Annotated in this window: 43 protein-coding genes; 25 read left to right on the top strand and 18 right to left on the bottom strand. The window is 63.1% G+C overall.

What is annotated here, in order from left to right:
- Nucleotides 1-74 precede the first annotated feature (74 nt).
- Nucleotides 75-230 (top strand): baeRF12 domain-containing protein, encoded by a 156-nt coding sequence (locus EP867_RS13815; RefSeq protein ID WP_277749366.1) that lies wholly within the window; start codon nucleotides 75-77, stop codon nucleotides 228-230.
- Between the two features lie 158 nt (nucleotides 231-388).
- Here the strand turns inward: EP867_RS13815 and EP867_RS13820 are convergent, their stop codons facing one another.
- Nucleotides 389-1,225 (bottom strand): prephenate dehydratase, encoded by an 837-nt coding sequence (locus EP867_RS13820; protein ID WP_128490076.1) that lies wholly within the window; start codon nucleotides 1,223-1,225, stop codon nucleotides 389-391.
- A gap of 119 nt (nucleotides 1,226-1,344) precedes the next feature.
- On the opposite strand from EP867_RS13820, the gene EP867_RS13825 reads away from it, so the two are divergent.
- The 6 genes from EP867_RS13825 (at nucleotide 1,345) to EP867_RS13850 (ending at nucleotide 9,029) form a co-directional block, all read left to right on the top strand.
- On the top strand, nucleotides 1,345-1,872 hold the full coding sequence (locus EP867_RS13825) for a c-type cytochrome (RefSeq protein ID WP_128490077.1): 528 nt from the start codon (nucleotides 1,345-1,347) through the stop codon (nucleotides 1,870-1,872).
- Nucleotides 1,873-2,032: 160 nt separating this feature from the next.
- The gene (locus EP867_RS13830) at nucleotides 2,033-3,889 is read left to right on the top strand and encodes an extracellular solute-binding protein (RefSeq protein ID WP_128490078.1); all 1,857 of its coding nucleotides are present in this window, start codon (nucleotides 2,033-2,035) and stop codon (nucleotides 3,887-3,889) included.
- A 6-nt stretch (nucleotides 3,890-3,895) separates the two neighbouring features.
- A complete protein-coding gene (locus EP867_RS13835) occupies nucleotides 3,896-5,032 on the top strand; it encodes a microcin C ABC transporter permease YejB (RefSeq protein WP_128490079.1) in 1,137 nt (378 codons plus the stop codon).
- 2 nt (nucleotides 5,033-5,034) lie between these two features.
- Nucleotides 5,035-6,141, top strand: coding sequence for an ABC transporter permease (locus tag EP867_RS13840; protein ID WP_128490080.1), 1,107 nt, complete (start codon nucleotides 5,035-5,037; stop codon nucleotides 6,139-6,141).
- Complete coding sequence (locus EP867_RS13845; RefSeq protein WP_128490081.1) at nucleotides 6,138-7,727, top strand: ABC transporter ATP-binding protein; 1,590 nt, start codon at nucleotides 6,138-6,140, stop codon at nucleotides 7,725-7,727. Before EP867_RS13840 ends, EP867_RS13845 begins: the two co-directional genes overlap by 4 nt.
- Nucleotides 7,728-7,739: 12 nt before the next feature.
- The gene (locus EP867_RS13850) at nucleotides 7,740-9,029 is read left to right on the top strand and encodes a glycosyltransferase (protein ID WP_128490082.1); all 1,290 of its coding nucleotides are present in this window, start codon (nucleotides 7,740-7,742) and stop codon (nucleotides 9,027-9,029) included.
- On the opposite strand, the gene EP867_RS13855 is transcribed toward EP867_RS13850, so the two are convergent.
- Both EP867_RS13855 and betI read right to left on the bottom strand, forming a co-directional pair.
- The gene (locus EP867_RS13855) at nucleotides 8,951-10,165 is read right to left on the bottom strand and encodes a multidrug effflux MFS transporter (RefSeq protein ID WP_128490083.1); all 1,215 of its coding nucleotides are present in this window, start codon (nucleotides 10,163-10,165) and stop codon (nucleotides 8,951-8,953) included. The genes EP867_RS13850 and EP867_RS13855 overlap by 79 nt on opposite strands.
- 77 nt (nucleotides 10,166-10,242) lie before the next feature.
- Entirely contained in the window at nucleotides 10,243-10,809 is a 567-nt protein-coding gene (gene betI, locus EP867_RS13860; protein ID WP_128490084.1) for a transcriptional regulator BetI, read from the bottom strand.
- An 85-nt stretch (nucleotides 10,810-10,894) separates the two neighbouring features.
- Here betI and choX point away from each other — a divergent pair, with 85 nt between their 5' ends.
- The 16 genes from choX (at nucleotide 10,895) to folD (ending at nucleotide 27,754) form a co-directional block, all read left to right on the top strand.
- Nucleotides 10,895-11,821: a choline ABC transporter substrate-binding protein gene (choX, locus tag EP867_RS13865; RefSeq protein ID WP_128490085.1), complete on the top strand. Its 927-nt coding sequence runs from the start codon at nucleotides 10,895-10,897 to the stop codon at nucleotides 11,819-11,821.
- A gap of 57 nt (nucleotides 11,822-11,878) precedes the next feature.
- Nucleotides 11,879-12,766 carry a choline ABC transporter permease subunit gene (gene choW / locus EP867_RS13870; protein WP_128490086.1) on the top strand — a complete coding sequence of 296 codons (888 nt, stop codon included), beginning with the start codon at nucleotides 11,879-11,881 and terminating at the stop codon, nucleotides 12,764-12,766.
- Complete coding sequence (choV, locus tag EP867_RS13875; RefSeq protein WP_128490087.1) at nucleotides 12,766-13,788, top strand: choline ABC transporter ATP-binding protein; 1,023 nt, start codon at nucleotides 12,766-12,768, stop codon at nucleotides 13,786-13,788. Before choW ends, choV begins: the two co-directional genes overlap by 1 nt.
- A gap of 47 nt (nucleotides 13,789-13,835) precedes the next feature.
- The gene (locus tag EP867_RS13880) at nucleotides 13,836-15,230 is read left to right on the top strand and encodes a helix-turn-helix domain-containing protein (RefSeq protein ID WP_128490088.1); all 1,395 of its coding nucleotides are present in this window, start codon (nucleotides 13,836-13,838) and stop codon (nucleotides 15,228-15,230) included.
- 164 nt (nucleotides 15,231-15,394) lie between these two features.
- Entirely contained in the window at nucleotides 15,395-16,096 is a 702-nt protein-coding gene (gene tolQ / locus EP867_RS13885; protein WP_128490089.1) for a protein TolQ, read from the top strand.
- 3 nt (nucleotides 16,097-16,099) lie between these two features.
- On the top strand, nucleotides 16,100-16,579 hold the full coding sequence (gene tolR / locus EP867_RS13890; RefSeq protein ID WP_128490090.1) for a protein TolR: 480 nt from the start codon (nucleotides 16,100-16,102) through the stop codon (nucleotides 16,577-16,579).
- A 2-nt stretch (nucleotides 16,580-16,581) separates the two neighbouring features.
- Nucleotides 16,582-17,886: a hypothetical protein gene (locus EP867_RS19855; protein ID WP_164888875.1), complete on the top strand. Its 1,305-nt coding sequence runs from the start codon at nucleotides 16,582-16,584 to the stop codon at nucleotides 17,884-17,886.
- A 117-nt stretch (nucleotides 17,887-18,003) separates the two neighbouring features.
- Nucleotides 18,004-19,341: a Tol-Pal system beta propeller repeat protein TolB gene (tolB, locus tag EP867_RS13915; RefSeq protein WP_128490116.1), complete on the top strand. Its 1,338-nt coding sequence runs from the start codon at nucleotides 18,004-18,006 to the stop codon at nucleotides 19,339-19,341.
- A 114-nt stretch (nucleotides 19,342-19,455) separates the two neighbouring features.
- Nucleotides 19,456-20,019, top strand: coding sequence for a peptidoglycan-associated lipoprotein Pal (pal, locus tag EP867_RS13920; protein ID WP_128490117.1), 564 nt, complete (start codon nucleotides 19,456-19,458; stop codon nucleotides 20,017-20,019).
- Nucleotides 20,019-20,840 (top strand): tol-pal system protein YbgF, encoded by an 822-nt coding sequence (ybgF, locus tag EP867_RS13925; protein WP_322099027.1) that lies wholly within the window; start codon nucleotides 20,019-20,021, stop codon nucleotides 20,838-20,840. Before pal ends, ybgF begins: the two co-directional genes overlap by 1 nt.
- Before the next feature lie 29 nt (nucleotides 20,841-20,869).
- The gene (tilS, locus tag EP867_RS13930) at nucleotides 20,870-22,072 is read left to right on the top strand and encodes a tRNA lysidine(34) synthetase TilS (protein ID WP_164888876.1); all 1,203 of its coding nucleotides are present in this window, start codon (nucleotides 20,870-20,872) and stop codon (nucleotides 22,070-22,072) included.
- A 70-nt stretch (nucleotides 22,073-22,142) separates the two neighbouring features.
- Entirely contained in the window at nucleotides 22,143-24,038 is a 1,896-nt protein-coding gene (gene ftsH, locus EP867_RS13935) for an ATP-dependent zinc metalloprotease FtsH (protein WP_128490096.1), read from the top strand.
- Between the two features lie 149 nt (nucleotides 24,039-24,187).
- Nucleotides 24,188-24,769, top strand: coding sequence for an MOSC domain-containing protein (locus EP867_RS13940; RefSeq protein WP_128490097.1), 582 nt, complete (start codon nucleotides 24,188-24,190; stop codon nucleotides 24,767-24,769).
- An 86-nt stretch (nucleotides 24,770-24,855) separates the two neighbouring features.
- Complete coding sequence (locus EP867_RS13945) at nucleotides 24,856-26,532, top strand: formate--tetrahydrofolate ligase (protein ID WP_128490098.1); 1,677 nt, start codon at nucleotides 24,856-24,858, stop codon at nucleotides 26,530-26,532.
- A gap of 19 nt (nucleotides 26,533-26,551) precedes the next feature.
- A complete protein-coding gene (locus EP867_RS13950; RefSeq protein WP_128490099.1) occupies nucleotides 26,552-26,863 on the top strand; it encodes a chorismate mutase in 312 nt (103 codons plus the stop codon).
- 3 nt (nucleotides 26,864-26,866) lie between these two features.
- Nucleotides 26,867-27,754 carry a bifunctional methylenetetrahydrofolate dehydrogenase/methenyltetrahydrofolate cyclohydrolase FolD gene (gene folD / locus EP867_RS13955; protein ID WP_128490100.1) on the top strand — a complete coding sequence of 296 codons (888 nt, stop codon included), beginning with the start codon at nucleotides 26,867-26,869 and terminating at the stop codon, nucleotides 27,752-27,754.
- Between the two features lie 33 nt (nucleotides 27,755-27,787).
- Here folD and EP867_RS13960 read toward each other — a convergent pair whose 3' ends face one another.
- Nucleotides 27,788-28,225 carry a PaaI family thioesterase gene (locus EP867_RS13960; RefSeq protein ID WP_241656916.1) on the bottom strand — a complete coding sequence of 146 codons (438 nt, stop codon included), beginning with the start codon at nucleotides 28,223-28,225 and terminating at the stop codon, nucleotides 27,788-27,790.
- A gap of 351 nt (nucleotides 28,226-28,576) precedes the next feature.
- On the opposite strand from EP867_RS13960, the gene EP867_RS13965 reads away from it, so the two are divergent.
- Entirely contained in the window at nucleotides 28,577-30,151 is a 1,575-nt protein-coding gene (locus EP867_RS13965) for a Re/Si-specific NAD(P)(+) transhydrogenase subunit alpha (RefSeq protein ID WP_128490101.1), read from the top strand.
- Between the two features lie 12 nt (nucleotides 30,152-30,163).
- Nucleotides 30,164-31,639 carry an NAD(P)(+) transhydrogenase (Re/Si-specific) subunit beta gene (locus tag EP867_RS13970; RefSeq protein WP_128490102.1) on the top strand — a complete coding sequence of 492 codons (1,476 nt, stop codon included), beginning with the start codon at nucleotides 30,164-30,166 and terminating at the stop codon, nucleotides 31,637-31,639.
- A 121-nt stretch (nucleotides 31,640-31,760) separates the two neighbouring features.
- Here the strand turns inward: EP867_RS13970 and ureG are convergent, their stop codons facing one another.
- The 14 genes from ureG to EP867_RS14040 all read right to left on the bottom strand — a co-directional run.
- Nucleotides 31,761-32,378, bottom strand: coding sequence for an urease accessory protein UreG (gene ureG / locus EP867_RS13975; RefSeq protein ID WP_128490103.1), 618 nt, complete (start codon nucleotides 32,376-32,378; stop codon nucleotides 31,761-31,763).
- On the bottom strand, nucleotides 32,375-33,049 hold the full coding sequence (locus EP867_RS13980) for an urease accessory protein UreF (RefSeq protein ID WP_241656917.1): 675 nt from the start codon (nucleotides 33,047-33,049) through the stop codon (nucleotides 32,375-32,377). Before EP867_RS13980 ends, ureG begins: the two co-directional genes overlap by 4 nt.
- On the bottom strand, nucleotides 33,015-33,548 hold the full coding sequence (locus EP867_RS13985; protein ID WP_128490104.1) for an urease accessory protein UreE: 534 nt from the start codon (nucleotides 33,546-33,548) through the stop codon (nucleotides 33,015-33,017). The genes EP867_RS13980 and EP867_RS13985 overlap by 35 nt, the downstream gene beginning before the upstream one ends.
- 7 nt (nucleotides 33,549-33,555) lie before the next feature.
- Complete coding sequence (ureC, locus tag EP867_RS13990; protein WP_128490105.1) at nucleotides 33,556-35,277, bottom strand: urease subunit alpha; 1,722 nt, start codon at nucleotides 35,275-35,277, stop codon at nucleotides 33,556-33,558.
- Nucleotides 35,278-35,339: 62 nt separating this feature from the next.
- A complete protein-coding gene (locus EP867_RS13995) occupies nucleotides 35,340-35,735 on the bottom strand; it encodes a carboxymuconolactone decarboxylase family protein (RefSeq protein WP_128490106.1) in 396 nt (131 codons plus the stop codon).
- The gene (locus EP867_RS14000; protein ID WP_128490107.1) at nucleotides 35,735-36,550 is read right to left on the bottom strand and encodes a cyclase family protein; all 816 of its coding nucleotides are present in this window, start codon (nucleotides 36,548-36,550) and stop codon (nucleotides 35,735-35,737) included. The genes EP867_RS13995 and EP867_RS14000 overlap by 1 nt, the downstream gene beginning before the upstream one ends.
- Before the next feature lie 75 nt (nucleotides 36,551-36,625).
- A complete protein-coding gene (locus EP867_RS14005; RefSeq protein ID WP_128490108.1) occupies nucleotides 36,626-37,249 on the bottom strand; it encodes an urease subunit gamma in 624 nt (207 codons plus the stop codon).
- Nucleotides 37,250-37,257: 8 nt separating this feature from the next.
- Complete coding sequence (locus tag EP867_RS14010; RefSeq protein WP_128490109.1) at nucleotides 37,258-38,079, bottom strand: urease accessory protein UreD; 822 nt, start codon at nucleotides 38,077-38,079, stop codon at nucleotides 37,258-37,260.
- 170 nt (nucleotides 38,080-38,249) lie between these two features.
- Nucleotides 38,250-39,182: an ABC transporter permease gene (locus EP867_RS14015; protein WP_128490110.1), complete on the bottom strand. Its 933-nt coding sequence runs from the start codon at nucleotides 39,180-39,182 to the stop codon at nucleotides 38,250-38,252.
- Complete coding sequence (locus EP867_RS14020; protein ID WP_128490111.1) at nucleotides 39,175-40,197, bottom strand: ABC transporter permease; 1,023 nt, start codon at nucleotides 40,195-40,197, stop codon at nucleotides 39,175-39,177. Before EP867_RS14020 ends, EP867_RS14015 begins: the two co-directional genes overlap by 8 nt.
- A gap of 84 nt (nucleotides 40,198-40,281) precedes the next feature.
- Nucleotides 40,282-41,982, bottom strand: a complete 1,701-nt coding sequence (locus EP867_RS14025; protein ID WP_128490112.1) for a peptide ABC transporter substrate-binding protein — start codon at nucleotides 41,980-41,982, stop codon at nucleotides 40,282-40,284.
- A gap of 73 nt (nucleotides 41,983-42,055) precedes the next feature.
- Nucleotides 42,056-43,051: an ABC transporter ATP-binding protein gene (locus EP867_RS14030; protein WP_128490113.1), complete on the bottom strand. Its 996-nt coding sequence runs from the start codon at nucleotides 43,049-43,051 to the stop codon at nucleotides 42,056-42,058.
- Complete coding sequence (locus tag EP867_RS14035) at nucleotides 43,044-44,051, bottom strand: ABC transporter ATP-binding protein (protein WP_128490114.1); 1,008 nt, start codon at nucleotides 44,049-44,051, stop codon at nucleotides 43,044-43,046. Before EP867_RS14035 ends, EP867_RS14030 begins: the two co-directional genes overlap by 8 nt.
- Nucleotides 44,052-44,118: 67 nt before the next feature.
- The coding region (locus EP867_RS14040) for a hypothetical protein (RefSeq protein WP_206616342.1) at nucleotides 44,119-44,474 on the bottom strand (356 nt) is incomplete at its 5' end.

Here is a 44,474-nt window from a genome sequence, read left to right on the forward strand (position 1 = left end):
CCAGCGTCGCCGAAAATCGCGCCGCTTGATCAGGCCGTATCACCCAAAATCCCGCATAGCTCCTGGACGGCCGGATCGAGAGCCTGCTGATCATCGCCGCCCCGCGCAGTCTGGGTGAGATGCGCCGCAGCTATCACACAAAGCTGCAGGATGTGCTGGTCGGTGAGATCGACAAGGTGCTGACCGGCGCCAGCGAAGATGAGATCGAAAAGGCCATCTCGGCGGCCTGAGGCCAGGATCTGACAATCTGCGGGCACCCGGATCTCTGAGGTCCGGGTGTTTGCATTTGTAAGTATCGGGTCGCGGCCCTGTCGGAATGCGAAAACCCCGCCGGACCCTGGAGGTCCGACGGGGTGCTGTCTTCTTTATCGCAGCGCGCGCCTTTGCCTTAACCGGCGGTGGGTCGGTTCGCCGGATATACGCCCAGCACTTCGAAGCGGCTTGCGAAATAGCGGATTTCTTCCAGGGCGCGGGCGACATTGGGGTCGTCGGGATGGCCCTCAATATCGGCAAGGAAAGCGGTGGCGGTGAAATTGCCGCCAACCATATAGCTTTCCAGACGCGTCATGTTCACGCCATTGGTCGCAAAACCACCCATGGCTTTGTAAAGCGCGGCGGGAATGTTGCGGACCTGAAAGATGAAGGTCGTCATCATTTTGCCCGAACCGCGACGGCTCAGGTCACGCTCAGGCGACATCACCACGAAGCGGGTGGTGTTGTTGGACTGATCTTCAATGCCGCTGGCAAGGATCTCGAGGCCATAAAGCTCTGCGGCCAGAGCCGGCGACAGCGCTGCAAGGCTGCGGTCGGTCTGGGCGGCCACGGCCTTGGCCGAGCCTGCGGTGTCAAAGCCGGTGATGGTTGAGATGTTATGCTCGCGCAGGAATTTGCGGCACTGGCCCAGCAGCACCGTATGGCTCATGGCCTGGCGGATCTCAGAGAGTTTGGTCCCCGGCAGGGCCGAGAGCGCGATCTCTACCCGCACAAAGGCCTCATCAATGATGAAGAGGCCGCTTTCGGGCAGCAGGCTGTGCATATCGGCGACGCGACCATAGGTAGAGTTCTCCACCGGCAGCATGGCCAGATCGGCATCGCCGCGGCGCACTGCGTCAATCGCATCCTGAAACGTATGACAGGGGAGCACTTCCATCCCCGGACGCGCGCGGCGGCAGGCCTCGTGAGAATAGGCCCCGAGTTCACCCTGAAATGCTATCCGCCCGCTCATTCGTGTCATCCCTGCCAAAATTTCGTCAAGCCTCCGGCCCTCTGCGCGTCTACACCTTGAAACAGGAGGGGGGAAGCGGGTATAGGCCCTTCAAGGGAAAGCCAAGCGGAGAAGCCAGAATGTTTGACACGATGACAGTGACCAAGGCCGGCGGTGCGCTTTGCGGGTCGCTTCTGGTGTTCCTTCTGGGAAGCTGGGCCGCATCTGCACTGTATACCACCGGCGGTGCAAAGCACGGCGCGGATGAACTCGTGCAGGGTTATAAGATCGACACCGGCGCAGATGAACCGGCGGAAGCTGCTGAAGAAGGCCCGGCCTTTGCAGATCTCTATGCCGCTGCTGATCCGGCAGCCGGTGAGAAAGTCTTTGCGAAATGCCGCGCCTGCCACAAGCTGGACGGCAGCAACGGCACCGGCCCGCACCTCGATGGTGTTGTGGACCGCCTGAAAGCCTCGGTCGGCGGCTTCAACTATTCGGACGCGCTCAAAGGCATGTCCGCAGAGCCGTGGTCGCCGGAAAACCTCGACAAGTTCCTGGCCAGCCCGAAAGGCTATGCGCCGGGCAACAAAATGTCCTTTGCCGGTCTGCCGAAAGCCGAAGAGCGCGCAAACCTGATCAAATATCTCTCGACCGTGACCGGCGGCTGATCGCCCCCACACATCGGGATTTCCCAAAGACGCCGCCTCTGCAACAGAGGCGGCGTTTTGCTTTCGCATTTGTGTCCGGCGCTTCTGCAATCGCTGCTTGAGAACCCTTACCGCCAGAGGATAGGGTCGCTGCAAAGGCATAAGATCAGGAGCAGCGCGAATGGGCATCTTCCGGCGGGGATCACTTGTTCTGGCGGGGCTTTTGCTCTCGACGCTGCCGCTCAGGGCTGAGGTGCTGGTCAGCCATGGGATCTCGACTTTCGGCGACCTGAAGTATCCGGCGGATTTTCCCCATCTGGAGTATGTAAACCCCGATGCCCCCAAGGGGGGCGAGATCTCGGTCTGGTCGTTCGGCGGCTTTGATTCGATGAACCCCTATTCGGTCAAAGGCCGCGCCGGGGCGCTGTCTTCGGTGTTTTACGAATCTCTGCTGACCGATGTGGCCGATGAGACCGGGTCGGCCTATTGCCTGCTTTGTGAGAACCTCGAATATCCCCCCGGCCGCGAATGGGTGATCTTCAATCTGCGCGAGGGGGCGAAATTCTCAGACGGAAGCCCGCTGACCGCAGAGGATGTCGCTTTTTCGTATGAGCTTTTCCTGACCAAAGGATTAACGGATTTCCGCACCGTGCTGGCGCAGCAGGTGGAAGGGGTCGAAGTGCTGGGCCCGCATCGGGTGAAATTCACGTTCAAGGCGGGCTTCCCGACGCGCGATCTGCCGCAGACCGTGGGCGGTCTGCCGGTGCTGTCGAAAGCGCAGTATGAGGCTTCGGGCGGCGATCTTGAGGAGGGGAGCACGACACCCTTCCTCGGCTCGGGGCCTTATGTTCTTGACCGGATGGAGATGGGCAAGACCCTGACCTATAAGCGAAATCCCGACTATTGGGGTGGGGAGCTGCCGATCAATAAAGGGCGCGGCAACTTTGACCGCATCCGCATCGAATATTACGCCGATTACAACGCCGCTTTTGAGGGCTTTAAGGCCGGAAACTACACCTTCCGCGATGAGGCCTCTTCGATCACCTGGGCCACGGGCTATGACTTCCCGGCGGTGACCTCGGGCGCGGTGAAAAAGGTGCAGTTGCCCTCGGGGACCAAGGCCTCGGGGCAGGGGTTCCTGATCAACCTGCGGCGTGAGAAGTTCCAGGACCCGCGCGTGCGCCAGGCGATCGGCCTGATGTTCAACTTCGAATGGTCCAATGAGACGCTGTTTTACGGGCTTTATGAGCGGGTAAATTCGGTCTGGGAAAACTCAGTGCTCGAAGCGACCGGCGTGCCTGGTCCGGAGGAAGTGGCGGTTCTGAAGCCGCTGGTTGACGAAGGGCTGTTGCCGGAAGCGATCCTGACCGAAGAGGCGGTGATGGCGCCGGTCTCGGGTGAGCGGCAGCTTGATCGCGGCAATCTGCGCAGGGCCTCAGCGCTGCTGGAAGAGGCAGGCTGGGTGGCCGGGGCAGATGGCATCCGGCGCAATGCGAAGGGCGAGACCCTGAAGCTTGAGATCCTCAACGACAGCCAGACCTTTGATCGGGTGATTCTTCCTTACGTTGAAAACCTGCGCCGTGCGGGAATCGATGCGACCATGACCCGCATCGATAACGCCCAGCTTGAGGCACGTGAACGGCCCCCGGCCTATGACTTTGACATGGTGGTCGGCAATGCCCGCGCCTCGCTGATCCCCGGTGCCGAGCTGAAACAGTTCTTCGGCTCTGAAACGGCGGATGTTTCGGCCTTCAACCTGATGGGGCTGAAGAGCAAAGCCGCTGACCGCCTGATTGAGCAGGTGATCGCCGCGACCACGCGCGAAGAGATGGAGACCCGCACCCGCGCCCTCGACCGTGTGCTGCGGCGCGAATATTTCTGGGTTCCGCAGTGGTTCAAAGCCGATCACACCGTCGCCTATTACGATCTCTTCGGCCATCCCGAAGTCCTGCCGCCCTTCTCGCGTGGCGAACTCGACTTCTGGTGGTATGATGAGGAAAAGGCGGCGGCCGTGAAGGCTGCCGGCGTGCTGCGGTAAGGATCAATGGCCGGTTATCTGTTACGTCGTCTGGCGCTGGTGATCCCGACGCTCTTCGGGATCATGCTGATCAACTTTTTCCTGACCCAGCTGGTGCCGGGCGGTCCGATCGATCAGATCACCGCACGGCTTGAGGGGCAGGGCGATGTCTTCCGCAATATCGCAGGCGGCGGCGATGCGCCTGCTGCCGGGGCAGAGGGCTCGGGCTATCAGGGCGCGCGCGGTTTGCCGCCGGAGTTTCTTGATAAGCTGGAAGTGCAGTTCGGCTTTGCGCGGATGGTCTGCGGACCAACGGCGGAAGATCCTTCAGCCAGTTCCTGCGTGAAAGAGGCGATCCCGATGTGGGAGCGCTTCTTTATCATGATGGGGCGTTACGCCAGCTTCGATTTTGGTGAAAGCTATTTCCGCTCGATTTCAGTGGTGGATCTGGTGCTGGAGAAAATGCCGGTCTCGATCAGCCTTGGCCTCTGGTCAACGCTGATTGCCTATCTGGTCTCGATCCCGCTGGGCATCCGCAAGTCGGTGAAAGACGGCACGGCCTTTGATACCTGGACCTCCGGTATCATCATCATGGCCTATGCGATTCCCGGCTTTCTCTTTGCCATTCTGCTGATCGTGGTCTTTGCAGGGGGCTCTTATTATCAGTGGTTCCCGCTCAGGGGGCTGACCTCTGATAACTGGGAGAGCCTGAGTGTCTTTGGGAAAATCAAAGATTATCTGTGGCACATCACGCTTCCTGTGCTGTCCTCGCTGATCGCAAGCTTTGCCACCCTGACGCTTCTGACGAAAAACTCATTCCTTGATGAGATGCGGAAGCAATATGTCATGACTGCCCGCGCCAAGGGGCTGACGGAAAGCCGCGTGCTTTATGGTCATGTCTTTCGCAATGCCATGCTGATCGTGATTGCGGGCTTTCCGGGGTTGTTTCTCTCAGTCTTCTTTGGTGCTTCGCTGATTATTGAGACGATCTTTTCGCTCGATGGTCTGGGGCGGATGGGCTTTGAAGCGGCAGTGGCGCGGGATTATCCGGTGATTTTCGGCACGCTTTTCGTCTTTGGTCTGATCGGGCTGGTGGTCGGGATTCTCTCGGATCTGATGTATGTCTGGGTGGATCCGCGCATCGACTTTGAGAGCCGGGGGTAATCATGGCACTGTCCCCCCTGAACCAGCGCCGCTGGCGCAATTTCAAGGCGAACCGCCGGGCCTTCTGGTCGCTGATCCTGTTTTCCGGGCTGTTCCTCCTTTCGCTCTTTGCGGAAGTCATCGCCAATGACAAACCGCTGCTGGTGAAGTTCCGCGGCGAATACCGCGTGCCGATCGCCACCTTTTACTCTGAGCGCGATTTCGGTGGCGATTTCGCCACCGAGGCCGTCTGGCGCGACCCGGAGGTGCAGTGCCTGATCGCCACCGGCGGGGCAGAGCTTTGCCTTGATGCGCCTGAGGAGGCTCTGGAGGCGGCGAAAACCGGCAGCATTGACGGCCAGCCGGTTGAGCCGGGCTGGGCGATCTGGCCGCCGATCCCCTTCAGCTACAACACCATTTCAGATCTGGGAAAACCGGCTCCTTCGGCGCCGGATGGCCAGCACTGGCTTGGCACCGACAACACGGCCCGTGATGTTCTGGCCAGGGTAATTTATGGCTTCCGCCTCAGCGTGGCCTTTGCCCTGGTGGTGACGCTGGCGACCTCTGTTCTCGGGATCGCGGCGGGGGCTGTGCAGGGCTATTTCGGCGGCTGGCTGGATCTGATCTTCCAGCGGGTGATCGAGCTTTGGGGCTCGGTCCCCTCGCTTTACATCATCATTATTGTGGCAGCGATCTGGCCGATGAACTTCTGGCTTCTGGCCGGTCTGATGACCCTCTTTGGCTGGACGGCCCTTGTGGGGGTGGTGCGGGCAGAGTTTCTGCGGGCGCGGAACTTTGAATATGTCCGCGCGGCGCGGGCTTTGGGCGTGCGCGACCGCACCATCATGTTCCGCCATGTGCTCCCGAATGCCATGGTTGCCACGGTCACCATGCTGCCCTTTGTGGTCACAGGCACGATTGCCGGTCTGGCCGGTCTGGATTTTCTGGGCTTTGGCCTTCCGGCCTCGGCCCCCAGCCTTGGGGAGCTGACCCTGCAGGCCAAGCAGAATCTTCAGGCCCCCTGGCTCGCGTTTACCGCATTTTTTACTTTCGCCCTCATGCTCAGCCTTCTGGTGTTCATTTTTGAAGGCGTGCGCGATGCGTTTGATCCCCGAAAGACTTTCCGATGACGGATGCGCCGCTTCTGCAGATCGAAAACCTGACCGTCTCCTTCCGTCAGGATGGACGCATCGTTCAGGCCGTGCGCGGCGTCAGCTTCGCGGTGGGCCGGGGTGAAACCGTGGCCCTCGTCGGCGAATCCGGCTCGGGGAAATCGGTCAGTTCGCTGGCCGCGGTCGGGCTTTTGCCGGACAGCGCGACGGTTGACGGCTCGATCCGCTGGCGGGGCGCTGAGATGGCGGGTGCCTCGCCTGAGGTGCTGCGCAAACTGCGCGGGAATGAGATCAGCTTTATTTTCCAGGAGCCGATGACCTCTCTGAACCCGCTGCACACCATCGAGCGGCAGATCGGTGAGGCCCTGGCCCTGCATCAGGGGCTGCGCGGCGAGGCGGCAAGGGCAAGGGTGCTGGAGCTGCTGACCCGGGTGGGTATCCGCGATCCTGAAGGCCGCCTGAGCGCCTATCCGCATCAGCTGTCGGGGGGGCAGCGCCAGCGCGTCATGATCGCCATGGCCCTGGCCAACGGGCCTGAGCTGCTGATCGCCGATGAGCCGACCACGGCGCTGGATGTGACGATTCAGGCGCAGATTCTGGACCTTCTGGCCGATCTGAAGCGCGCTGAAGGGTTAAGCATGCTCTTCATCACCCACGATCTGAACGTGGTGCGCCGCATTGCTGACCGGGTCTGCGTGATGGAAAAGGGCGTGATTGTAGAGCAGGGGCCCGCCGCTGAGGTGATGTCCCGCCCGCAGCACCCCTATACGCAGAAACTCCTGGCGGCGGAGCCTTCGGGCAGGCCCGCGCCGCTGACGGCTGAGGCCGCCGAAGTTCTCTCGACAGAGGGGCTTCGCGTCTGGTTCCCGATCACCAAAGGCTTTTTGCGCCGCACGGTCGGCCACGTAAAGGCGGTCAATGCCGCAAGCCTGCGGCTTCATGCCGGCGAAACGCTTGGTATTGTGGGGGAATCGGGGTCCGGGAAAACCACCCTTGCTCTGGCGATCCTGCGGCTGACGCGGTCGGAAGGCCCGATTGTGGTCCTCGGCCGCGAAATCCAGGGGCTGTCGGAGGATGCGCTGCGCCCGCTGCGGCGGCAGATGCAGATCGTGTTTCAGGATCCCTTCGGCAGTCTCTCGCCGCGTATGACCGTGGGTCAGATTATCGCTGAGGGTCTTGGCGTTCATGGCACGCCCGACGGGCGCGGGGCCGATGAGGTGGTGGCAGAGATCCTGGGTGAGGTCGGTCTCGACCCCGCCATGGCAAGCCGGTATCCGCATGAATTTTCGGGCGGCCAGCGGCAGCGGATCGCCATTGCCCGCGCCATGGTGCTTCGCCCCTCGGTGCTGGTGCTGGATGAGCCGACTTCGGCCCTTGATATGACGGTGCAGGTGCAGATTGTCGATCTGCTGCGCAATCTGCAGGCGCGCTACGGTCTGGCCTATCTGTTCATCAGCCACGATCTTCGGGTGGTGCGGGCCATGTCGCATCGCATCATGGTCATGCGGGCAGGGGATGTCGTCGAAGAGGGCAGTGCCGAGGATATCTTTGAGCGTCCCTCGACGGAGTATACCCGCGCCCTGATCGCTGCCGCTCTGGGCTGAAGGGGGCGCCGGGTGAAAATTCTGTTTGTTCATCAGAACTTCCCCGGCCAGTTCCTGCACCTCGCGCCGGAATTGCAGCGCCGCGGCCATCAGGTCCTGGCGCTGACCGATGCCGCCAATACCCGCCCTTCACCGGTCCCGGTTGCGCGCTATCGTGCCCCGTCTGAACCGGCGGATCCTGCGGCCTGCCGGTTGGGGCGGGCCTATACAGAAGCCTCCGATCGCGGCGTGGCGGTGGCCCGCGCCGCGCGGGCGCTGCGCGACCGGCATGGGTTTGTGCCCGATGTGATCTTTGGTCACTCCGGCTGGGGCGAAACCCTGTTTCTGAAAACCGTCTGGCCTCAGGCGCGGCTGCTGGTCTATGCGGAGTTCTTTTATCAGGCGGAAGGGGCGGATACCGGATTTGATCCGGAGTTTGAGACGCGGCCGGATTTTGAACGCGCGATCGTGACAGAGGCGCGCCGCACGCATCTGGTGATCGCGCTCATGGGGGCAGATGCGGCGCTCTCTCCGACGCAGTGGCAGGCCTCGACCGTGCCGCCCGCGCTGCGCGACCGGGTTGAGGTCATCTTTGACGGCGTGAACACGGATCTGGTTCGTCCCGATCCGGTGGCCACGCTCACTTTACCCGATGGCACGGTGCTTCGTGCCGGGGATGAGGTGCTGAGTTTTGTGAATCGCAACCTTGAGCCCTATCGCGGCTGGCATATTTTCGCCCGTGCCCTGCCTGCGGTGCTGGCGGCGCGGCCTGGGGCGCGGGTGGTCATCGTGGGTGGTGAGGGCACATCCTATGGTCCGCCGCCGCCCAACGGCAGTTGGAAAGATGTTATTTTACAGGAACTTGAAGGGCGCCTTGATCTGTCGCGAGTGCATTTCACCGGCAAGCTGCCCTATGCGGATTTCCTGCGACTGATGCAGGTGACGCGGGTGCATGCCTATCTGACCTATCCCTTCGTGCTCAGCTGGTCGATGGCCGAGGCCATGGCCGCCGGGGCCATGGTGGTGGCGTCAGACACGGCGCCGGTGCGGGAATTTCTGACCGATGGTGTCACGGGCCGGCTGGTCGATTTCTTCGACGTGCCCGGCTGGAGCGCTGCTTTGACAGAGGCGCTGGCCGATCCGGCGGCCCAGGTGCCGCTGCGGCGTGCAGCGCGGGCGTATATGGTTGCGACTTACGATCTGCAGCGGCGCTGCCTGCCGCAGATCGTCAGCTTTGTCGAAGGTCAGACTCTGCCGCGCGCACCGCGCAGCGAGAGGAGCGCCACCACACCGATCAGCGCTGATCCCAGCATCACCAGTTGAAGCGGCAGGGGAGAGGTCGCCCCGGTCAGAACCACCCCGGCCAGCGCCGAAAGTGCTGCACCGCCCCCGATGGTCAGCGCCGCCCCCAGCCCCGAAGCCGAGCCGATCAGGTCGGCGCGCACGGACATCATGCCCGCCGAAGCCGAGGGCAGGGCCAGGCCGTTGCCAAGTCCGACCAGCGGCATCAGGCCAAAGATCGTCAAAGGTGAGTGGATCCCGATGAGCGAGGTGATCACCATGACCGACACCCCGGCCAGGGTGATCATATTGCCGGTCACCACCATTTTCAGTATGCCGACTTTTCCCGACAGCCGGCCGGAGAGGAAATTCCCCACCAGATAGCCGATGCCAGGAGCGGCCATGTAAAGCCCGAGGGTTGAAGGCTCCAGGTGATAGACCCGGCTGCCGATGATCGGCGCACCGCCCATGAAGCAGAAAAATGCCCCGGAGGTGGCGGCAGCCGCCACCGCATAGCCCCAGAAGCGGCCTGATTTCAGCAGCACCGGATAGGCCCGCAGCTGCGCGCCCATGGTGGCCTGTCGCACCTGCAGCGTCTCTCCGAGATCGCGCCAGACCAGAAACAGCACCAGACAGCCCAGCAGCGACAGCGCATGAAGGCTCGCCTGCCAGCCGAAGGTCTCCCCCAGAAGCCCGCCAAAGGTCGGCGCCAGCATCGGCACCAGCGACATCGCCATGGTCACATAACCGATCATCGAGGCGGCCTGATCTGCGGGCACCATATCGCGCACAATCGCCCGGCTGAGCACGATGGCTGAGGCGATCACCGCCTGCAGCATCCGGCAAAAAAGGAATGTCCCCATGGTCGGAGCAAAGGAGGCTGCCACTGAGGCGAGAATGAAGATCACCGCGCTGATCAGCAGGATCGGCCGGCGGCCATAACGATCGGCCAGCGGCCCGATAACCAGCTGCATCACCCCACTGACCGCCAGATAGAGCGAGACGGTCAGCTGTGCCCGGGCGGGCGTGGCATTGTAATGCTCTGCCACCGCCGAGAGGTTCGGCAGAAAGATGTTCATCGTCGCCGCTGAAACCCCGGCCATGAGGATCAGCGTGCCGATATGAGGCGGGGTCCGGGGGTTCAGAAAAACCGCTTTCGGGCGAGAAATCTCAGTCATGCCTTATCGCTACGCCCTGCTGCAGTGCTTGTCGAGGGATCTCAGGGGCGGGGCGCTGAAATGCGAAGGCTCCGGCCTCAGCGGGCAAAAATCATGCTCTCAATCAGCGCGACCGCCGCCTCACCATCGGGCAGATCGCCACTCAGGGCGGTGCGCAGATAGACCCCGTCGATCAGAGCGCCGGTGGCATCGGCCAGTTCCGTTGCGCGGGCGCCGGTCAGCGGGCGCAGGCAGAAGAGCAGGTTAGACTGCAGGCGACGCTCATAAATGGTCAGGAGGCGGCGGGCCTTGGGCACGGCCCGCGCCATGACCCAAAAGGTCAGCCAGGCGGAAATCACCTCACGGCGAAAGTTCTGCGGACCAAAGCTGGTTTGCAAAATCACCCGCAGCCTTTGGGCCGGATCCTCAAGGCCGAGCAGAGCGGCCCGGATCTCAAGCCCGTACTGCGTCAGCACATCGCGCATGGCGGCCAGAAGGATCTCTTCTTTAGAGCCAAAGTAGTGATGGGCGAGGGCTGAGGAAACGCCGGCGCGGCGGGCGATCTGGCTGACCGTTACGTCCAAAGTGGACGAGGCCCCGATCTCTTCGATCGCGGCTTTAATCAGTGCAGCCTTTCGTATAGGCTCCATCCCGAGCCTGGGCATCGGCATCTCCTGCAGAATCGCCCAGACTAGATAGCCACATCTTTATTGACTCGTCAATCAACAAAAAAACGACCCGGAGAAATTTATGATCCTGCGCCGCCTTCTGATCGCCACCGCCCTGATCGGCACCTCTGCTCCTGTCCTTGCGGCCGGCTGCGATAAGATCACCCTGTCAGAGCCCGGCTGGACGGATATTGCGGCGACCACCGCTTCGGCGGCCGTGATTCTCGAGGCGCTTGGCTATGAGACCGAAACCAAGGTCCTTGCCCTTCCGGTGACTTTTGCGGGCCTTGCCAAGGGCGATCTGGATGTCTTTCTCGGCGCCTGGATGCCGACCATGGAGGCGGATCTCGGTCCCTACCGCGACAAGGGTGAAATTGACGTGGTGCGCACCAATCTGACCGGCGCGAAATATACCCTTGCCACCAATGAGGCGGGTGCGGCGCTCGGGATCAAAGATTTCGCGGATATCGCAAAGCAGAAAGACGCGCTGGACGGCAAAATCTATGGCATCGAGCCGGGCAATGACGGTAACCGCATCATCCTGGACATGCTTGAGAACGACGCCTTTGGTCTGAAGGGCTTTGAGATCGTTGAAAGCTCCGAGCAGGGCATGGTGGCGGAGGCCTCGCGGGCGACGAAGTCGGGCAAGCCGATCGTCTTCCTGGGCTGGGAGCCGCATCCGATGAACGCCAATATGGCGCTGACCTATCTGACCGGCGGTGATGATCACTTCGGCCCCGATTTCGGCGGCGCCGTGGTCGACACCACCACGCGGAAGGGCTATGTGGCTGAATGCCCGAACACCGGGAAATTCCTGAAAAATCTGGAATTTACCCTGGGTATGGAAAACGAAATCATGGGCGCGATCCTCAATGACGGCGCGGAAAGCCGTGATGCGGCGAAAGCCTGGCTGAAGGCCAATCCCACAGCCTGGGAAGCCTGGCTGGACGGCGTGACCACCAAAGACGGCGGCGATGCCAAAGCCGCTGTGGCCGCTGCGCTGAACTGATGCGACCGGCCTCAGGCGGCGCGCTGCGCCGCCTGAGGGCTGACGGGAACGGATGGAATGGACTGGATCACCGGAACGAAAATCCCTGTCGGTAAGACCGCCAAGACGGTCTTTGACTGGATGACTGAGAATCTGACGGGGGTGTTCGACGCCATCGCCGCCGGCCTGGAAGGCATGATCGCGGTGATTCTCGCCTGCCTGACGCTGCCACCGGATGCACGCCCCTTTTCGGGGGCTTATGAGGTACTTTATCCGGCGGAGTTTCATCCGCTGCTGGTGATCGCGGGTTTTGTGGCGCTGACCTGGGCGCTGCAGCGCAGTTGGAAACCCTGCCTGCTGGTGGCCCTCGGTTTTCTCTTTGTCCTTAACCAGGGCTATTGGAAGGCCACGGCCGAAAGCCTGACCCTGATCCTTTCGGCCTGTGTCGTCTGCATGGCGATCGGCGTGCCTTTGGGGATCGCAGCGGCGCATCGGCCAAAGCTTTACCGCTTTATGGCGCCGGTCCTGGATCTGATGCAGACCCTGCCCACTTTCGTCTATCTTATTCCGGCTATTGTTTTTTTCGGGCTTGGCATGGTGCCGGGGCTTATTGCCACGGTGGTCTTCGTGCTGCCCGCGCCGATCCGGCTGACGCGGCTTGGGGTGGTCTCGACCCCCCCGGCGCTGCTGGAGGCGGCAGAGGCTTTCGGGGCCAGTCCCTGGCAGAAGCTGCGCAAGGTGGAACTGCCCTCGGCCTGGCCGCAGATCATGGCGGGTCTCAATCAGACCATCATGCTCTCGCTTTCCATGGTGGTGATCGCGGCGCTGGTCGGGGCCAATGGCCTTGGTGTGCCGGTGGTGCGCGCGCTCAATACCGTCAATACCGCGCTTGGCTTTGAGGCCGGGCTGATCATCGTGGTGGTGGCCATCGTGCTCGACCGCATGCTGCGCACAGGAGCGAAATGATGAAACCGGTGGTGGAATTTGACCGCGTCTCGGTGGTCTTCGGCGATCGGGAGACCGAGGCTCTGGCGCTGATGGATCAGGGCCTGTCGCGTGAAGAGATCAAAGCCCGCAGCGGGGCGGTGGTGGGCGTGCATGACGTCAGCCTGACGGTGCATGAGGGGGAAATCCTTGTTCTGATGGGGCTTTCCGGCTCGGGGAAATCCACACTTCTGCGGGCGGTGAACGGGCTTTTGCCGGTCGCGCGGGGGGAGGTTCGCCTGCGCCATCAGGGAAAAATGCATCCCGTCAGCCGCGCCACCGGGGGCGATCTGCGGGCGATCCGGCGGGAAAGCGTCTCGATGGTCTTTCAGCAGTTTGGCCTGCTGCCCTGGCGCAGCGTGACCGAAAATGTGGCCTTCGGCCTGGAGCTTGCGGGCATCCCTGAGGCAGAGCGGCGTGAAAAGGTGCGCGCGCAGCTGGATCTGGTGGGCCTCACTGACTGGGCAGATCGCAAAGTCAGTGAGCTTTCAGGCGGTATGCAGCAGCGGGTGGGGCTGGCGCGGGCCTTTGCCTCAGAGGCGCCGCTTCTGCTCCTTGATGAGCCGTTCTCGGCGCTCGATCCGCTGATCCGAAGCCGGTTGCAGGATGAACTTCTGGCGCTTCAGGCGCGGCTGAAGCGGACGATGATTTTCGTCAGTCATGACCTTGATGAGGCTTTCCGCATGGGCAACCGCATCGCCCTGATGGAGGGGGGGCGGCTGGTGCAGGTCGGCACGGCGGCAGAGATTGTGGCCGCACCGGCAACTCCGGGTGTGGCGGAGTTCGTCTCTCACATGAACCCGCTGGATGTGCTCTGCGCCCGCGACCTCGCCGAGCCGGGGCTTGCCGGAGAGGGGGTGCCGCTGGAAGGGGCGACCCCGATCCGCAAAGTCATGGATCGTCTTTTGGCGGCCGAAAGCCCGGTCCCTGTGGTGCAGGGCGGGGCGCTGATCGGGGCCGTCAGCCCCCGGGCTGTGCTTGCAAGGCTGGCGCGGGCTGCCTAAGACTTCGCTTTGCAAAGCCCGCATAGGGATTTGCAAAGGGGGGCGGAATGGCGGTTCAGAAACTCTATGCCGGGGCTAAGCTGCGCGAGATGCGCAGCCGTATGGCCCTGTCACAGAAGGCTTTTGCAGAAAAGCTGGGCATCTCTCTGCCCTATCTGAACCAGATGGAGCACAATCACCGTCCCGTCTCAGCGGGCGTTGTGCTGCGGCTGGCGCAGGAGTTCGGTTTCGACGTCACGGAACTGACCACCGGCGATACCGAGCGGCTGCATTCGGATCTGCGCGAGGCGCTGTCTGACCCGGTTTTCACCTCCGGCGTGCCGGCCCAGGCGGATCTGCGGCTCGTGGCCTCCAACGCGCCGGCGGTCGCGCGGGCGCTGCTGGATCTGCACCGCGCCTATCGTCAGGCGCATGAGCGGCTGGCCTCTCTCGATGAGGCTCTGGGGCGCGAGGATCGCCACGCTACCCCTTCGCCCTGGGAAGAGGTGCGTGACTTTTTTCACTACTGCGACAACTACATAGACGCCGTTGACCGCGCCGCTGAGCGTTTTGCCCGTGAGGCGGAGGGGCAGGATCTGGTTGCCGTGGCGGCTCAGGCGCTGGCCCGGCACGGCATCACCCTCGAGATCCGCGACAGCGCTTTGGTGCGGGCCTATGATCCTGAAACCCGCGTTCTGACCATCGCCGCCCGCGCCCCGGAAGCCACCCGGCGCTTTCAGCTGCTGCATCAGCTGGCGCTGCTGACCCAGGATGAACTGCTGGAGGCGATGCTCGATCTTGCCCGCTTTCAGACCCCCGAGGCGCGGGGCATCGCCAAGATCGGTCTTGCGAATTATTTCGCCGGGGCTGCGCATCTGCCCTATACCGCCTTTCTGACCGCCGCGCGTGAGATGCGCCATGATCTGGAACGGCTGGCCGATCACTTTCAGGCCTCGATTGAGCAGGTGGCCCACCGGCTTTCAACCCTGCAGCGGCCGGGCATGAAGGGCATTCCCTTCTTCTTTGTGCGCGTCGATCAGGCCGGCACCATCACCAAGCGCCATTCCGCCACGCGGCTGCAGTTTGCCCGCTTTGGCGGCGCCTGCCCTCTCTGGAACGTCCATCAGGCTTTTGAGACGCCGGGCCGCTTTCTGCGCCAGCTGGCTGAGACGCCGGATGGCGTGCGCTATCTCTCGCTCGCCCGCGATGTGACGAAATCGGGCGGAAGTTTTGCCGCGCCGGTGCGCCGCTTTGCGATTGGTCTGGGCTGTGAAATCAGCCATGCGGCCCAGGTGGTCTATTGCGACGGGCTGGATCTTTCGGGCCGCTTTGAGCCGATCGGAATCTCCTGCCGGATCTGCGAGCGGCCCGACTGCCACCAGCGCTCGGTCCCGCCGCTGGAGCGCCGTCTGGTTGTCGATCCGGACCGGCGCGGCGTGCTGCCTTATCAGATCGCGCCCTGAAATCACCGCCACCGGCATGTTTTTGCTGCGCCGCCGCAAGAAAAGCGGCGGCTCTCTGCAGAACCCACGCGGTTGTGTTATCTTTCCCCTTTTAAAATAGGTAAAAAGGGCGCAAATGCGCCGCCGAAGCGGCCTGTCCGCAAAAAAGAGTTGAGCAGTCTTTGATGGAAACCGAAGCCCTTGCCATGGCGCAGGAGATTGATTTCTCCCTGATCGCGCTTTTCGCCCGTGCCACCCTGACCGTGAAGCTGGTGATGCTTCTGATGATCGGCATGTCGATCTGGTCCTGGGCGATCATCATCCAGAAAGTGATGCTCTATCGCAAAGCCCGCGCTGAGGCGCAGCAGTTTGACGCGGCTTTCTGGTCGGGCGAGCCGCTGGATGAGCTTTATGAGGCTCTGGGCCCGGAGCCGCAGGGTGCCTCTGAGCGCATCTTTGCTGCCGGTATGACGGAATGGCGCCGCAGCCACCGCCATGACGGAGCCCTGATCGCGGGTGCACAGGCGCGGATCGACCGGGCCATGGATGTGGCGATTGCACGCGAATCAGACGTGCTGAACCACTCGCTTCAGGTTCTGGCGACCACCGGGGCGACCGCGCCTTTCATCGGTCTTTTCGGGACCGTCTGGGGGATCAAACACGCCTTTGAGGAAATCGCGATCGCCAAGACCTCTGATTTCGCGGTTGTGGCTCCGGGTATCGCTGAGGCACTTCTGGCGACGGCGATCGGCCTTGTCGCCGCAATCCCGGCTGTTGTGGCCTATAACAAGCTTTCGGCTGACAGCGAGCGGATCACCGGCAATTACGGTGCCTTCGCGGATGAGTTCTCGACCATCCTGTCGCGCCAGCTTGATTCGGCGGCCTGAGCCATGGGTGGCGGTGTCGTTCAAAAAGGCGGTGGCGGCGGACGTCGCCGCGGGCGCCGCTCGGGCGGCGGCAGCCGTCCGATGGCTGAGATCAACGTCACACCCTTTGTGGATGTGATGCTGGTGCTGCTGATCATCTTTATGGTGGCAGCGCCGATGATGACCGTGGGGGTTCCGCTCGAGTTACCAAAGACGGCTGCGCAAAGCATGCCGACGGAGCAGGAAGAGCCGCTGACCATCTCGCTCACCGCGGACGGCGGTCTGACCATTCAGACCACGGCTGTCAGCGATGAGGAACTGATTCCGCGCCTGCAGTCGATCATGACCGAGCGGCGCTCGAACAAGCTCTTTATCCGTGCGGATAACGGCGTGAATTACGGTCGCGTGGCGGAAGTCATGGGCGCGTTGCAGGCGGCGGGCTATACCAGCCTCGGGCTTGTGACCGATCCCAATGGTCCGCGCTTCGGGGCAACGGGCGGCTGATTATGGAGAGCCGCAAGCCTCTCATTTTCTCGGCTGCAGGTCACAGTCTCGTCATCCTGTGGATGGCGGTGGGTGGCTTTTATACGCCTCGCGAGAGCGAAGCTGAGATCACTGTCACTCAGGTCTCGCTGATGAGCTCGGAAGAGTTTGAGGCCATGGCCGCTGCTGCGCCTGCGCCCTCGGATGACCCTGCAGAAGACCCGGCCGAAGAGGCCCCGCCGGAGACTGCGGCGCCCCCGGCCTCGCGTCCGCCGCAGTCCCGGCCCGAGCCCGTGGTCACCGAGGCAGAGCCCGAGGCACCGCCGCCGGTTCCCGAAGAGGTTCCGGTCAGCCCCGAGCCGCCTGCGGTTGAAGAGACCCGTCCGCCCGTTGTGACCCCGCCGAGCAAAGCCCCGCCGGTTGAGCGTCCGCAGGAGGCCGCCCCCGTTGTGGCGCCCGAGCCGCCGATTGAGGCGGTGAAGGAAAGCCCGCGTCCGCGCCAGCGCGATGTTCAGCGCGTCGCGGCTGATGCCGCGCCGAAACCGCCGGCAGAGGCTGAGCGCGCGCCTGAGGTCCAGGCCCCGCCGCCTGAGCCCGTGGCCGAAGAAGCCCCGGTCAAACCGGAGCCGCCGAAGCCTGCCGCAGCGCCGGAGGAAGCCACGACCCGGACGGTGACGGAAGCCACTGAAATCGCAGAAGAAGACGCGGCACCAAAGACCATGGCTCCTGAGGCTTCGCGCCGCCCGCCTGGTCGCCCCGCCCGTCCTGAGCGCACCGAGACGGCAGCCGCTGAGACGCCTGCGGCAAAGCCTGCGGAGCAGCCGAAGCCCGCCCGCAATGATGCGGCCGCAGATGCCATCGCCGCCGCCGCCGCTCAGGCCGCAGCGGATGCCGTGGCAAGCGCGGCTGCAGAGGCTGCGGCGAAAGCTGCCGCTGCGGCGGCAAAGCCTGAGCGCACGGCCTCGCGCCCCTCGGGCAGTGGTAGCGGCGGGGCAGGGCGTGCCGCTTCGGGTCCGCCGCTCTCCTCGGGTGAGGTGGATGCGCTGCACCGCGAAATCTCGAAGTGCTGGGGTGTGGGTTCTGCCTCCACCGATGCCATGAGTTCGGTGATCGAACTGCGCGCCCATATGCGCCCGGATGGGGGTGTGGAGCGCGTTGAGATGCTTTCGGCCAACGGACCCTCTGAGGCGGGTAACCGCACCGCTTATGAAACCGCACGCCGGGCTGTGATGCGCTGCGCGCAAAACGGTGCGCTTCCGGCAGATAAATATGAGCAGTGGCAGCAGATCGACATGACGTTCGACTATAACGCCATGCGGCTGCGCTAGACTGTGAATGCCGTCTGGCAAAGACGTGACTGGAACCTCTGCCCCTTCCTTTGCATTCTGAAAGGGGCAGGAACTGATCAACAAGGGCCGGGTCAACCGGGGTGGGATATGAAAGTGATGCGCGTGAACGTCGCAAAGCGGCTGATGGCGGTGATGCTTGGCATCGCGCTGGCCGTGCCGTTTCTGGGGGCCGCACCGGCGGAGGCACAGCTGAATCTGCGCTTCACCGATGGGGTGATTGAGCCGCTTCCCTATGCCCTGCCACGCTTTATCGGCGAGGGCGGTGCGAATGAGATGGCGGCGAATATTTCGTCGCTGGTGGCGCAGGACCTGAACGGGACCGGACTTTTCCGTGAAATCCCGGCTTCGGCCCATATTTCGCAGGTGGTGAGCTTTGATTCGGCCGTTCAGTATCAGGACTGGCGCGCGATCAACGCGGAAGCGCTGATTACCGGGGCTGTCTCGGTGCAGGGCAGCAAACTGGTGGTGAAATTCCGCCTCTTTGACGTGGCTTCGGGCCAGCAGATGGGCGAGGGGCTGCAGTTTGCGGGCACCACGCAAAGCTGGCGGCGCATGGCGCATAAGGTGGCCGATGCCGTCTATGCCCGCATCACCGGCGAAAGCGGTTATTTTGACAGCCGCATTGTGTTCGTCTCGGAATCCGGACCCAAAAACGCCCGCGCCAAACGTCTGGCCGTGGCCGATTATGACGGCGCGAACCAGCAGTTCCTGACGGACAGCCGTTCGCTGGTTCTGGCCCCGCGCTTCTCGCCTCAGGGCGACCGGATCCTCTACACCTCCTATGCCTCGGGCTTCCCGCAGATCGTTCTGATGGATGTGGCTTCGGGTCAGCAGCGTGCGCTTGGCAATCTTCCTGGCGAGATGACCTTCGCGCCGCGTTTTGCGCCTGATGGCCGCACGGTGGTTTTCTCCTCCTCGCAGGGCGGCAATACCGACATCTACCGTATGGATCTGTCCTCCGGGTCGAGCGTGCGTCTGTCCTCGGCGCCTTCCATTGAGACCGCGCCGAGCTTCTCTCCCGATGGCAGCCAGATCGTCTTTGAGTCTGACCGCACCGGCGGCAGCCAGATCTATGTGATGTCGGCCTCGGGCGGCGAGCCGCGCCGGATTTCCGCCGGCAAGGGGCGTTATGGCACCCCGGTCTGGAGCCCGCGGGGCGATCTGATCGCCTTTACCAAGCAGCTCGATGGCCGCTTCCATATCGGCGTCATGCGCACCGACGGCTCGGAAGAGCGTCTGCTGACCGCTTCGTTCCTTGACGAGGGCCCGACCTGGGCACCGAACGGCCGGGTGATCATGTTCACCCGCGAGAATGCCGGTGAAGCGGGCGTGCCGGGGATCTTCTCGGTGGATATCACGGGCCGCAACCCGCCGCGCCAGGTGCGCGTGCAGGGCGGGGCGTCGGATCCGGCCTGGTCGCCGCTGCTGCCGTAAGGCTCTGCGAGACGAAAATTCACTCTCCTGCGCGCGGGCGTTTCCCAGAGGCGCAGGATGATGCTAAAAAGGCCCGAAGCCGCTGTGCCGGGTGGCCGTTATAAGGAACAGACCATGCGCATTCTGACGAAAGCCGCACTTCTGATGACCGTTCTTGGCCTCGCGGCCTGTAACAACCCCGACCGCTTTGGTGCGGGCGGCGCGGATGGCGCTTATGGCGCGGGTGGCTATGGGGCCGGTGGCGCAGGGCAGGGTGGCTTTGGCGCCGGTGGCATCGACAGCACCGGCCTTGGCGATCCGAATGATCCGCGCTCGCAGGCCTATTTCCAGCAGCGTGTCGGTGACCGCGTGCTCTTTGGCTATGACCAGCACACCGTCTCGCCCGAGGGCCGTTCGATCCTGACCGCTCAGGCCGGCTGGCTGAACGCTAACCCGTCTTATGCGATCATCATGGAAGGCCATGCCGACGAAAAGGGCACCCGCGAGTATAACATCGCGCTTGGGGCCCGCCGCGCCGCTTCGGCGCAGCAGTTCCTGATCTCGCAGGGCGTCGCCCCGAACCGCATTCGCACCATTTCTTATGGCAAAGAGCGTCCGGTTCAGGCCTGCTCGGATGAGGCATGCTATGCACAGAACCGTCGCGCTGTGACCGTTCTGTCGGTTGGCGCAGGCAGCTGATGATGCGGGCTCTGCGCGGCGCTGTCGCCGCTTTCAGCCTGGCGGTTCTGCTCGCTCCCCTTCCGGGGGCGGCGCAGTCGCGTCAGGAGACGCTTGCGGATATCCGCGCGCAGGTCACCCAGCTGGGCGATGAGATGGCCGCGCTGAAGGCCGAACTGATGAGCACGGGCGCGGTGTCGCGCCCGGGCGGTGCCACCATTCTCGAGCGGCTAGAGGCTATCGAGCTGGAGCTGATGCGGCTGACCGGCCGCACCGAAGATCTGGAACTGCGCGTCAACCGTGTGGTCGCCGATGGCACCAACCGTCTGGGCGATCTGGAATTCCGGATTGTCGAGCTTGAAGGCGGCGATGTCTCCGCCATCGGTTCTTCCGCTCCTCTGGGCGGTGAAAAACCCTCGGCCCCGGCTCCGGCCGTTCCGGCCCCCCAAGCGAAGCCTGCAGCAAGCGATCAGGCAACTCTCGACCGGGCCCGGGAGGTGCTCGGTCAGGGTGACTTTCGCACCGCCGAAGACCTCCTTGCGACCTTTGCCCAATCCTTTCCGGACAGCCAATTAAGCGGTGAGGCGCTGTTTCTGCGCGGCGAGGCCCTGGAGGGTCTGGGCGATCAGAAAGCAGCGGCGCACAGCTACCTTGAGGGGTTCTCCTCCTATCCGGCGGGTCCTCAGGCGGCACAATCGCTCTTCCGTCTTGGCCGTGCCCTCGGGCGTCTGGGACAGGTGAATGAAGCCTGCATCACCCTCTCAGAGGTTGGTCTGCGCTATCCTGGTGATCCGGCGGAAGATCAGGCCTATGCCGAGCGTCAGGCGCTGCAATGCCCTTAAGGGCGGCTGAGGCTGCCCTTGCGGCGGTCATGGACGACATTAGCGCCCGGGGCCTGACGGCTCTGGGCGCTGCCGTCTCCGGTGGCGGCGATTCGCTGGCCATGCTGGATCTGGCGATTCCGCTGGCCCGGACCCGGGGTCTGCGCCTTGAGGCGGCGACCGTCGATCACGGCCTGCGGCCGGAGGCGGCTGCGGAAGCGCAGATGGTTGCTGACTTTTGTGCCGCCCGCGGCGTTGCGCACGAAACGCTGCTCTGGCGGCGGGGAGAGCCTGCGGGAAATCTTTCGGCAGAGGCGCGGGCAGGGCGCTATGCGGCGCTGACGGGCTGGGGAAAAAGGCGGGGGCTTGCTGCGATCCTCATCGCGCATAACCGTGAAGATGTCGCAGAAACCTTTCTGATCCGGCTGGGCCGCGCCGCAGGGCTCGATGGTCTGGCCGCCATGGCACCCGCATTTTTCCGCAACGGCATGCAGTTTCAGCGCCCCTTTCTCGACATCCCGAGAGAGGTTTTGCGCGGACATCTGCGCAGGCAGGGCATCGCGTGGGCAGAAGATCCCTCCAACAGCGATGAGGGCTATACCCGCGTTAAGATGCGCCGCCTGCTCGACGATCTGGCCCGCGCCGGGATCAGCGCTAAGGCCATCAGCCAAAGCGCCCGCGCGCTCAGCGACACCCGCGCCTGGACCGAGCGGCAGCTGCAGGCGGATTGGGCGGCAGGTGTTCAGCTTCAGGGCGCCGATCTGCTGATCGCCCGCCTTCCCGAGGATGATGAGGCGCAGCGCCGCCTGTTGATCGCGGCTTTGCGGCTGATCGGGGCAGGGGAGTTTGCGCCCCGGCGCGAGGCGCTGGCCCGCCTGCGTCAGAGCCTGCGTGACGGGGTGCAGCGCCAGACGCTCGCGGGCTGCCTGATCACACAGAGAAACGGCGTTTTAAGGATCGCGCGGGAGGTGCAGGCGGTGCGGGGCCTCTGTGCCGGTCCGGGGGAGTGGTGGGACGGGCGCTGGCAGATCGGCGGGATCTGGCCCGAAGGCGCGGTGACTGCGCCTCTGGCCGAGGGCATCGCGCAGGTGAAGGACTGGCGTGATTTCACCGCTTTGCCGCGCGACTCGCTGATGGCGGGACCGGCGCTCTGGTGCGAAGGCCGGCTGATTGCCGCCCCGCTGGCCCGGCCTGAGCCCGATTACCCGCTTCTTCTGCGCAAAGGCTTCGGCTCTTTGCCGTTCCTGCATTGAACCTTGCGATCTAATCTCTATTTTAACTCGCAAGGGGCAGGCTTTGCCGGCCCGGCTATGGGAGATTACTTTGGGCAACGCACGCAACATCGCTTTCTGGGTCGTGCTTCTGGTACTGATCGTCACCCTGTTCTCGGTCTTCGGTGGCGGGCAGACCACGTCGTCGTCCCGGCAGCTGTCCTACTCGGAGTTTATGCAACGGGTTCAGGATGGCGCGGTGACGGCTGTCACGCTCGACGGCGAAAAGGTTGAGGTGCAGGGCAAGGATGGCGCACGCTATTCGGTGGTCCGTCCGGAAGGCGAAAACATCGCCGACAAGCTGATTGCAAGCAACGTAGAGGTCCGCGCCGTTCCGCAGGAACAGTCGGGTTTCATGTCGCTTCTGTCGCTCTGGATGCCCTTCCTGATCCTGATCGGCATCTGGATCTTCTTCATGAACCGCATGCAGGGCGGTGGTCGTGGCGGCGCCATGGGCTTTGGGAAATCCAAGGCCAAACTGCTGACCGAGAAGAACGGCCGCGTTACCTTTGACGATGTCGCGGGCATCGATGAAGCCAAGGAAGAGCTGGAAGAGATCGTGGAATTCCTGCGCAACCCGCAGAAATTCTCGCGTCTGGGCGGCAAAATCCCCAAAGGCGCGCTGCTGGTCGGCCCTCCGGGCACCGGTAAAACGCTGCTCGCCCGTGCCATTGCCGGTGAGGCGGGTGTGCCCTTCTTCACCATCTCGGGGTCGGATTTCGTTGAGATGTTTGTGGGCGTTGGCGCAAGCCGCGTGCGCGATATGTTTGAACAGGCCAAGAAAAACGCGCCCTGCATCGTCTTCATCGACGAGATCGATGCCGTAGGCCGGGCCCGTGGTGTTGGCATCGGCGGCGGCAATGATGAGCGTGAGCAGACCCTGAACCAGCTTCTGGTTGAGATGGACGGTTTTGAGGCCAATGAAGGCGTGATCATCGTTGCGGCGACCAACCGCAAAGACGTGCTGGACCCGGCTCTGCTGCGTCCGGGCCGCTTTGACCGCCAGATCCACGTGCCGAACCCCGATATCAAAGGTCGTGAGAAGATCCTCGCCGTTCACGCCCGCAAGGTTCCGCTGGGGCCGGATGTCGATCTGCGCACCATCGCACGCGGCACCCCGGGCTTCTCGGGTGCGGATCTGATGAACATCGTCAACGAAGCTGCCCTGCTGGCTGCCCGTGTCGGTCGTCGCTTCGTCACCATGGACGACTTTGAAAATGCAAAAGACAAAGTCATCATGGGCGTGGCCCGCCGCTCGATGGTTCTGACGCCCGCTCAGAAGGAAATGACCGCCTATCATGAGGCTGGTCACGCCATCGTGGGCATGAACCTGCCGAAGTGTGACCCGGTTTATAAAGCCACCATCATCCCGCGCGGCGGTGCACTTGGCATGGTCGTCTCGCTGCCTGAGATGGACCGCCTTGAGTTCCACAAGGATGAGGCAGAGCAGAAAATCGCCATGACCATGGCCGGTAAAGCGGCTGAGATCATCAAATTCGGCGAAGAGCGTGTCTCGAACGGTCCGACCGGCGATATTCAGCAGGCTTCGGCTCTGGCGCGCGCCATGGTGATGCGGTGGGGCATGTCGGATGTGGTCGGCAATATCGACTATGCCGAAGCGCACGAAGGCTATCAGGGCAATACCGGCGGCTTCTCGGTTTCAGCTGAAACCAAAAAGCTGATCGAGGCCGAGGTGAAGCGTCTGATCGACACCGGCTATGAGACGGCTTACCGGATCCTGACGGAAAAGAACGACGACTTTGAGCGTCTGGCCCAGGGCCTGCTGGAATATGAGACCCTGACCGGGGATCAGATCCGTAAGGTGATCGCAGGTGAATCGCTCGACAGCGAGGACGACAGCGATGCAGGTGGTCTCTCCAGCCTGACCGCCATTCCGCGGACCCGCCCGCGCAATGAAGGCGGCATGGAGCCTGAACCGCTGGCATAAGCGCGGATAAACGCCTGAAAATCGAGCCGCTGCGGGACTTTGACCGCGGCGGCTTTTTATATTGCGGAACCTGATGAGGGTTCCGCTGCTTGACGCAGGCATCTCCGGTCGCTTCTCTGGGCGGGGGTGAGGACCGCAGGGAGACAGGAATGGCAGTATTTGTGGAATCGGCCTGGAAGGGTCGTGTTGTCTGGACGGGCGTGGTGCCGGATCGCGGGGCAGGGCTTGAATCGCAGGTCCGGCCGGGGTTGACCCTGAGTCTTGCAGGCCCCGAGGGTGAGGCACATGGCGGGCTGACGCGGCCCTCCTGCTCACGGGTCAAGATGATCCATCCGAAAGACACCGAGATTGCCAATACCCGTCAGCTCTCCGTTCTCAGTGCGGAAGAACTGGCGCAGATTGCCGTCAATATGGGCATTGAGCGGCTGGACCCGGCATTGGTCGGCGCCTCTCTCGTGATCGAAGGGATCCCGGATCTCAGCCATCTGCCGCCCTCCTCGCGGCTCCTGGGGCCGGATGGCACAACCCTTGTGGTCGATGTGGAAAATCTGCCCTGCATGCTGCCCGCCAAACCGATCGAGAAGGCCCATCCCGGTTTCGGAGCCGCCTTCAAACGCGCCGCCGTGGGGCTGCGCGGCTTTGTCGGCTGGGTCGAGCGGGGCGGCACCCTGCGCGAAGGTGATGAAATCCGTCTCTTTGTGCCCGGCCAGCGCGGCTGGTCGCCGCGCTGAGCGCGAAGACGGCTTGCTTCGCTGGACTTTCGCGCCCTGCCGTGACATGGGCAGGGCCAAAGCCAGACCCCAGTTGAGGTGCCGCGATGAGTTTTCGCTCGGATATCGAAATCGCCCGTGCAGCCGTAAAGCGCCCGATCCGCGAGATCGGTGAAAAGCTGGGGATCAGCGAGCAGGATCTGCTGCCCTATGGTCACGACAAGGCCAAGATCAGCGAAGGTTTCATCCGCGGTCTTGCAGATCGACCTGACGGCAAACTGATCCTGGTGACTGCGATCAATCCGACCCCGGCGGGGGAGGGCAAGACCACCACCACCGTCGGTCTGGGCGATGCGCTGAACCGCATCGGCAAAAAAGCCGTGGTCTGCATCCGTGAAGCGAGCCTCGGGCCGAATTTCGGCATGAAGGGGGGCGCTGCGGGTGGCGGCATGGCGCAGGTCGTGCCGATGGAGGAGATGAACCTCCATTTCACCGGCGATTTCCACGCCATCACCTCGGCGCATAACCTGCTGGCGGCGATGATCGACAACCACATCTATTGGGGCAACAGCCTTGATATTGATGAGCGTCGCATCACCTGGCGGCGCGTGATGGATATGAACGACCGGGCTTTGCGCGACACGGTGGTCAGCCTGGGCGGTGTGTCAAACGGCTTCCCGCGTCAGACCGGCTTTGACATCACCGTGGCCTCTGAGGTGATGGCGATCCTTTGCCTTGCGACGGACCTGCAGGATCTGGAGCGCCGTCTGGGCGATATCATCGTGGGCTATACCCGGGCGAAAGCGCCTGTCACCGCCCGCGATCTGAAAGCCGATGGCGCGATGACGGTGCTGCTGAAAGACGCGATGCAGCCCAACCTGGTGCAGACGCTGGAGAACAATCCCGCCTTCGTGCATGGCGGGCCTTTTGCCAATATCGCCCATGGCTGCAACTCGGTCATTGCCACCCGCACCGCGCTGAAGCTTGGTGACTACGTGGTGACAGAAGCGGGCTTTGGCGCGGACCTTGGCGCGGAGAAGTTCTTCAATATCAAATGCCGCAAGGCCGGGCTTTCGCCTGCGGCGGTGGTGCTGGTCGCCACGGTGCGGGCGCTGAAGATGAACGGCGGTGTGGCGCGGGCCGATCTCGGCCTTGAGAATGTCGCTGCCGTCCAGGCAGGCGCTGCCAACCTTGGCCGCCATATCGAAAACCTGCGCAGCTTCGGCGTGCCGGTGGTGGTGGCGATCAACCATTTCCATTCCGACACCGAGGCCGAAATCGCCGCCGTTCAGGCCTATGCATCCGCGATGGGTGTTGAAGCGATCCTCTGCCGTCACTGGGCCGAAGGCGGTGCCGGGGCAGAGGCGCTGGCCCGCCGTGTCGCAGAGCTTGCCGACAGCGGCGCCGCGCAATTCGCGCCGCTTTACGGCGATGATCTGAGCCTTTGGGACAAGATCAACACGGTCGCCAAAAAGATCTACCGCGCGGGCGAGGTGACGGCGGATAAGGCCGTGCACGCCCAGCTGAAAGCCTGGGAAGAGGCGGGCTACGGCCATCTGCCGGTCTGCATGGCCAAGACGCAGTACAGCTTCTCGACTGATCCCGACCTGCGCGGCGCGCCTGAAGGCCATACCGTTCCGGTGCGCGAAGTGCGGCTCTCGGCGGGGGCGGGTTTCATCGTGGCGATCTGCGGTGAGATTATGACCATGCCGGGTCTGCCCCGCGTCCCTGCTGCGGAGAGCATCCGGCTGAATACAGAGGGCCAGGTCGAAGGCCTGTTCTGAGCGACGCGAAGGGGGGAACATGCGCAGCGCAAAAGACTGTCAGGATATGACCGAGCTTCGGGCTGAGATTGACCGGCTCGACACCGCGCTGGTGAGCCTTTTTGCCGAGCGCGCGACCTATATCACCCGCGCCGCAGAGCTGAAGTCTGAGAACGGCTGGCCTGCACGGATTGAGAGCCGTGTTGAAGAGGTGGTGCGCAATGTGCGCGCCAAATCTGAGGCGACCGGCATGGATGCCGATCTGGCCGAGCGGCTGTGGCGCGAGCTGATGGAATGGGCCATTGCTCACGAGGAAGACCTCCTCGGGGCAGGGCAGAAGACGAAGGATTGAACCATGACGGCAGCGGTCATTGACGGAAAGGCCTTCGCGGCCGAGGTGCGCAGCAGGGTTGCTGCGGGCGTGGCGGGGCTGGTGGCCAAAGGCATCACCCCAGGGCTGGCCGTGGTGCTGGTGGGCGAAGACCCGGCAAGCCAGGTCTATGTCCGCTCCAAGGGCAAGATGACCGTCGAAGTCGGCATGAACAGCTTTGAGCATAAACTCGATGCCTCGGTCTCTCAGGACGAACTTCTGGCGCTGATCGCACAGCTGAATGCTGACCCGGCGGTGCACGGCATTCTGGTGCAACTGCCGCTGCCGGGCCATCTGGAAGAGGCCGCGGTGATCAATGCGATCGATCCGGCCAAGGATGTCGACGGGTTCCACATCTCCAACGTCGGTCTGCTGGCGACGGGGCAGAAGTCCATGGTGCCCTGCACGCCGCTCGGCTGCCTGATGCTGCTGCGCGACCGTCTGGGCGATCTCTCGGGGCTGAACGCCGTTGTGGTGGGCCGCTCGAATATCGTCGGCAAGCCCATGGCGCAGCTTCTCCTGGGGGACAGCTGCACGGTGACCATTGCGCATTCGCGGACGAAAGACCTGAAAGAGGTCTGTAAGCGCGCCGATATTCTGGTCGCCGCCGTGGGTCGCCCCGAAATGATTACCGGTGATTACGTGAAACCCGGTGCCACCGTGATCGACGTCGGCATCAACCGCATTGAGCGCGACGGCAAGCAAAAGCTGGTCGGTGACGTGGATTATGCCTCGGCCGCTGAAGTCGCAGGCGCGATTACCCCGGTGCCGGGGGGCGTGGGGCCGATGACCATCGCCTGCCTGCTGGCCAATACGCTGACGGCCTGCTGCCGCGCCAATGGCCTGCCGGAGCCGGAAGGCCTGACCGCCTGATCCCCCTTCAAAGCGGCCCTTCGGGGCCGTTTTTCATGAAAGCTCGGGGGCGACCGGCACCATGGTGCCGAGCAGCGTGGCGATCAGCACCTCATCCGGGCCGCGGCGCGCGAAGACATCCGCGCGGGTGACGATCAGCCGCCGCCCCGCTTTGAGGACGAAGCCCTTTGCCACCAGTTCCTCCCCCACTGCCGGGCGCAGAAGGTGGATCTTCATCTCAGAGGTCATCACCTCAACCCCCGGCTCCATCAGGGTCAGCGCCGCATAGCCTGCGGCCACATCGCCCAGGGTGAAACTGATCCCCGCATGGCCCGCGCCATGCTGCTGGCTGAACTCAGGCCGCAGGGTAACGGCGAGGCTCACCTCTCCGGGGGCCACGCTGAGAAGCCGGGCGCCGAGCAGGGTCAGGAACCCCTGGCGTGAAAAGCTGCTTTCGATCCGGTGTCGCATGAAATTCCGTGTCTGCTGCATTCTGTCTCACCCCGCAGTAAGGACAGTTCTGCGGTGATCTGTCCTGAAACTGTTGCGCAGGCAGCGTTGTAACGTTACGGCAAAGCTGACCTGGCTGCTTTGCTTTCAGGGCGTGGCTGCGGCCGCCTGCGCAGGCAGGCGGGTTTCAGCTTACCGGGCCCGGGGGGGATGTGAGACATCATTCCGGGGGTGTTGCAAATGACACGGGAGGTGCTGCTTTGCAGCATCCTCTTGTGAAACTTTGTTGCGCGATGGTAAGTGGTCACGTGCAGAATCTGTCGGACTCTTGCAGGGCCGGCTGTGCAGAAACAATCCCTTCGGGGATGTGAAGGGGATAGGGGGACGGATCAGGTGAAGATCGGCGCTCTTAAAGAGATATTCGAGGGTGAGAACCGGGTCGCAATGACTCCGGATTCGGCTCTGCAGCTGGTGAAACTCGGCCACACCTGTGTGATCGAATCCGGTGCAGGGGCGAAGGCCGGTTTCTCGGATGCGGCCTATGAGAAGGCGGGTGTCACCGTTCTTCCGACCGCCCAGGCGGTCTCGGAAGCAGCGGATGTGCTGGTGAAGGTACGCGGACCGGAGGCCTCTGAGGTCGCCCTTCTGCGTCAGGGCCAGACCCTGATCTCGTTCTTCTGGCCGGCACAGAACGCAGAGCTGCTGGAGGCGATCAGCGCCCGCGGCGCAACCGTTGTTGCCATGGACATGGTGCCGCGGATTTCGCGCGCGCAGAAGATGGACGCGCTGTCGTCGATGGCCAATATCGCGGGCTACCGCGCGGTCATTGAGGCGGGCAACAACTTCGGCCGCTTCTTCACCGGTCAGGTCACCGCTGCAGGCAAAGTGCCGCCGGCGAAAGTCCTGGTGGTGGGTGCGGGCGTGGCAGGTCTGGCCGCCATCGGCACCTCGACCTCGCTGGGCGCAATCACCTATGCCTTCGACGTGCGCCCGGAAGTGGCGGAACAGATCGAGTCGATGGGCGCCGAGTTCGTCTACCTCGATTTCGCAGATCAGGTGCAGGACGGCGCGGCAACCGGCGGCTATGCAGCCCCCTCGAGCCCCGAGTTCCGTGAAGCTCAGCTGAAGAAATTCCGCGAGCTGGCACCGGATATGGACATCGTCATCACCACGGCGCTGATCCCGGGCCGTCCGGCTCCGAAACTCTGGACCGAAGATATGGTTCAGATGATGAAGCCCGGCTCGGTCATCGTTGACCTTGCGGCCGAGCGCGGCGGCAACTGCGATCTGACCATTCCGGACGAGAGAATCGTCACCGAGAACGGCGTGACCATCGTTGGCTACACCGATTTCCCGAGCCGTATGGCGGCTCAGGCCTCGACGCTTTACTCGACCAACATCCGCCACATGCTGACGGATCTGACGCCGAAAAAAGACGGTGTGATCTTCCACAACATGGAAGATGACGTCATCCGCGGCGCGACCGTGACCCATGAGGGCGCGATCACCTATCCGCCGCCGCCGCCGAAGATCCAGGCGATTGCTGCTCAGAAGCCGAAAGAAAAGGTGAAAGAGCTGACGCCGGAAGAGAAACGCGCGAAGGAAGCCGCTGAGTTTAAGGCGCAGACCCGCAACCAGTTCACTCTGCTGGGTGTCTCGGGGGCTCTGCTGCTGCTGGTGGGCCTGGTGGCTCCGGCAGAATTCATGCAGCACTTCATCGTCTTCGTTCTGGCCTGCTTTGTGGGCTTCCAGATCATCTGGAACGTTGCGCATTCGCTGCACACGCCCCTGATGGCGATCACCAATGCGATTTCGTCGATCATCATCCTCGGCGCGCTGATGCAGATCGGCTCGGGCTCCTGGCTCGTGATCGTGCTGGCAGGGCTGTCGGTCTTTATGGCCGGTATCAACATCTTCGGTGGCTTTGCGGTCACCCGGCGCATGCTCGCCATGTTCCAGAAGTCGTAAGGAGAGGGCCGAATGGATTACGGATTTACCACGGCCGCATATGTGGTCTCGGCCGTTCTCATGATCCTCAGCCTGGGCGGTCTGTCCGGGCAGGAGAGTGCAAAGCGCGCCGTCTGGTACGGCATCGTCGGCATGGCGCTGGCGGTGGCGGCAACCCTGATCGGACCGGGCATTTCGACCGGTTTTGCTGCGGCAGCGCTGGTTCTGGTGCTGATCGGCGGCGCCATCGGCGTTGTGCTGGCCAAAAAAGTTCAGATGACCGAGATGCCGCAGCTGGTCGCTGCGATGCACTCGCTGGTCGGTCTGGCGGCGGTCTTCATCGGCTTCAACTCGGAAGCTGAGATGGCCCGTATTGCTGCGGCTCTGGCAGCCGGTGATGCGGATACGCTGAACGCCATTCAGGGCGCGGGCGGTTTTGCCGCGAAAGTTCTGGCGAAGTTTGACCCGGCACGTTCGGCTGAGCTGTCGATCCTGCGTGTTGAGACCTTCCTCGGCGTCTTCATCGGTGCCGTGACTTTCACCGGTTCGGTGATTGCTTACGGCAAACTGGCGGGCAAAGTGGACGGCAAGGCGAAGAAACTGCCCGGCGGCCATATGCTGAACGCGGGCGCTGCGCTGCTGTCGCTGGTGCTGCTGATTGCCTATCTGAACGGTGCCGGTTCCTGGACGCTGATCCTGATGACCGTGGCTGCGCTCTTCATCGGTTATCACCTGATCATGGGTATCGGCGGCGCCGATATGCCGGTCGTGGTGTCGATGCTGAACAGCTACTCGGGCTGGGCGGCTGCAGCGATCGGCTTCTCGCTTGGCAACGATCTGCTGATCGTTGTGGGTGCGCTGGTGGGTTCGTCGGGTGCGATTCTCTCCTACATCATGTGTAAGGCGATGAACCGCTCGTTCATCTCGGTGATCCTGGGCGGCTTTGGCGGCACCACCGGTCCGGCCATGGAAGTGACCGGCGAGCAGGTTGCGATCGACGCCGAAGGCGTGGCTGCGGCGCTGAACGATGCCGACAGCATCATCATTGTGCCGGGCTATGGCATGGCGGTGGCTCAGGCGCAGCAGTCGGTGTCGGAACTGACCCGCAAGCTGCGTGGCCGTGGCAAGAACGTGCGCTTTGCGATCCACCCGGTTGCGGGTCGTCTGCCGGGCCATATGAACGTGCTGCTGGCGGAAGCCAAAGTGCCTTACGACATCGTGCTGGAGATGGATGAGATCAACGACGACTTCCCGGAAACGGATGTCGTGATCATCATCGGCTCGAACGACATCGTGAACCCGGCCGCTCAGGAAGATCCGAACTCGCCGATCGCAGGCATGCCGGTTCTGGAAGTCTGGAAAGCGAAACAGGTCTTCGTGTCGAAACGCGGTCAGGGCACCGGCTACTCGGGCATCGAGAACCCGCTGTTCTATAAAGACAACACCCGCATGTTCTACGGTGATGCGAAGAAGTCGATCGACCAGCTGCTGCCGATGATCGACGGCTGATCTTTCAGCTTATGGAATGAAGAAGGCCCGGGGGTGTGAACTCCCGGGCCTTTGCTTTTGTGGTGAGCGCCGGGGGCTGCCGGCCCCCGGACCCCCCGGGAGTATTTTGAAAAAACCAAAGTCAGGGAGTGGGGGTGAGGCCGCCGTGGCGCAGGAGCCATGAGATGATCTGATCTAGGCCTTTGCCGTTGCGTACTTCGGCGAGAACGAAGGGTTTTGTACCGCGGGCTTTGCTGGTGTCGGCTTCGAGCTCTGTGAGATCGACGCCGACATGGGGGGCGAGGTCGGTTTTATTGACCACCAGGAGATCTGATTTTGTGAGCCCCGGCCCCTTCTTGCGCGGGATGTCCTGGCCTGCGGCGGTGTCGATCACATAGATCGAGAGATCTGCGAGTTCGGGCGAGAAGGTGGCGGCGAGATTGTCGCCGCCGGATTCGATGAGGATCAGATCGAGGTCGGGGATCCTGGCGGTCAGATCGGAGATGGCGGCGAGATTGATCGAGGCATCTTCCCGGATTGCCGTATGCGGGCATCCGCCGGTTTCGACGCCGCGGATCCGGGCCGCGGGCAGGACCTGGGCGCGGGTGAGGTAATCGGCATCTTCGCGGGTGTAGATGTCATTGGTGATGACGGCCATGGAGAGGCGGGGGGCAAGGGCGCGGGCGAGGGCCTCAGTGAGCGAGGTTTTGCCGGCGCCGACGGGGCCGCCGATGCCGACGCGGAGGGGGCCGGTGCTCATGTGCGGTAAAGCCTTGGTTGCAGGGTTTCGTGTGAAAGAGACGCGAGATCCGCCGCAAAAGCGGCTGTGCCGAGGTCAGAGAGATCGGAGGCCGCGGCGCGGCGGGCGGTCCGGAGGATCAGGGGGTGGAGGGCTGCGAGGATGCGCTGGCCCTCGGTCTGGCCGAGCGGGACCGCGCGGGTGGCGATGGTGACGAGATTGCTGAGGGCGGCGTGAAGGCTGTGGGCCAGCACGGTCTCGACCGGCAGCCTGAGGGGGGCTGCGGCTTCGGCGATGGCGATGGGCAGGGCGCGCGGCGGCAGGCTGCGGCCGGTGGCGGCCGAGACTGTTCGGGCAAAGGCCGTGCCGAGGCTGAGGGTTTCTTCGAGCCTCTCGGCAGAGAGACAGAGCGCGCGGGCGAGGCCATCGAGGGCCTCGGGATCGGCCCCGGGTTTCAGGCCTTCGGCGAGCAGCACCGCGTCGGACCAGAGGGGGCCCTGGCAGAGCAGATGGCTGAGCCAGGCCTGCAGGTCGTGGCCCGTGCTAATGCGCCCATCTGCGATGGCGGTCTCGAGCCCGCCCGAGCAGGCGAAGGCGCCGGTCGGGAAGGCGGGGGAGAGCCATTGCAGCAGCGAGAGGGCATTGAGGCTGAGCATCTCAGTGGTCGTGGCTGCAGCCGGGTCCGTGCACATGGGGCTGGCCGCCGCCGTGGGAATGGCTGTGGCTGTGGTCGTGACCATGATTCTGGGCGGGGCCGTGATCATGGCCCATGGTGCGGCCCTGCCCATAAGCGCCGCCTTCCGGCGTGAAGGGCGCTGCGATGTAGCGTATGTCAGCCTCAAGGAAGCGCAGCATCTTTTCGAGCACATGATCGCGCCGGATTAGCAGGCGGTCGGCCTCAATGGCGCAGGGGGTGTGGCGGTTGCCGATATGCCAGGCCAGACGCGGGAGGTTGCCGCGGATTTCCACGAGCTCTTCGACGGCGGGAAGGATCTCGACGATGGTGCCGTCAGAGAGTTCCATCCCCTGGTAGTCATCCAGGTTCACCAGCGCGGGCTGGTCGAACATGAACTCGACCCCGTGATCGGTGGTCAGCAGTTTGCGGCGCAGCAGGCGGCCGTCATAATCGAGGGTGATGTGGTCGTAGTGACCCTCAGGGGTGACGGGCATCAGGCGGGTGACGGTCAGCATGGTAACCTCAATACAGGAAATAGCGCTGCGCGAGCGGCAGCTCACCCGCGGGCTCACAGGTCAGCAGCACGCCATCGGCGCGGACCTCATAGGTCTCGGGGTCCACCTCAATCTGCGGGGTGGCCGAGTTGAGGCGCATATCGGATTTTTGGATGCCGCGGCAGTTCTCAACCGCGATCAGGTCTTTGCGCAGGTCGTAGCGGTGTTTGATGTCATCCTCGAGCGCAGCCTTGGAGGTGAAGATCGCCGCTGCGCGGGTGACCGCGCCGCCGTAAGCGCCAAACATCGGGCGGGTGTGGACCGGCTGCGGCGTCGGGATCGAGGCATTGGGATCACCCATCTGCGCTACGACGATCTGCCCGCCGAGGAGCACCATCTCGGGCTTGGCGCCGAAGAAGGCGGGCGACCAGAGCACGAGATCGGCGCGTTTGCCGACCTCGATTGAGCCGATATGCGCGGAGATGCCATGCACCAGCGCGGGGTTGATGGTATATTTGGCGATATAGCGTTTGACGCGGGCGTTGTCGTTGTTGCCGGTTTCCTCCGGCAGGGCACCGCGCTGGCGCTTCATCTTATGGGCGCTCTGCCAGGTGCGGGTGATGACTTCACCGACGCGGCCCATGGCCTGGCTGTCAGAGGAGATCACCGAAAACGCCCCCATGTCGTGGAGGATGTCTTCTGCGGCGATCGTCTCGCGCCGGATGCGGCTTTCGGCGAAGGCCACGTCTTCGGGCACTTTGCGGTCGAGATGGTGGCAGACCATCAGCATATCGAGGTGCTCCTCGATGGTGTTGACGGTATAGGGCATGGTCGGATTGGTCGAAGAGGGCAGGATGTTCTGCGAGGCCACGACCTTAATGATATCAGGCGCATGGCCGCCGCCTGCGCCTTCCGTGTGGAAGGCGTGGAGGGTGCGGCCTTTGATGGCGGCGAGGGTGTTTTCCACAAAGCCCGATTCATTCAGCGTATCGGTGTGGATCATCACCTGAATATCCATCGCTTCGGCCACGCTCAGGCAGCAGTCGATGGCGGCGGGAGTGGTGCCCCAGTCCTCATGCAGCTTCAGGCAGGAGGCACCGGCGCGGATCTGCTCTTCCAGCCCGGCAGGCAGCGAGGCATTGCCCTTGCCTGAGAAGGCGAGGTTCATCGGAAAGGCCTCAGCCGCCTGCATCATCCGCTCAATATGCCACGGCCCGGGGGTGCAGGTGGTGGCAAGCGTGCCATGGGCCGGACCGGTGCCGCCGCCGAGCATGGTGGTGATGCCGGAGTGCAGGGCGTCATCAATCTGCTGCGGCGCGATGAAGTGGATATGGGCGTCCATGCCACCGGCGGTCAGGATGCGGCCTTCGCCGGCGATCACTTCGGTGCCGGGGCCGACGATCACATCGACGCCTTTTTGGGTGTCGGGGTTGCCCGCCTTGCCGATTTTGGCGATGCGCCCGCCGCGCAGGCCAACGTCGGCTTTATAAATCCCGGTGTAATCCAGGATCAGCGCATTGGTGATCACGGTGTCCATCGCGCCCTCAGCGCGGGTGATCTGGCTCTGGCCCATGCCGTCGCGGATCACCTTGCCGCCGCCGAATTTCACCTCATCGCCATAGCCGCCGCGTTCTGCGATCAGGTCACGCTCGACCTCAATGATAAGGTCGGTATCGCCAAGCCGCAGGCGGTCGCCTTTGGTGGGGCCATACATATCAGCATAGGCGGCGCGGGAAATGGCGTAGGGCATCGGGCACCTTTGTCAGGGTCTTGGGGGAGGAACCGGGGCGGGCGGGCCGCCCCGGCAAAGGGTCAGGCCAGGAAGCGGTCGTCGGTTTCCACCTGCAAAGCCGTGGCCAGTGCATTGGTGCGCGAGGCCATGGCGATGACCGAGAGGAGCTCGGCATGCATCTCAGGCGTCATGCCTTTGTTGCGGGCTGAGGCCGTATGCGAATGCAGGCAATAGCCGCAGCCATGGGCGGCAGAGACGGCGATATAGATCAGCTCTTTGGTCAGCGGATCGAGCGCGCCCGGGGCCATCACCCTTTTGATCCGGGCCCAGACATCGGTCAGCTCATCCGGGTTATGGGCCAGCGCACGCCAGAAGTTGTTGACGTAATCCGTGCCGCGGCTGGCGCGGATGTCATCAAAGACGGCGCGGGCTTCGGGCGCGGCCTCTTCATCGGAGAGAAGCTTGACCGTGGCCATCAGTAAACCGCCAGCACCCGGGCCGGACCGCCGGTGCCCTTTTTGTGTTTCGGCGCGCCAACGAAGATCGTCGCCCCCCTGGCGGGCACCGCATCAAGGCCGGCAAGCCCCTCGATCCCATAGCGGCCCGAGGGCAGCCAGGAGTTATGCACCGCGAAATCGGCGGAATTGCCCGGATCGAGCGAGAGCGTATCGGTGCCGATGCAGGCAACATTCATCGTGGCCAGCAGATCGGTCGCGGCTTTCGAAAAGCCCGGAAAGGCAAAATTGCCATCGGGCGTGTTGCGGAATTCAGGCGTTGCCACCTTATCGGCCCAGCCCGAGTTGAAGGCCACGCAGGCCCCGGCGGGGATTTCACCATTGGCAGAGACCCAGGCCTCAATATCGGCAGGCTCAACCATGGCATTGGCGTCGTATTTGGCCTTTGCTTTCAGATCGATCACGCAAAGCGGGCAGACGAGGTTCCCGGCGGGGATTTCATCGACCGACATGCCGTCTTTGGAGAAATGCAGCGGCGCGTCGATATGGGTGCCGGAATGTTCAAAGATCGTCAGCTTATAAAGCTGATAGCCGGACTTATCGATATTGACGGCTTCTTCGTAAAGAATGCCGGGGTTGCCGTCGAAGGTCGGAAAGTCGCTGTCCCAGGCATGGGTCAGATCGGCGACCTTGCCGGAACCGGCAGCGAGGGCCGGACGGGCCGAAGTAAGCCCTGCGGCCACAACGGCGGCGGTGGTGGCTGCGGCCCCGGTAAAGAGGCTGCGGCGCGAGAGCATGGAACGTTTCACGGAGTCGATCACACAGGCATTGCACATGGTCTTAGTCTCCCTGTTCTGCCGGTTTCCCGGCGTTTTGCAGTCATCTGCCGCAGCAGCGTTTACCCCGGCGCTTTATCCGTCAAGCTTGCCCATGATCTGCTGGTTGAAGCCGTAGACAATCCGCGCACCGGCCAGCGGCACGAGGCTCACTTCGCGGCTTTGCCCCGGCTCAAAGCGCACGGCGGTGCCGGCGGGGATATCGAGGCGCTGGCCGCGTGCGGCCTCCCGGTCGAAGGAGAGCCCGGCGTTGGTTTCGGCAAAATGGTAGTGGCTGCCGACCTGGATCGGGCGGTCGCCGGTATTGGCGACCATGAGCTTCGTCACCGGTGCGGTCTCGTTGAGGATCAGATCGCCCTTCGCCGCCAGCACCTCACCGGGCGACAGCGTCTCAGCCCCGCGGATCGGGTGGTGGACGGTCACCAGCTTGGTGCCATCCGGGAAGGTGGCTTCGACCTGGACCGAGTGGATCATATCGGCCACGCCCGGCATGCATTGATCGGCGCTGAGAATGGTGGCCCCGGCCTCCATCAGATCAGCGACGGAGCGGCCGTCGCGTGCGCCTTCCACCACGAAGTCAGTGATCAGCGCGATGGCCTCGGGGTGGTTCAGCTTCACGCCACGCGCCAGGCGGTTACGGGCCACCATGGCGGCAAGGCTGACCAGAAGTTTGTCTTTTTCGCGCGGGGTCAGGTTCATTGGGGTCCTCAGCTGTGCCAGACACGGGGCAGGGGGGACGGGCGAAGCACCGTCAGAAGTCGGATAAGCTGGCGGCGCAGCGGCCAGTTGTCTCTGGCCATCAGCCGCACCACGAGGCGGCCGTCAAAGCCCGAAGCCGCGCCCTGCACCCCCGGCTCGTCCAGCGCGGCGCGCACGGGGCCGATGGCGTCTTCCGCGCCCTGGCCGAGAAGCACGGTCCCCGAAAGGACACGCGCCCCGGCAAGCCCTGCGGGCGTGTCGCGCAGGGCATCGGCGTTCAGATGCATCGGCTCAAAATGGACGGGGCGACCGGCGCGGGTGAAGAGACGCTCATCGCGGAACGAGACGTCGCTCAGCACTTCGCCCATGGCGGTGCGGCCCAGGATGACGGTCTCACAACTGAGGCAGCTGGCATCTGGGGCAAGGTCGATCTGCGTGCGGCGATGCGCGGCAGAGCGTTCAAAGAGAATGGTCTCCTGCGGCAGCCAGTCGAGGCGGGCGCCCTCGCCCACCGACATCTGCAGCGATATCTCCGCCTGACCGCCCGGGGATTTATAGACCCGCTCAGCGGTCTGGGTGGTGGCGGTGACACGGGTGCCCGCGCCCAAGGTCAGGCGGATCTCCTGACGGTCACCGCCCGTCAGCCCGCCGGAGGTGTTCAGGATCACCAGTTCCGGCCCCGGAAGCGAAATGGCCCGCGCCGATCCGGCCTGTCGCAGCCCGCTCAGATACGTGACGCCCGACCGGGCCTCAAAGGAGGCGCGGATCTCGCCAAAGCTGCGTTGCAGCCGGGGCGGAGCAGGGAAGAGGGGGGCGGTGATCAGGCTCATGCCCTCTTGGGACCCCAGGGCCGTGGCATTCTCAATTCCCGGCGCGGGGCGGGGCGGTCCCTTTTGCAACAAAAACGCGCAGTTGCCTGTCCTGCGGGCAGAGTGCCTGAAATTCGGGCGAAACTGAAAAGGCCCCGCAGAGCGGGGCCTTTGAGTGTCAGAGGGGCCTCTCAGCGGCCGCGGATGCGCGGATCGAGCGCGTCGCGCAGACCGTCGCCGATGTAGTTCACCGAGAGCACCAGCGACGAAAGCGCCAGCGCGGGCCAGAGAACGCGGCTCGGGTAGAGGTTGATATAGGGCATGCCGTCCTGCAGCAGGCGCCCCCAGGTCGGGAAGTCCGGTGGGAAGCCGAGCCCAAGGAAGGAGAGCGCCGATTCCGTGATGACGGCGTTTGCGATCCCGAGGGTTGCGGCCACCATGACCGGCGAAAGCACCGAGGGCAGGATGTGGCGCAGGATGATGCGCCGCGCGGGCGTGCCGATCGAGCGGGCGGCCAGAACGAACTCACGCTCTTTGATGGTCAGCACCTCACCGCGCACGATGCGGGCGGTGTTCATCCAGGAGGTCAGCGCGATGGCCGTCACGATCAGAAGGAAAATCCCCAGCTCCGGCCCGAAGTTCTGCACCAGCGGCTCACGGAAGAGCATGACCATCAGCAGCAGCAGTGGCAGCAGCGGCAGCGCAAGGAAGAGATCGGTGATCCGCATCAGGATGTTATCGGCGCGGCGGAAGAAGCCCGCGCAGATCCCGATGGTCGCCCCCAGCGTGATCGAGAGGCACATGGCGGTCAGGCCCACCGCGAGGGTGGTTTTGCCGCCTGCAATGACCCGGGCCAGGATATCCCGGCCCAGCTGGTCCGTCCCGAGCGGGAACTCCCAGCTCATGGGCTTGTTGCGCATCCGCATATTGGTCTGGGTGGCGCTGGCATCCCAGAGCCAGGGCCCCAGCACCACAAGCCCGATCAGCAGCACAAAGACACACATGCCGAACATGGCGCCCTTATGGGTGCGGAACTGGTCCCAGACATCCCACCACTGGTTGCGCGGCGGGCGGTAGGAAGCGGCGGCTGCGGCCGCTTTGGCGGTGTTCATGCTGTCAGTCATAGCGGATCCGCGGGTCGAGAAGGCCGTAGAGAATGTCGGCGATCAGGTTGAAGGTCACGATCAGCACCGCGAAGATAAAGGTGATGGTCAGCACCATGGGCGCATCATTGCCCTGCAGCGACAGCAGCAGCTGCTGCCCGATGCCGTTCACCTTGAAGATCGTCTCGGTGATGATGGCGCCGGTGAAAACGCCGGGGATCATCAGCGCGATGACGGTGACAACCGGGATCATCGAGTTGCGCAGCACGTGGATCAGCACGACGACCTTCTCGCTCATCCCCTTGGCACGGGCGGTGCGGACATAGTCCTGGCTGAGATTGTCGAGCATCGAGGAGCGCATATAGCGGCTGATCTGCGCGGCGTAGTAAAGCGCCAGCACCGCAGAGGGCAGGATCATCTGCCGGACCTGAGCGACAAAGGTGTCCCAATTGGTGACCTTCAGCCCGGTGTCATAGACCGTCGGCAGCCAGAAGGGGCTGTCGTTCGGGATCCAGACCGAGAAGATCACGATCAGCACCACGCCGGTCACGAAGGTCGGGACCGAGAAGCCGATCATCGAGATAAAAGTCCCGATCTGATCGAACCAGGAATATTGCTTATAGGCCGAAATCACCCCGATCGGCACCGCAAGGCAGATCCCGATGATCATGCCGGTGCCCACGACCTTCAGGGTCTGGGGGATACGCTCGCCGATGGTGTCAAAGACGGGCGAACGGGTCTGATAAGACAGAATGCGCTGGCGGCCATCGGCAAAATCGGTGCCGAAGGTTCCGTCGAACCAATACATCGGCTCGGTGACGAAGAAGTTGTTCAGCCACAGGACGTAGCGCACGTACCAGGGCTCGCCGAGGCCCATGGCCAGGCGGATCTTTTCGCGCACTTCAGGCGGAATGGTCAGCGGCATATCCGCAAGCGGATCCCCCGGAGACAGTTCCAGCACCATAAAGAGCACCAGAGAGATGAAGATGAGGGTGGGAATCGCCGTCATGAGACGGCGCAGGGCGAAGGTCAGCATGTGGCGAACCCGGACTTTCAGACGGCTTGGAAGGAGGCGGGGGCACGGTGGCGCCCCCGCCGGAGAACCGGAGTAAGCCCTGGCTTACTTGACGCGGTGCCAGTCTTTGACGTTCCAGATCGAAGCGTCGACCGAGTTCAGAACCACGCCGCCGAGCGAGTTGCCGTGAACGGCAACAGCGCCACGGTGCACCAGCGGGATGATGTGGTTGTTTTCCACGGTCAGCCAGTTGTTGATCTTTTTCGCCAGTTCCTGACGCGCAGCCGGATCGGCGGTGCGGTTCAGCTCATTGATCATCGCGTCATACTCTTCCGAGCAGATGCGGTTGTAGTTCGGGCCCTGCCAGCCGGTGTCCGGGCCGGGGATCTTTTCGCAGGTGAAGTCTGCGAGGTAAGCGGCCGGATCGGTGCCGTCGAAGTTGTTGGCATACATTTCAACGTCTGCGTAGAACTTCACGAGGGTATCGGGCGAACCCGGGTCCGAGCCGAAGTAAACGGCACCGGCCACGTTCTTCAGTTCGGTCTCAACGCCGATTTCAGCCCACCAGTCTTTGATCATCGACTGGAAGTCCTGACGAACCGCGTTGGTCGAGGTCTGATAGAGGATCGAGAGACGCACGCCGTCTTTCTCACGGATGCCGTCGGCGCCTTTTTTGTAGCCGGCCTCTTCGAGCAGCGCGTTTGCGCCCTCGATGTCCTGCTGGAGGCAGGAGGTGTTGTTGGCGGCATAGGCTTCCGGCGCCGGAACGAAGTCGCAGGTCGGTTTGCCGGTCGGGCCGTAGCCGACTTCGGTCAGCAGCTCACGGTCTATCGCCATCGACAGCGCCTTACGCACGGCCGGATCGGTCATGAAGGGGTGCGGATGTTTGACGGTGGCGCGCTCACCTTCCGGCAGTTGCGCCGAAGGGTTGGTGAGGTTGGTCATGATGCGCTCAACCAGGGTGCCGAAGGAGACCACGGCTTTGCCTTTGCCCGCAGCGGTCATCTGCTCCATCACCTCGGGGGCGATCATGGCGTTCCAGGCGTAGTCAAATTCGCCGGTTTCCAGAACGGCGCGCACCGCGGCTTCCGGGTCACCACCGCCTTTGATGGTCATGGTGGCGAAAGCCGGTTTGTCGGCTTCGCGGAAGTAGGGGTTGGCTTCATACTGGATGACGTCGTTGGTCTTGAAGTCCACGACTTTGAACGGGCCGGTGCCGATCGGCTTGAAGTTCTGCTCGGTGCAGGTCGGAGCCGCGGTGCCAAGGCAGTTCTCAAATTGCTTCTTCTGCAGGATCGGCTGCATCGGGCCAGAGAAGGTGGCATAGGGATAGGGCTTCGGCTCAACGAAGCTGACCTTCACGGTGTGCGGGTCAATGGCTTCGACCTTTTCCACGCCGTGGAATTTCGACGCCTGAGCGCAGCCGCCCTCCGGGTGGGTGCAGTACTGCCAGGTGAAGACAACGTCATCGGCGGTGAAATCCGAGCCGTCGTTCCATTTGATGTCTTTTTTCAGCTTCCAGGTGATCGATTTCAGATCCTGCGCGAAGCCGCCGTTGTCCAGCGTCGGGATTTCCTCAGCCAGATGCGGGATCATCTCACCGCTGGGCGAGAAGCGGGCCAGCGGCTCGATGACCGGCGAGGCCACTTCAAGCTCTTTGGTGCCGCCCGAGAGATAGGGGTTCATCAGCGAGGGGGCCTGCCAGTAGAGCACGTTGACGTGGCCGTCAGCGCCGCGCTCTGCGAAGGCGGCCGGTGCAAAAACCAGGCTCGCAGCAGCGCCCATAAGGGCGGATTTCAATTTCATCGGGTTCTCTCCATGTTGGTCTTAATGGTCGCGCCGGTTGATCCGGTCGTTATTCTGGCGCCGCCTGCGCAGATCAGAGAAGATGGCAGGCTGCGAAATGCCCGGGCTTATGCTCCTTCAGCTCGGGCTTCACCGTTTTGCAGATCTCCATGACTTTCGGGCAGCGGGTGCAGAAATTGCAGCCCTTCGGCGGATTGGCAGGCGAGGGGACATCGCCCTTCAGGATAATCCGCTGTTTGCCCTCGGTGGCATCGGGATCGGCCTCAGGCACGGCTGAAAGCAGCGCCTCGGTATAGGGGTGCAGCGGAGCCTCATAGAGCGCGTCGCGCGAGGCAAGCTCTACGATGCGGCCCAGATACATCACCGCCACGCGGTCACAGATGTGACGCACCATCGACAGGTCGTGGCTGATGAAGAGATAGGTCAGCCCCAGCTTTTCCTGCAGATCCTCCAGCAGGTTCACCACCTGAGCCTGAATCGACACGTCAAGCGCCGCAATCGGCTCGTCGCAGACGATGAACTTGGGGTTCAGGGCCAGCGCACGGGCAATGCCGATCCGCTGCCGCTGACCGCCCGAGAATTCATGGGGGTAACGATTCGCAAAATCGCGGTTCAGACCCACCGCATCCATCAGTTCATAGACGCGGGCGAGTTTTTCCTCGCGGCTCATCTTCGTGTGCTCATCGAGCGGCTCAGAGATGATAGAGGCCACCGACATCCGCGAGTTCAGGCTGGCCTGCGGGTCCTGGAACACCATCTGCATCAGCGGGCGCTTGGGGCGCAGTTGCGACTGGCTCAGCGTGCCGATCTCATGGCCGTCGATGCGAATCGAGCCGGCCGTCGGATCGTAGAGCCGCAGAACGGCGCGGCCGCAGGTCGATTTCCCGCAGCCCGATTCGCCCACAAGGCCAAGCGTCTCGCCCTCATAGATGGTGAAGGAGACGTCATCGACGGCCTTCACATCCCCGACATGACGGCGCAGCACACCGGCATGGATCGGGAAATACATCTTGAGGCCATTGACCTCGACCAGCGGCTTTTGTGCGGTCACAGGCCGGTGTTCAGACATGGGCAGCCTCAGCGATAAGTTCTTCGGCGCGGTGGCAGGCCACATCGTGACCCGGACTCAGCTCGCGGCGTTTGGGATTTTCGGTGCTGCAGCGCGGAATTGCGTGACGGCAGCGCGACAGGAAGGGGCAGGCGGTCGGTTCTGCCCGCAGAATCGGCGGCTGGCCTTCGATGGTGCGAAGCCGCGCCTCGCGCGGGCCGCGCAGCGAGGGCACGGTCTGCAAAAGCGCCTGGGTATAGGGGTGCAGCGGTTTGCTGAACACCTCTTTGACCGGCGACATCTCCACCACCTGACCGCCATACATCACCATGACGCGGTCAGCGATTCCCGCCACCACCCCAAGATCATGGGTGATCCAGACGATCGCCATGCCGAGTTTCTGGCGCAGGTCTTTCACCAGCTCCAGAATCTGGGCCTGGATCGTCACATCAAGCGCCGTGGTCGGTTCATCGGCGATCAGCACTTTCGGATCGCAGGTCAGCGCGATGGCAATCATCACCCGCTGGCGCATGCCGCCCGAAAACTGATGCGGAAAGTCCTTCAGGCGCCGCCCGGCATCGGGAATGCCCACCAGCTCCAGCAACTCCTGCGCACGTTTGCGGGCCTGCTCTTTCGACATGCCCATATGGCGCCGCAGCGGCTCCATAATCTGATAGCCGACCGTAAAGACCGGGTTCAGAGAGGTCATAGGGTCCTGAAAGATAAAGCCGATCTCACCGCCGCGGATATTACGCAGCTCATTGGGTGAAATCTTCAGAAGGTCTTTGCCCTGAAACATCACCTTCCCGCCCTTATTCATGGCCGGAGGCGAGGGCAGAAGCCCCAGAAGGGACATCATCGTAACGGATTTGCCCGAACCGCTTTCGCCCACAACCCCGAGAAGCTCCCCGGGTTGCAGCGAAAAGCTGACGTGGTTGACCGCATGGACCTCACCACCGCGCGTTTTAAACACGGTCTTCAGGTCCTGTACTTCAAGAACAGGATGAGCCCGGTCGGGCATAGGATACTCCCCGCATTTTCTTCTTTTCAGCGCCCCGTTGGCCGGAGCTGCTTTTATGAGGGAACTGTCAGCTAAAAAAATTAATCCGGCAAGCGTCCTCTTGGGCCTGTCGCAGCGGCACAGCTGTCGAAGTGACGAAAACCACGGCAGTCTGACGTGCGCAGGCCGCATTTCCGGTCGGAATGCGGGGTAAAATAACCATTACGGACCAGTGATTTGGCAAATTATGCCATAATTGCAGGCAATCTTCGCCCTGATCTGCACCATCAACAGACATGCCTCGTCCCGGCCCGTCCAGCCGCGCTGAAGCAGGGGGTGCGGGAAAATTCGACTTTTTTGAATTTTGCTCTTGCGGCCGGCGAGTGAAGGCCATAGATACCCCTTCACCGCAGCGGGGCAGACGGAAACGGATGCAGGTTGTGG

This window comes from Falsigemmobacter intermedius (assembly GCF_004054105.1).
Lineage (GTDB): Bacteria > Pseudomonadota > Alphaproteobacteria > Rhodobacterales > Rhodobacteraceae > Wagnerdoeblera > Wagnerdoeblera intermedia.

Bases quoted from the DNA above. Each gene is read 5' to 3' on its own strand.
- ureC (WP_128490105.1), bottom strand. From the start codon at position 35,277: ATGCCCTACGCCATTTCCCGCGCCGCCTATGCTGATATGTATGGCCCC.
- tilS (WP_164888876.1), top strand. From the start codon at position 20,870: ATGGACGACATTAGCGCCCGGGGCCTGACGGCTCTGGGCGCTGCCGTC.
- EP867_RS13825 (WP_128490077.1), top strand. From the start codon at position 1,345: ATGTTTGACACGATGACAGTGACCAAGGCCGGCGGTGCGCTTTGCGGG.
- EP867_RS13970 (WP_128490102.1), top strand. From the start codon at position 30,164: ATGGATTACGGATTTACCACGGCCGCATATGTGGTCTCGGCCGTTCTC.
- EP867_RS14005 (WP_128490108.1), bottom strand. From the start codon at position 37,249: ATGAACCTGACCCCGCGCGAAAAAGACAAACTTCTGGTCAGCCTTGCC.
- EP867_RS14010 (WP_128490109.1), bottom strand. From the start codon at position 38,079: ATGAGCCTGATCACCGCCCCCCTCTTCCCTGCTCCGCCCCGGCTGCAA.
- EP867_RS13880 (WP_128490088.1), top strand. From the start codon at position 13,836: ATGGCGGTTCAGAAACTCTATGCCGGGGCTAAGCTGCGCGAGATGCGC.
- choX (WP_128490085.1), top strand. From the start codon at position 10,895: ATGATCCTGCGCCGCCTTCTGATCGCCACCGCCCTGATCGGCACCTCT.
- tolR (WP_128490090.1), top strand. From the start codon at position 16,100: ATGGGTGGCGGTGTCGTTCAAAAAGGCGGTGGCGGCGGACGTCGCCGC.
- betI (WP_128490084.1), bottom strand. From the start codon at position 10,809: ATGCCCAGGCTCGGGATGGAGCCTATACGAAAGGCTGCACTGATTAAA.
- ybgF (WP_322099027.1), top strand. From the start codon at position 20,019: ATGATGCGGGCTCTGCGCGGCGCTGTCGCCGCTTTCAGCCTGGCGGTT.
- EP867_RS19855 (WP_164888875.1), top strand. From the start codon at position 16,582: ATGGAGAGCCGCAAGCCTCTCATTTTCTCGGCTGCAGGTCACAGTCTC.
- folD (WP_128490100.1), top strand. From the start codon at position 26,867: ATGACGGCAGCGGTCATTGACGGAAAGGCCTTCGCGGCCGAGGTGCGC.
- EP867_RS14020 (WP_128490111.1), bottom strand. From the start codon at position 40,197: ATGCTGACCTTCGCCCTGCGCCGTCTCATGACGGCGATTCCCACCCTC.
- EP867_RS13995 (WP_128490106.1), bottom strand. From the start codon at position 35,735: ATGGCCACGGTCAAGCTTCTCTCCGATGAAGAGGCCGCGCCCGAAGCC.
- EP867_RS13820 (WP_128490076.1), bottom strand. From the start codon at position 1,225: ATGAGCGGGCGGATAGCATTTCAGGGTGAACTCGGGGCCTATTCTCAC.
- EP867_RS13830 (WP_128490078.1), top strand. From the start codon at position 2,033: ATGGGCATCTTCCGGCGGGGATCACTTGTTCTGGCGGGGCTTTTGCTC.
- EP867_RS14030 (WP_128490113.1), bottom strand. From the start codon at position 43,051: ATGTCTGAACACCGGCCTGTGACCGCACAAAAGCCGCTGGTCGAGGTC.
- EP867_RS13945 (WP_128490098.1), top strand. From the start codon at position 24,856: ATGAGTTTTCGCTCGGATATCGAAATCGCCCGTGCAGCCGTAAAGCGC.
- EP867_RS13840 (WP_128490080.1), top strand. From the start codon at position 5,035: ATGGCACTGTCCCCCCTGAACCAGCGCCGCTGGCGCAATTTCAAGGCG.
- choW (WP_128490086.1), top strand. From the start codon at position 11,879: ATGGACTGGATCACCGGAACGAAAATCCCTGTCGGTAAGACCGCCAAG.
- ureG (WP_128490103.1), bottom strand. From the start codon at position 32,378: ATGAGCACCGGCCCCCTCCGCGTCGGCATCGGCGGCCCCGTCGGCGCC.
- EP867_RS13940 (WP_128490097.1), top strand. From the start codon at position 24,188: ATGGCAGTATTTGTGGAATCGGCCTGGAAGGGTCGTGTTGTCTGGACG.
- EP867_RS14015 (WP_128490110.1), bottom strand. From the start codon at position 39,182: ATGACTGACAGCATGAACACCGCCAAAGCGGCCGCAGCCGCCGCTTCC.
- EP867_RS13845 (WP_128490081.1), top strand. From the start codon at position 6,138: ATGACGGATGCGCCGCTTCTGCAGATCGAAAACCTGACCGTCTCCTTC.
- EP867_RS13855 (WP_128490083.1), bottom strand. From the start codon at position 10,165: ATGACTGAGATTTCTCGCCCGAAAGCGGTTTTTCTGAACCCCCGGACC.
- EP867_RS13835 (WP_128490079.1), top strand. From the start codon at position 3,896: ATGGCCGGTTATCTGTTACGTCGTCTGGCGCTGGTGATCCCGACGCTC.
- tolB (WP_128490116.1), top strand. From the start codon at position 18,004: ATGCGCGTGAACGTCGCAAAGCGGCTGATGGCGGTGATGCTTGGCATC.
- EP867_RS13950 (WP_128490099.1), top strand. From the start codon at position 26,552: ATGCGCAGCGCAAAAGACTGTCAGGATATGACCGAGCTTCGGGCTGAG.
- pal (WP_128490117.1), top strand. From the start codon at position 19,456: ATGCGCATTCTGACGAAAGCCGCACTTCTGATGACCGTTCTTGGCCTC.
- EP867_RS14000 (WP_128490107.1), bottom strand. From the start codon at position 36,550: ATGTGCAATGCCTGTGTGATCGACTCCGTGAAACGTTCCATGCTCTCG.
- EP867_RS13960 (WP_241656916.1), bottom strand. From the start codon at position 28,225: ATGCAGCAGACACGGAATTTCATGCGACACCGGATCGAAAGCAGCTTT.
- EP867_RS14025 (WP_128490112.1), bottom strand. From the start codon at position 41,982: ATGAAATTGAAATCCGCCCTTATGGGCGCTGCTGCGAGCCTGGTTTTT.
- EP867_RS13985 (WP_128490104.1), bottom strand. From the start codon at position 33,548: ATGCTGACCGTCACCCGCCTGATGCCCGTCACCCCTGAGGGTCACTAC.
- choV (WP_128490087.1), top strand. From the start codon at position 12,766: ATGAAACCGGTGGTGGAATTTGACCGCGTCTCGGTGGTCTTCGGCGAT.
- EP867_RS14035 (WP_128490114.1), bottom strand. From the start codon at position 44,051: ATGCCCGACCGGGCTCATCCTGTTCTTGAAGTACAGGACCTGAAGACC.
- tolQ (WP_128490089.1), top strand. From the start codon at position 15,395: ATGGAAACCGAAGCCCTTGCCATGGCGCAGGAGATTGATTTCTCCCTG.
- EP867_RS13980 (WP_241656917.1), bottom strand. From the start codon at position 33,049: ATGTGCACGGACCCGGCTGCAGCCACGACCACTGAGATGCTCAGCCTC.